Genomic DNA, 56,783 nt, shown 5'->3' on the forward strand with positions numbered 1-56,783 from the left:
GTGTGGCCGAGGCACTCGGACATGCCGAAGACGCGAAGGATCTTCGTGCCCAGGGACTGTTCGGCCCGGGCCAGGGCTCCGCGGTCCATGGGTCCGCCGCCGACGGTGATCGACCGGACACCGCGAAGGATGCCGGAGCCGGCCGCCTCGGCGCCCATCTGCAGCGCCATGGTCGGTACGCACATGGTCCAGCGGACGTCGGCCTCGGCCATCCTCCGCAGTACGACGGCCCGGTCCCACTTCCCCGTCATGACGAGTGGCCCGCGCAGCAGGAGGGAGAGGTAGACGCCGAAGCAGTACGCCGCCGTCGACGACAGCGGCACGATCGCGGCGACGGCGTCGCCGGGCGACAGGCCGTTGACGGTCATGGTGCTCGTGGCGGCATAGCGCAGGGCCTGCTCGGACTGGACGACGCCTTTGGGCCGCCCGGTCGACCCTGAGGTGAGGCCGATCAGGACACCGCCCGACCACCGCGACACCTCGCGCTCACCGGGAGCAGACAGGCACTGCCAGCCGTCGAGCACCGGCTGCGCCGGGCCCGGCAGCCGTTCGGTCACCGCCCACTCCTCCATCGCCGAGGGCTCGGCGACGACGGCGTCCGGGCGGATGTCCTCCCAGGCCGCGGTGAACTCGGCGTGTGTGGTGTGCCGATTGACCACCGCGATCACCCCGCCGCTCAGGCCCACGGCGAGGGTGGCGGCGACAGTACGCCATGAGTTGTCCGCCTGGACCAGGACCGTGCCGCCCGCTCCGCCGGCCGTGCCGGTGGACAGGGCCCCGGCCAGCCGTGTGGCCTCGTCGAGCAACTGCCGGGCCGTATGGCTGCCCGTGTCATCGATGACGGCAACGAAGTCGGCCTCGTCCGCCCTCTCTTGGAACTCCCGCACTACCTGTCGCATCTCGTCCCTCGCTGCGCTGTGCCGAACTCCGTCTACTGAACGCTGCGGTGCCTGCTGTGCCGGTGGACCGGGACCGGTCGGTCCAGGCGCCTCAGGCGGCGAACATCTCCGCCTCGTGCCCCATCACCGCGATGCGGCGGCCCTTCATGTCACCGACCTGTGCGACGGCCTCCGCCCACTCGGGGCTCGCGAGGGCCTTCTTCAGGTCCTCCGGGGAGTCGAAGCTGAGCACGGAGATCCCGTCCCAGCCTTCGGAACGCGGCTCCAGAGCGGCGTCGACTTCGGTGTGCCGCCACGCGCGCAGTCCGGGCAGGCGGTAGGTCAGCTCGGCGTGGTCTCCGCGCCACCACTCGATGAACCGCTCGTGCGTCCACTCCGGAGGCCGAGCTGCCAACAGGACGAGGTTGTACATGACGGTCCTCCGTACATGGTCAGTCGTACGTGGTCGGTCGGACGCACGCGGTCAGGTGAAGCGGATCTCGGACGAGCGTCCGATCAGCAGGCGCTGCAGCCGGCCCTCTCCGTTCACCCGCCCGGCGGCGACAAAACTCGCCTCAGGGACACCTGCGCGTCGCACCTCTCCCAGGAAGAGCTCGTCCTGGCCGAGCGTGGTCGCCGACAGCCGGTGGTGGGTGCGGGTGCCCCGCTCGCGCTGTTCGAGGTAGCCCACGAGGGCGGCGCGGTCCCCGGCGAAGTCGGTGGCGTTGCCGTCGCCGGTGGAGAAGAGGATGGACAGCGAGAAGTCGTCGCTGATCAGATCGAGGATCCGGGACGGCTCGTCCCCATCGAGGATCTCGAACCAGGCGGTGAGGAAGGGGGCCGCGGTCGAGGTGTCGGTCATGTCCGGCTCCTCTCGCTCGCGGCCTGCCCGGACCAGTCGACGAGCTCGAAGGAAGTGGTGAAGAAGGACTGGTAGCGCGCCAGGAGTCCGCCGGGCGATACGACCGCGGCTGAGAGGAAGGAGCCGCAGTACCGCCCGCCCTCCGTCACCACTCCGTAGACGGTTTCTACGTCGCCGTCCCGGCTGTAACGCAGGATCTCGTGCGCCCGGTCCACGGGATTGCGGCCCGCGATGTACGCGGCGAAGTCCTCCCTGGACTTGCCGATGACCTCCTTGCCCGGCAGGGCGATGAGGAAGCGGAAATCGGGTTCGAGCAGGTCCAGCGTCCGCTCCGGATGCCGGCTGTCCATGCTGGCCATGTAGTCACGCAACGCCATAGGAACCCTCTTCAGATCAACCTGAGCCAAGTTCAATTCAGTTTGGATGGTAATCCCGTGGAAACAGGCCTGGCAATAGTGCGTCACGAAGCTTCCGCGGCGGTAGCGCGGTGCCGGAAGCGGGCACGACAAAGCCCCCTGACGGATGTCCACCAGGGGGCAGGAAAGCCGACTGGAGAAGCCGACAGCCGCTCAGGGCATCAGGTGGCGACCATCCGCACGCAGGCGCCCTCGATGAGTTCGCTGACCTCCGACAGCGGCGTCGGCCCCGACGGCCGGTACCACCGCCAGACGCTCACGATCAGGCCGAGCACGCTCGCGCCCAGCAGTTGCGCGTCCCGCAGCGGGAACGCGCCCTGGGACATGCCCCGTACCAGCAGGTTCGTCCAGTCCCGCTCGACGAGCTGGACCAGTTGGCGGGCCGCGACGCGCTCCGCCTCCTCCCGCTTGGACTTGCGCGGGCCCGAGAGCAGGTCCATGTGGTTCTGCAGAATGCGCATCTGCAGAACCTCGTGGTCCGAGACGTCGTACGCCGCCCGTACGGCCGACCGGAGCGCCTCGACCGGATCCGCGGCGTCCGCGGTCGCCTCCGTGAACTTGTCGTGGGAACGCTGGAGTTCCAGCCGCATGATGGTGAGCAGACAGTGGGTCTTGGACTCGAAGTAGTGGTACAACGCGGTCTGCCCGATGCCGACCCGCTCCGCCACGGTGGACCACTTGGTGGCCTCGAAGCCGGTCTCGCCGAAGCAGTCGACGGCGGCCGCCAGAATGGCGGCGCGCTTGGACCTGGGTCCCGCTTCCGGTTCTACGATCTTTGTCCCCATGATCTGCCTGTCTCCTGGCTGCCGCCCACCTGGTCCGTACCCGAGAGTAGCCCCAAGCTGAACTCAGTTGCCAATCGACTTCGGTCAAAGGCGCTCGAGTACGGTGGCGTTGGCCATGCCGCCGCCCTCGCACATCGTCTGCAGACCATGGCGTCCGCCGGTCCTGCGCAGCTGGTGGACGAGCGTGGTCATGAGCCGGGCACCGGTGGCGCCGAGCGGATGCCCGAGCGCGATGGCCCCGCCGAAGGCGTTGACCCGCTCCGGGGCGGCGCCGAGCTCCTTCTGCCAGGCGAGGACGACGGAGGCGAAAGCCTCGTTGATCTCGACCAGATCGATCTCGCCGATCGACAGCCCGGCCTCGTCCAGGACCTTCTCGGTGGCGGGAATCGGACCCGTGAGCATGTGGATCGGATCGGAGCCGACCACGGCCATGGTGTGCACGCGCGCGAGCGGGGTCAGACCGTGACGGCGCACCGCCTCCTCGGAGGCGATCAGCAGGGCGGCCGCACCGTCGGAGATCTGGCTGGAGACGGCGGCGGTCAGCCGGCCGTCCTCGGTGAGGGTCTTCAGGCCGGCCATTTTCTCGAGGGTGGTGTCGGCGCGCGGGCCCTCGTCGGCGGTGAGCCCGAAGGCCGGGGTGATCTCGTCGTCGAAGGCGCCGTCGGCCTGGGCGGCGAGGGCCCGCTGGTGGCTGGTGAGCGCGAACCGCTCCATGTCCGTACGCGAGATGCCCCACTTCTCGGCGATCAGCTCGGCCCCGCGGAACTGCGAGACCTCCTGGTCCCCGAAGCGCTCGCGCCAGCCGTTCCCCGCGAACGGGCTGCCCATGCCGGCCTGTTCGCCGACGTACATCGGGCTGGCGATGGGCACCAGGCTCATCACCTCCACACCACCGGCGACCACCAGGTCGGCGGCGCCGGAGCCGACCGCCTGGGCGGCGAAGTGAACGGCCTGCTGGGAAGAACCGCACTGGCGGTCGATGGTCGTGCCGGGGACGTGCTGCGGCAGCCCCGCCGACAGCCAGGCGGTGCGTGCGATGTTCCCGGTCTGTGCGCCGAGCTGGCTGACGCACCCGAAGTACACGTCGTCGACGGCGCCCGGGTCGGCACCGGTGCGTTCCAGCAGGGCGCGCAGCACATGTGCGCCGAGGTCGGCGGGGTGCACGCCGCTGAGCGTGCCCTTGCGGCGGCCGACGGGGGTGCGGACGGCTCCGACGATGAATGCTTCCGACACGGTGGGCTCCAGGGGGTTTCGGGTACGGGTTCAGCTGCTGGGCGGGACGCGTGTGAAGTCGGGCGCCCGCTTGCCGAGGAAGGCGGCTACGCCCTCACGGCCCGCGTCGGAGGCGGCCGCGGCGGCGAGCGCACGGGCCTCGCGGTCCAGGTGGGGACCGAGGTCCGCGGTCAACCCGGCGGCGACGAGGCGACGGGTGGCCCCGAAGGCGGCGGTGGGGCCACCGCGCAGGGCCTCTGCCGTGCGCGCTGCTTCGGCGGCCAGTCGGTCGTGGGCGACGACGCGGCTCACCAGTCCCATGTCCGCGGCTTCCGCCGCAGGTATCCGACGGTTCGTCAGCAGCAGGTCCAGAGCTCGCTTGTGGCCGACGAGGCGGGGCAGGAACCAGCTGACTCCGGCGTCCGGTGAGTAACCGATACCGGTGTACGCGGCGGTGAACGAGACGTTGTCGGCGGCGAGGGTCACATCTGCGGCGGCGGCCAGGCCGATGCCCGCGCCCGCGACGGCTCCCTGCACGGCGGCCACCACGGGCGCGTCGCCCGCGGCAAACGTACGCAGGGCGTCGTGCAGCGCGTCGGTCACCGCGGTGAGGTGCTTCTCCAGCGCCTCGCCGGACAGGCGCGAGAAGTCCCTGAGGTCACCGCCGACGCAGAAGGACTTCCCCTCGCCGGTGAGCAGCACGGCCCGTACGGCCTCACGTGCGCAGGCCCGCGCCGCGTCCAGCAGTCCGCGCGCCATGTCCAGGTCGATGGCGTTGCCCGCCTCGCCCCGGCGCAGGGTGACGCGGGCAAGGCCGTCGTCGATCTCGATGCCGACCCTCGTCGTGCCGGCGCTCATCGCGCGGTCCATCCGCCGTCGACGGTCAGCACCTGTCCGGTGCAGTACGAGGAGGCGTCCGAGGCGAGGAACAGCAGCGCGCCGTCGAGTTCATGGCCGTCGCCGCCGCGCCCCAGCAGGGTGTTTCGCTCGACCCAGCGGCTGGAGCGCTCGTCGCCGAAGAGGCCTGCGGTCATCTCGGTGCGGAACCAGCCCGGGGCGAGCGCGTTGACACGTATGCCGCTGTGACCCCACTGTCCGGCCAACTCGCGGGTCAGGCCGATCAGTCCGGCCTTGGACGCCGAGTAACTCGCGCCGCCGAGCGGGGCGGCGGTCACCAGACCGAGGATGGAGGAGACGTTGATGATGCTCCTGCCGCCCGTGTCACCGGGTGCCTCGGCCGTGAGGCGGGCCAGGTGGTAGGGCGCGGTGAGGTTGACGCCGAGGACGTCGGCGAAGGCATCCGGGGATTCGTCCTCGGCGCGGGTCTCGCCGGAGGTGGCCGCGTTGTTGACCAGGATGTCCATGCGGCCGGTGGCGGCCAGCGCGGTCTCGGCCAGCCGCGTACGGTCGGCGGCGAGCGAGACGTCGCAGGCGACGGGGTGGATGCGGGCGTCGGAGTCGGCGAGTTCCTTCAGCGGGTCGATGCGGCGCGCGGCGGCGAACACGGTGGCGCCGGCCTGCGCGAGGACGGCGGCGAAGCGTGCGCCGAGCCCGGCGGAGGCGCCGGTGACGAGGGCCGTCCTGTCCTGAAGCGAGAACAGCTCGGCGGCGGCCGGCGGCGCGCTCACTCGTCCACCCCGATCGGCAGGGCGGTCGCGCCGCCGTCGAGCACCAGAGTCTGACCGGTCATCCAGGAGGAGGCGTCGGAGGCCAGGAACAGCGCCGCGTTCGCCACGTCCTTCACCGTGCCGAGGCGCCGCAGCGGCAGCTTGGCGGTGAGGATCGGCTCGCGTACCTCCCACACCGCTCGCGCCAGTTCGGTCTTGATCAGACCGGGAGCGATGGCGTTCACCCGTGCACGCGGGCCGAGTTCGTAGGCGAGCTGCCGGGTCATGTGCAGCATGGCGGCCTTGGTGGCGTTGTAGTAGCCGATGTGCGGGTCGACGATCAGCCCGCCGACGGAGGCGATGTTGACCACCGCTCCCCCGTGCTCGGCCATCCAGGCCCGCCACGCGCAGCGGGTCCAGGCGATCATGCCGTACTGGTTGACGCGTACGGTCTTCTCCGCGCGCGGCAGGTCCAGGTCGAGGAGATCGCCGTGGTACGGGTTGGTCGCAGCGTTGTTGACGAGGATGTCGACCCGGCCGAAGCGGGACATGGTCTCGTCGACGCAGGCCTGTGCTTGCTCGGGTTCGCCGGCGTTGGCCACCACGGTGTGCACGTCGCCGTCGCCCTTGACGCGGAGCAACTCCTCGCGCGCCTCGGCGAGTCCGGCCGCCTTGCGGGCCGCGATCACCACGTGCGCGCCGGCCGCCCGGTAGACGGTCGCGATGCCGAGGCCGATGCCGCGGGATCCACCGGTGATGACGGCGACCTTGCCGTCGAGGGTGCTGGCGCTCACGCTGCTCCTGCCTTCGTGTCGGTCGTCCGGTGCTCGCTCTTCGGACCGGTCTTGCGGTACTTGGCGAGTTCCTGGCGGGCCACCGTCCGCAGATGCACCTCGTCGGGGCCGTCGGCGATGCGCAGCGCCCGCGTGATGGCGTACAGCCGGGCCAGTACGGTGTCGTCGCTGACGCCTGCCGCGCCGTGGGCCTGCACCGCGCGGTCGACCACCTTGTGGGCGACCTCCAGCGCCGCGACCTTGATCGCGGCGACCTCCATGCGTGCGGCGGCATTGCCGACGGTGTCCATCAGCCAGGCGGACTTGAGGACGAGGAGGCGCAGCTGCTCGATCTCGATGCGGCTGCGGGCGATCCACTCGCGCACCACGCCCTGGTCTGCGAGCGGCCCGCCGAAGGCGGTGCGTTCGGTGGCGCGCTCGCACATCAGCTGGAGGGCGCGTTCGGCGAAGCCCACGGCGCGCATCGCGTAATGCATGCGCCCCGGGCCGAGCCGTCCCTGGGCGAGCGCGAAGCCCTCTCCTTCGCCCCTGAGGATGTTCTCCACCGGCACGGTGACGTTCTCGAAGAGCACGTCACCGTGGCCGAGCCGGTCGGTGTAGCCGAACATCGGCAGGTCGCGCAGGACCGTGACGCCCGGCGTGTCGCGCGGGATGAGCAGCATGCTCTGCTGCCGGTAGGTGGGCGCGTCCGGGTCGGTCTTGCCCATCAGGATGATCAGTTTGCAGTCGGGGTCGAGGATCCCGGAGGTGTACCACTTGCGGCCGTTGACGACGTAGCTGTCACCGTCGCGGGTGATGCGGGTGCGGATGTTGCGGGCGTCGGAGCTGGCGACCTCCGGCTCGGTCATGGCAAAGCAGGAGCGGATCTCCGCGTCCAGCAGGGGTTTCAGCCAGCGCTCCTGCTGTTCTTGAGTGCCGTACAGCGCGAGCAGTTCCATGTTGCCGGTGTCGGGCGCCGAGCAGTTGAACACCTCGGGGCCGATGATAGAGCGCCCCGCCAGCTCGGCGAGCGGCGCGTACTCGAGGTTGGTGAGCCCCGCGCCCCAGTCGCCGTGCGCCATGAAGAGGTTCCACAGACCCTCGGCGCGCGCCTTCTCCTTCAGCTCGGTCATCACGGGCGGCAGCGCGTGCGGGTTGTCCCCTTCGGCGAGCTGCCGGTCGTAGACCGCTTCCGCGGGGAAGACATGCTGCTCCATGAACGACCGCATGCGGTCCTGGAGTTCACTCGCCCGTGGCGAGAATCCGAAATCCACGATTGCTCCTGTCCGGGATTCGTCCGGGATTCGTCCGGGATTCGTGTGGTCGGGCCGGATCAGCCGAGGATGTCGCGTGCCGTGCGGATCATCGCGGCGATGGTGGGCGGCAGTCGCTCCTGGTCCGGGTCGTGGTGCTTGCCCTCGCGGTGCCGGCGCAGGTTGTGGCCCATGATCGCGGCCATCTTCATGCGGCCGAGCGCCCGGAACCAGTCCATCGCGGGCAGCGCGGGCCGGCCGCCGAGGTAGGCGTCCAGCAGTTCGGCCTCGCTGGGCAGACCGGGCACGGCGCGCCCCAGCTGGGGAAAGTTGCGGTGGTCGGCGAAGAGCAGGAACCAGCCGAGGTCGATGCGCGGGTCGCCGACGCTCCAGATCTCCCAGTCGACGACGGCCACCACGCGCTTGCCGTCACACAGCACGTTGCCGAGCCGGAAGTCCCCGTGCAGCAGAACCGGTGGCATGCCGCCGGGCACGTCGGCGGCCAGGCGAGCCAGCAACTCCTCGCCGCCGGGCCGGAGTTCCGGTGGTACGGCGTGCAGGGTACGGCTCCACCGCTCCAACTCACCGGCCACGTCGAGCGGTTCAGGCGCGTCGAGCCCAGGCGTACGGGTGTCGGTGGCGTGCAGCCGCCGCAGGACGGAGGCGATCTCCAGCATGCGGGCGCGGGCCGTGGCGGCGGGCACCTCGGGCTCGTCGAGTACGGGCTCGACGGCCTCGCCGACCGCGAAGTCCATGGCGAACCATGCCGGCTGGGTCTCGTCGACGTCCACGACCCCCGGCACCGGCACCTGCTCCACGGACCCGGCCAGCGCGCCCAGCACGCGCGCCTGGCGCAGCACGTTGTTGCGTCCGACGGGCCGCTGCCCCGGAGGCACTGCCTTGACGACGTACCTGTGAGCCCCGGCCGTGACGGAGTACGTGAGCCCCGAGTGGCCGCCCGGCAGCACCGTCAACTCGCCGATCGGGGCGCCCGGATGGCGGCGGGCGAGCCGGTCGCGGACCCGGACGGACAGCTCGGGCACCTGGGTGGCCGTGCTCATCGGACATGCTCCTTATTCATCGGGCCGGCTCCTTGGGCAGACCGAGGACGCGTTCGGCGAGGATGTTGTGCTGGATCTCGTCGGTGCCGCCCGCGATGCTGTAGCCGGGTGCGCCGAGCAGGTGCTCCGTCCAGGCGTAGGTGCCCCACTCCCCCGTGTCCGCGACGAGGCTGGGCCCCAGCAGTTCGGAGACCAGATCGCTGGTGCGCCGCATGGTCTCGGTGGCGTAGAGCTTGCCGACCGAGGCTTCCGCGCCGGGCTCGCGTCCGGCGACGAGGGCCGCGGTCACCCGCAGCCCGATGAGCCGCTGGACGAGGGTGCGGATGTGGAGGTCGGCGGCCCGCTGCTGTTCGCTGCCGGTGAGCGGACGGGGCAGGTTCCATGCCAGTTCCAGCGCCCGGTCGGCGTTGTCAAGGCCGAGGTTGCCGGAGTCGAGCCGCTCGGCGGCCAGCACACTGAGCGTGACCCGCCAGCCCTCGCCGACCGGCCCGAGCCGGTCGCTGTCGGGCACCACTACACCGTCGAGGTAGACCTCGTTGAAGCTGGTGCCGCCGGTCATCTGCTGGATGGGCCGTACGGTCACGCCCGGCGCGTCCATGCGCACCAGGAAGACGGTGATGCCGGCGTGCTTGCGTACGTCCGGATCGGTGCGGCACACCGCGACACCCCAGGTCGCGACGCGAGCTCCGGAGGTCCACACCTTGTGCCCGGTCAGCACCCACTGATCGCCGTCACGCACCGCCCTGGTCCGCACCGCGGCGAGGTCGGATCCGGCCTCGGTCTCCGAGAACAGCTGACAGGCCAGCTCGTCGGTGCGCAGCATGGGCCGCAGCCAGCGCTCCTTCTGCTCCTCGGTGCCCCAGATGCCGATCGCGGGGGCGACGAGCTGCTGCGTCACCGGGAAGACCTCGGTGCGGTGCGGTACGTCGAAGGCCGCCTCTTCGGTGCGGTAGAGCTGCTCGTAGTACGCGGGCAGTCCACGTCCCCCGTACGCCTTCGGCCAGTTGAGCGCGCCCCACCCCTGGTCGTAGCGGGTGCGTTCCCACTCCTGGATGCGGGCGGTGTGCTCGCGCTCCTGCTCCCCGGTCCAGTTCTCGAACACGGCGACGGAGTCGGAGCCGCTGCCCCATTCCTCGTCGGCGGCGCGGGGCCGGGCGACCGTGGCGAGCCACTGCCGGGCCTGGCTACGGAAGTCCTCGGGCTCCGGGACAACGCCGACGTCCGGAATACCGCTCATCTCTTCTTCCACCTCCGATCGGCGGGACGTTCAACGGTGACGTTCGTTCAGCGGGACAGCACCGTGCATGCGCTCACCCCGGGGGCGCCGTACACGTGGGTGAAGCCGACCCTGGGCTCGCCCGGGACCTGGCGTTCGCCCGCCCGTCCGCGCAGTTGCTGGACGATCTCGTAGACCTGGCGCAGCCCCGAGGCGCCGATGGGTTCGCCGTTGGCGATGCAGCCGCCGTCGGTGTTGACCGGCAGGACCCCGCCGATCTCGGTGGCACCGGAGGCGAGAAGCCGCTCCTGCTCGCCGTCCTCGCAGAACCCGCACTCGGCCATGTGCATGACCTCGGCGCCGCTCTCGGTGTCCTGCAGCTGGCAGACGTCGACGTCACCGGGGCCGATCCCGGCTTCATCGAAGGCGGCGGCCGAGGCATCACGGCTGACGCTGGTCAGCTGACCGCCGGGGATCCAGGGGCTGAAGACTTCGAACGACCCGAAACGCCGGGTGCGTACGACCGCCGAGCGCAAGGCGACCGGCGGGCCGTCCAGGGTGTCCAGGCTGCGCGCGGCCTCGGGCGAGCAGAGCACCAGCGCTGCGGCGCCGGCCCCTGGTGAGCAGAACATGTAGCGGGTCAGCGGATCGCTGACCATGCCGGAGTCGAGGATCTCCTCGGCTGACACCGGCTTGCGCCGCCATGCCTCAGGGGTCAGACCGCCGTTGCGGTACGCCTTTTCGGCGACCAGGGCGAGAGTCTGTGGCGTGATGCCATGGTCGTACATGTAGCGCTGGATCTTCATGCCGAAGAACTGGGTCGTCACCATGAGCCCGTCGCTGCCGTACTCCGCTCCCAGCCCCCAGTCCTCTGGCCGTGGGTCGAAGGCGCCGCGCGGGTGTTTGTCGAAGCCGACCGCGAGGACTACGTCAGCCATACCGGAGCGGATCGCGTTCACGGCGGAGACCAGCGCGCTGCCACCGGTGGCGCAGCCGTTCTTGACGTTGATGAACGGCACTCCGGTCAGGCCGAGTTGGGCCACCAGCGTGTCGGCGAGGCCGGCACTGTCACTGCCACCGAACCCGGCCCGCACCTGCGACCACTCGATCCCGGCGTCCGCCAGCGCGGCGTTCACCGCGGCGACGGCCAGCTCCCGACCGCTCGCCTCCGACCGGCCGAACGGGGTACGCCCGGCGCCGCAGACCAGGACGTCGGTATTCATGAGCCCTCCTCGCCGGGGGTCGTGGGCCTGGCCCGCGGCACCCCGTGGCCCGCGGTCACGGTGAGGGGCATACCGATGCGAACGTCGTCGAGGTCGTCGACCTCGAGTACGGCAGCCACCCGCACGCCTTCCACCAGATCGACGTAACCGAGCGCGAACGGCACGAAGCCGCCGGGCGGGGCCTGATAGGGCGGCGACTTGGGTGCGTACCGCTGCACCGTCCAGGTCCACAGCGTGCCCGTGCCGTGGAGGACCGCCGGATCGGCCGGTCCCCCGCAGCGGGGGCACGCGTCGTCCGCGGGGTAGACCGTCACCGCGCAGCCGTCGCCGGAGCAGCGTGAGCCCTGGAGCCCGGCGGAGTCGGTCGGGCTCCGCGGATCCGTGGCCATCCGGGTCAGCGCCCCTGCCACTTGGGTTCGCGCTTCTCCAGGAACGCCGAGACACCTTCGTTCGCGTCCTCGGAGTTGAGCGCCACGCCCACGGCGAGGTGCTCCATGACCATCAACGACTGGGTGTCGGCGTCCAGGCTGCGGTCGATCGTCATCTTCGTGAGCCACATCGTGAAGGGGCTCTTGTCGGTGAGGTCCCCGATGAAGTCCTCGACCGTCGCGTCCAGTTCGTCGGCCGGGGCGGACTTGTTGATGAGCCCGAACTCGGCGGCCTCGATGCCGGAGAGGAGCTTGCCGGTGAGCATCAGCTCCTTCGTCTTGCGGATGCCGATCATGCGCGGCACCCGGTAGATGGGGCCCGCCCCGCCGAACAGCGCACGGCGGATGTGGAAGTCGCCGATCTTGGCGTCGTCCGCGGAGATGGCGAAATCGCAGGAGATCATGATCTCGAAGCCGCCGGCGGTGACGTGGCCCTCCAGGACCGCGACCGAGGGGGTCTTCATCGAGTAGAGCCGGTCGCATATCTTCGCGGACTTCACGGCGACGTCGATCGCGTTCGACTTGCCGACGTAGTCCGCCTTCAGGCTGTCGAGGTCGAAGCCCGAGCAGAAGGTGCCGCCGCGGCCACGAACCACCAGTACCCGCAGCTCGGGGTCCTCGTCCACCTCGGTGATGATCTCGTCGAGCCGGTCGAGGATCGGCACGGTGACGCAGTTCTTCTTCCACGGGCGGTTGAGCCACACACGGGCGACGTGGCCGTCGCGCTCGAACTGGATCTCGTCTTCCACTGCCATCTCAGCCTCCCAATTGAACTGAATTCACTACGAGTCTGCGAGGATGAAGGTGCGCTGTCAACCCTTTGATCGAGCCAGGTTCCAAAGGTGAGGCCAGACTGGACACAAACCCAAAGACTTCTGCCAGTTGATCGAACCGAACCTGATTCAAACCGACGGGCGGGGCCTCCCATGCCGGTGAGTCGGCCGCCGGACATCCGGCGGTCGGCTCACTCATACGGTGCGGTCGTACGGCGTGGGCATGTCGGCGGTCAGTCGCCTCGGCGCAGTTCGTCCGCACAGCGCTCGGCCATCATCATCACGGTGGTGTTGGTCGGCACCGCCGGAATGTCCGGCATGATCGAAGCGTCGACGACGTACAACCCGTCGAGGCCGTGTACCTTGCCGCTCTCGTCGACCACCGCGGCCGGGGTTCCCGCACCGCCCATCGCACAGGTGCCCACGGCGTGGCAGTAGGTGTTCTTGCCCTGCAGAACGGCCCGGGTCAGGTCGGCGTCCGTGGTCGCCTCGGGTCCGGGCCACTGCTCCGCCCGTACGTACTTCTCCAGTGGGCCCGAGCCGATGATCTGCCGGACCTGGCGGATACCGGCCACCATGCGCCGCACGTCGTCGGGGTGGTCCAGCAGGCCCAGCCGGATCCGCGGGGCGGCCTCAGGATCGCGTGAGGAGATCTCCACCCTGCCGAGCGAGTACGGACGGACCAGGCCGAGCGGCACCAGCATCACTCCTGGTTCCATGGTGAAGGGCAGCGCGTGCAGGTCGACTTCGCCTCCACTGCCGGCACCTGCCGAGGAAAAGGCCAGCACGGTCTGCAGCGGTGGGAGGAGTTCGCCGACAGCCTCCTCGTCCACGGCATAGGTGAGGTACACCATCGGGTGGTCGCGCAGATTCCTGCCCACGCCCTCGAGGGCCTGGATCACGGGGATGGACAGCTCTTCGAGCAGCCGCCGCGGTCCGATGCCGGAACGCATCAGGACCGCCGGGCTGCCGACGGCTCCGGCGGAGAGGACGACCAGGTCGGCTTCGAGGCGGGTGCCGTCGCCGAGGACCACCGCGCGGGCCCTGCCGTCGTCGGTGAACTCCACGCGGTCGACGGTCTGTTCGCCCAGTACCGTCAGGTTGGCGCGGTCACGGGCCGGGCCGAGGTAGGCGAGGGCCGAGCTCTGGCGGATGCCGTCCTTGCGGTTGAAGGGGACCGGGCCCGCGCCACGCCGGTCGGCACCGTTCATGTCCTGCCGGACGGGGTGCCCCGCCTGCGCACAGGCCTCCAGGAACGCGGACATGACCGGGCGCAGCCCGTCCCCTTCGGTGAAGCGCTCGATGTGTACGGGGCCTCCCGTGCCGTGCAGTTCCCCGCCGACCGGATCGTCCTCCAGCTTCTTCAGATACGGCAGGACCCGGTCCCAGGACCAGCGGTCGTTGCCCAGTCCGGTCCAGCGGGCGAAGTCCTCGGGCGTGGGCCGGAGAGCGTTGGCACCGTTGACGGACGAGGAGCCTCCGATGACCTTGCCGCGGAGGACAGGCACGACGCCCTGCTCGACGATTCCGAACATCGGGATGCTGTCGGCATCGACGACTTGGTCGGCCGACTCGTAGGCCCAGTCGTGGGTGGTGAACCCGAACTGGTTGGCGTCGAGCAGCTCAGGGGCGGTCTCCTCCGGGGTGCGGTAGTCGGGGCCCGCCTCGACGAGCGTGACGGTGTTCGCGGGTTCCTCGCTCAGCCGGGCGGCGAGGACCCCGCCGGCGGAACCTCCGCCGCACACCACTATGCGACGCGCCATGGTTACCTCTTCTCTTCTTTGAGACGAAGGACTTGAGCTCACGGAAGCTCACGGAGATGAAAGAGCTGAAAGAGATCTCCAGAGATGTGGGATATGCGGGAGGTGAAGAAATCGCAGGCGGGAGGCGGGCGTTTCAGCCGCTCAGGGGCGCCCCCGACAGGGCGATCGACTTGGGCTCGAGAAAGTCGTCGAGGCCTTCGGGGCCGTTCTCGCGTCCGATGCCCGACTTCTTGCTGCCGCCGAAGGGGGCGTTGATGTCGAGGGTGTAGCTGTTGATGCTGAAGGTTCCGGTGCGCACACGGCGGGCGATCCGGAGGGCGGCTTCCTCGTCCTGGGTCCAGACGGTTCCGGAGAGCCCGTACGGGGAGTCGTTGGCGAGCTCGACCGCGTGGTCGGGGCCGTCGTGCGGGATGGCGACGACGACGGGGCCGAAGATCTCCTCCTGGGCGATCCGCATGTCGTTGGTGACGTCGGTGAAGAGAGTGGGTTCGACGTACCAGCCGGTGGTCAGGCCCGCGGGGCGGCCACCGCCGCAGGCGATGGTGGCGCCTTCCTTTCTGCCGAGGGCGATGTACTCCTCAACACGTGCCCGGTGCGCCTCGGTGATCAGCGGTCCGATCACGGTCGCGGGGTCGGCCGGGTCGCCGATGGGAAGGGCGCTCATGTAGCGGGCCAGGGCCTCGGTGAACTCGGCGTACCGGGAGCGCGGCAGCAGGATGCGGGTCTGGGCGGTGCAGATCTCGCCCTGCAGGAAGGCGGCGCCGCAGCCCACGAGGGCCGGGACGACGGCGTCGATGTCGGCGTCCTCCAGCACGATGGCCGCGGATTTCCCGCCCAGTTCCAGCGTCACACGGCGGATGTCGCGACCGCAGGCCTCGGCTATCCGGGCGCCGACGGCGGTGCTTCCCGTGAAGCTGACCTTGTCCACACCCGGGTGGGCGACCACGTATTCGCTCTCCGCGGCATCGGCGGCGAACAGGCTGATGACGCCCTCGGGAACGGCCGACTCGGCGACGACCTCGGCGAACACATGGCAGGCCAGCGGGTCCTGCACCGGCACCTTGACGATGACCGTGCAGCCGGCCATGAGAGCGGCGGCGATCTTCTGGGTGGTCAGCGGGAGCGGACCGTTCCAGGCGGGGATGGCCACGACGACGCCGACGGGTTCACGGACGACCAGGGTGCGGGTCGGTCCGTCGACCCGCTCCTCCTCGAAGGCAAATCCCTCGGCCAGGGTGGCGTAGAAACGGAAGTAGTTGGAGGGTGCGACGGCGAAGTAGCCCTCGGCGAAGCCGCGCGGGCTGCCGGTCTCGGCGATGGCCAGACCGCCCAGTTCGGCCGCGCGCGTGTCGAGGCGGTCGGCGAGGTCGCGCAGGGCCGCGGCGCGCTGGTGCACGGTCCACGTCGGCCAGGGGCCGGTGTCGAACGCCTGCCGGGCCGCGGCGACGGCGTCGTCGATGTCCGCCGTGGAGGCCAGGGGGACGTGGCCGATGACCTCCTCGGTGCTGGGCGAGACGACCTGCGCGAAGCGGTCGGTGGAGGGGGCGGTGAGCCGCCCTCCGATGAGGATGCGGTCGTAGTCGTGTGCCATGCGGTGACTGCCTCTCTGCGGAAACGTGAAACGCGGAAACACTGCGGTGGAAACGTTCTGGGGGAAGAGATGTGCTCGGCGCCGGCCGGTCGCGCAGTGGGGCACAGGGCATCGCTCCGAGCGCACGCGGTCAGAAGTGCCGGCATCGGCGCGGTACGCGGCCGTTGCCCGCGCGCGGATCGTCACAGGCCCTGCGCGGCCCGCGCGGCGACGGCCTCCGCGGCCGCGCGTCCCTCCGCGACGGCGTGCGCGATGCGGCGCGGCACGACACAGTCGCCGACCGCGCGGACGGTCTGGTGGGCGGCCGGGGTGAAGTCGGGGCGGCGCGGGCGGCGTTCACCGACGGTGACCAGGACGTCGGCGGCGAGGTGCGTCTGCTGACCGTCCAGCACATGGCGCAGGCGCACGCCGTCGGCTGTCGTCGAGGTCACTGTGCTCATCGCGAAGACGCGCAAAGGCGCACCGGTGAGCCGGTTCATCAGCTGGGTGCGGTTCTCCGGCGACAGGCCCGTCGCGAAACCGGTGCCGGGGGTGATGACGGTGACCTCCCGTGCGCCGGCCGCCAGCGCGCTCTCCACCGCGCTGATGCCCTGCCACCAGCCGAAACCGTCATCGAGGACGGCGACCCCGGGTGCTTCCGGTACGACGTCCGCGTACCGGCGCAGGAATTCCGTACTGGTGAGCGTCCGAAGCTCGCCCGGCACGAGGACGGGCACTTCCTCCGTGCCGGTGGCGAGCACGATCTGGGTGTACGCCGCCATGTCGTCCGCCCCCGGGAAGGTGCCCAGCAGCACTCGCACGCCGAGAGCGGCAAGCTGCTCGCGCTGGTAGACGACCAACTTCTGCCAGCCGGAGCGATGCGGGGCGAGGGAGGCGAGGCGCGCCTGACCGCCGGCTTCCCGGGCCGTGTCGAAGACGGTCACCTCGGCGCCGGATCGGGCGAGTGCCATCGCGCACTCCATGCCGGCGGGGCCCGCTCCCAAGACTGCGACAGGTCCGCCGCGGGAGTCCGGCAAGGTGGGCGCCAGGGTGCGCGGCAACGGTTCGGCCGGCCGGGTGAGCAGCAGCGGGGCGGCCGGGCGGCCGGCGGCTCCCGGTGGGCCGAGATCGGGGTTCACCGAGCACGACCCGGTGGGCTCGAAGGTCCGGCAGCCCTCGTTGCAACCCGTGCAGGGGCGTACGGATCGCTCGTCGCCCGCGATCACCTTGCGGGCTAAGTCGGGGTCGGCGATGAACGGCCGGGCCATGCCGACCAGATCGGCTCCCGAATCCAGCGCACGCTCAATGTCCGTGACCGACCGGAAACCCTGGCTGACCAGGAGCGGCAGTGCGACGGCCGAGCGGAGCCGGGCCACGGACTCCAGCAGCGGCGGGCGGGTGGTGGCCATGCCGGGGACGTAGGTGTTGCGGACGCCGGTGGTGATGTTGACGTACGCGAAGGGCGCGGCGGCGCACAGGCGCGGCAGCAGCTCGAGCAGGTCGTCCAGGCCGAGTCCGGAGCCCGCGCCGGGCTCCACCGACACCCGTACGCCGATGGGGAGTTCGCCGATCTCGGTGCGGATGGCGTCGATCACCTGGGCGGACAGGGCGATGCGGTCGCCGTACTCGTCGTCGCGGGTGTTGTTGGCCCGGGAGAGGAACTGGGCGAGCAGATAGCCGTGACCGGCGTGCAGTTCCACGCCGTGAAATCCGGCTTGCACACTGTTCGCCGCCGAGATCCGGAAGGCGTCGACGACGCGGCGTACTTCCTCGGTGCTCAGCGGATGCGGCGCGGTCGCCTCGCGGGGCGAGCGGACGGCCGCGGCGGAGACCGGCGCGTAATAGGTGCCGGCGCCCAGTGTCTCCCGGCCGAGGTGGACGAGCTGTGCGACGGCCACGGCACCCCCGTCGGTAATGGCCTCGGCGCGGCGGCGTACGGCGTCCTTGATCTCGGGGCGCCATGCTTCGGTCAGATAACGCTGCGGCAGCGTCGACTCGGGGGCCACAGCGGTGCCTCCGGTGATCACCATGCCGGCGCCGCCCTGGGCCAGGCGCCGCCAGTAGGCCGCATCGGTCTCGGTGGGAGCCCCGTCGGTGACGGCGGCGGTGGCGTGGGCGGTGGCGACGAGGCGGTTGCGGAGGGTGAGTCCGCCGAGTGTGAAGGGTGTGGCGAGGGCGAGTGGGGGGCGTGGGGTTGGCGTCATACGGCTCTCTTCGCTGTCCTCTTGGCCCGTTCAGGCGGCGGAGCGGGCAGCCAGACCGATGAGTTCGGCGAGTCGGACCCGGTGCCCGTCCGTCGTGCCGAACAGCACCTCGCTGCTGCGTGCGCGGCGCAGGTACAGATGGGCCGGGTGCTCCCAGGTGAAGCCGATGCCGCCGTGCAGTTGGACGTATTCGGCCGTGGCCAGGCGGAAGGCCTCGGAGCAGACCACGGCGGCGGCGCAGGCGGCCACCGGAAGCTGCGGCGAGGTGATGGCGGTACAGGCGGTCGCGTACGCGGACGCCGAGCGTGCCGCCTCCAGCGCGACGAGCACGTCGGCCAGGCGGTGCTTGACGGCCTGGAAGGAACCGATGGGGCGTCCGAACTGGTGGCGCTGTGCGACGAATTCGACCGTGGCGTCCAGCGCGTGCCCGCTGCCGCCGACCTGTTCGGCCGCCAGCGCGGCCCGCCCGGTGTCGAGGGTCGCCGAGACGGTGGCTTCGGTGCCCTCCACCGTCCCCACGGCGGTGGCCGGGGCGCCGCGGAATTCCACCAGCGCCTGGCGGCGCGTCTCGTCCAGGACGCGCCGCGGAGTCCGCCGACAGGTGTCCGGCGGGGGCTCACAGGCGAACAGCCGCTGCCCGGCGGGGGTTTGGGCTGGTACGAGGATCAGATCCGCTCCGGCTCCGTCCAGCACGAAGTCCGCTCGGCCGCGCAGCAGCCAGCCCGGGGCACCCTGCTCGGCGGTGACCCCGGGCTCGCACGCGTCGAACCCGGCCACGGTCGCCGTGAGCGTGCCGTCGGCGATCCGCGGCAGGTAGCGTTCGCATGCTTCACGGTCGCCGCTGTAGAGCAGGGCGTGGGCGGCGAGGGCCACCGTGGGGAGCAGCGGTGCGCAGTACAGGGCGCGCCCGGACTCCTCCAGGGCTACGGCCAGTTCGGCGAACGTGAAGCCCGAGCCGCCGTACTCCTCCGGAACGGCCAGCCCGTGGACCCCGATCTCGCCCGCGAGCCGCGCCCAGAGCACTTCGTCGTATCCGCGCGGGGTGGCCAGATGCTTGCGCACGTCTTCGGGACCGCTCGCCTCGGTGTGGAAGTCCCTCAGAACGATGCGCAGTTGCCGCTGTTCGTCGGTTTCGGACAGCAGTTGGGGGTCGATCTCGGGGTGGCGACGGTGCATGGGGGTCTCCATCGTGCTCGTGTGCCGGAGAGCTTTGAGCCGAGAGCCCAGAGCCCGCAACAGAGCTACAAACTGAACTCAATTCACGAACATAAACATCGACCTTCGAGGCAGGCAAGACCCGTGCACGAGTTGATTCGGGCGCCTTCGGCTCCCAACTCGCGGCTCCCGACACGGCAGATCGGACCGGAACCCGCTCAGGCGGTGAACCGGCCGCCGTTGGCGAGCAGCACCGCGCCGACCAGGTTCGCCGCGGCATCGCTCGCGAGGAAGAGGGCGATGTCAGAGATCTCCTCGGGTGTCGCGTACGGCCGTACCCGAGGGTCGGCGAATCCGGCACGCAGCGCGTCGGGCGTACGCGCCGCCATTCCCGTCTCCGTCGGCCCCGGTGCCACCACGTTCACGCGGATCCCGGACACGATGACCTCCTTGGCCACGGCCTGGCTCAGTGCGTGCACACCCGCCTTGGAGGCCGAGTAGTGGGGATAGCCGACGGGCGCGTCGAAGGCCGACGACGAGCCGATCACCACGATCGCCCCGGCCCCGAACGGTCGCATGGCCCGCACCGCGGCGCGCAGCACATGGAAGGTTCCGTCCAGGTTGACCCGCATGACGCGCCGCCAGGAGGTGTCGTCGAGGGAGTCGGTGACCTCGACCGGCCGCCCCTCGACCAGCGCGTCCGCGATGCGCTGTTTGGCCTCGGGGTCGTCGATCCCGGCCGCGTGCACCAGGACGTCGAGACGTCCGTCCCGGTGCAGTACGTCCTGGACGGCGGCGTCGACACCCGCTCCGTCCGCCACGTCTAGTGCGACCGCCCGAGCGGCGGGCAGCTCCTTGGCGACGGCCGTGGCGCCGTCGGCGTTCACGTCCGCCAGGACGACGGCTCGCGCCCCTTCCGCGGCCAGCTGCCGGGCGATCGCCGCCCCCATGCCGGAGCCGGCGCCCGTCACCATCGCGACCTTGCCGGCGAACCTGTTCGTCTGCACGTCCCTGCGCGTCAAACCGGCCTCCCTCATCCGCTCCCCGTACTGATGAACCACTGCGGTCGAATCACATCTATTGAACTGACTTCACCTCTGTTACCGTGACGCCCGCAGGGCTGACAAGACCCGGGACGGTGAAGATGAAGGCACTGCGGCTGACGGCGTGGGGCGAAGCCCCGGAGCCGACCGAGGTCGAGCAACCCGTCCCCCGCGGCGCCGAAGTGCTGGTACGGGTCGAAGCCACCGGGCTGTGCCACTCCGACCTGCACGTCATCGACGCGGCTGCGGGGGCGCTCCCCTACCGGCTGCCGTTCACGCTCGGGCACGAGGTCGCCGGCCGGGTGACGGCATGGGGACCGGACGCCGACGGAGTGGAGGCCGGCCAACGCGTGGTGCTCTACGGACCGTGGGGCTGCGATTCCTGCGACCGTTGCGCCGCGGGACGGGACAACTACTGCGACCGGCGCGACACCCTCGCCTGGCACGGGGCGGGACTCGGCCGGGACGGCGGCATGGCCGAGTACGTGCTCGTGCCGTCCGCCCGCCATCTGGTGCCGATCGGCGACCTGACGGCCGATCAGGCGGCTCCGCTCTCCGACGCGGGCCTGACGTCCTACCACGCCGTGGCCGGACTCCGGCACGCGCTCGGGGAGGGCACCACCACCGCCGTCATCGGCATCGGCGGGCTCGGCCACCTTGCGGTGCAGATCCTCCGCGCGACCACAGCGACCCGCGTACTGGCGGTCGACACCCGGGAAGACGCCCTGACTCTCGCGGACCGCTCGGGAGCGGACTTCGGGACGCTGGCGCGGGCGGACACCGCCCGTGTCCTGAGGGGGCAGACCCGTGGCGCGGGAGCGGACGCCGTGCTCGACTTCGTCGGCAACGGGCAGACGCTGGAACTCGCGACCGGCATCCTGCGCCCGGGTGGTGAACTCGCCGTCGTGGGCAGCGGAGGCGGCCGCCTCACGGTCTCCAAGCCGGGCGTTCTCCCGCCTGGCTTCAGGCTCTCCCTGCCCTTCTGGGGAACCCGACCCGAACTCACCGAGGTCGTCGCGCTGGCACGCTCGGGGGCGATCCACGTCGAGACGGAGCGGTTGCCGCTGTCCGCCGCAGCGGAGGCCATCGGCCGGCTCCGCCGAGGCCAGGTGCGGGGGCGGGCCGTGCTCGTCCCCGACTGACCAGGCGCACGGCCAGCTCGCTGCCCTCCTCTGACCACTCCTCACAGTTCTGACCACTCCCAACCGAAGGGAAGCTCGGGATGCGCTTCGACGGAAAGGTCGCGATCGTCACCGGTGGGGCCCGGGGCATGGGCGCCTCGCAGGCCCGCGGACTGGCCGCGGAGGGCGCCCGGGTCGCCGTCTGCGATCTACTGGACGACGAGGGGAAGGGCCTGGCCGAGGAACTCCCCCACGCGCACTACTGCCACCTCGACGTCACCGACGAAGGCGCGTGGCAGTCCGTCGTCCGCACGGTCGAGGACACCCTCGGCCCGGTGGATGTCCTGGTCAACAACGCGGGGATCATTCACTTCGGCGGCGTGGAAGCACAGTCGCCCGAGCACTTCCGCCGGATCCTCGACGTCAACCTGGTCGGCGCTTTCCTCGGCATGCACACCGTCCTCCCCGGCATGCGCGCCCGCGGCCACGGCGCGGTCGTCAACATCTCCTCGGCCGCCGGCCTCACGGGGTTCGCCGACGGCATCGGTTATGTGGCGAGCAAGTGGGGAGTGCGGGGGATGACCAAGGCCGCCGCGCTGGACATGGCGGGCAGCGGCGTACGCATCAACTCCGTGCATCCGGGCGTCATCCGTACGCCCATGGGTGAGAGTGCCTCGCCCGAGCTGTTCGCCCGTCAGCCGGTACCGCGCATCGGAGAGCCCGAGGAGGTCACCCGCATGGTGCTCTTCCTCGCGAGCGACGACGCCTCCTACACCACGGGCGGCGAGTTCCTCGTGGACGGCGGCCAGACCATCGGCCACGTCGGGCACGCCCATGCGTCGGAGGACAAGTAGGGCTAGGCCAGGTTGGTATCGCCGCTGGTATGTCACTGAAGGGATGAGTGCGGATGCCGGACCACCAAAGGGTCGACTACGTCGTCGAGACGGTGCCCGCCATCACCTTCCCGTTCCACGGGATCCGCATCGACGACCGGGCACGGGTTCTGGGAGCGGACGGCGAGCCCGTTGAAGGCCTCCTCGCGGCCGGTTCGGACACCGGAGGCCTGTGGCACCGGGCCTATGCCGGCGGCATCGCGTCGGCCCTCGGACTCACCGCGGCCGCCACAGCGACGCTTCGCGCCGCGTCCCATGGGCAGGAGCGCCGTGGCTGACATGGACGACCGGACGTACACCCGGGCCGGACCGGGTCACGCGCCCCGGGAAGACACGGCAGTGACCGGCCGTGAGGTCTGGCCGGTCGCGTATCCCCGCGGCGAGGTCCGGGCGTCGGATTTTCGCGTCGTCGAGGTCGGGGTACGGCGACCGCGGCCGGGCGAGGTGCTGGTCCGGAACACGTGGACATCCGTCGACGCCGCCCTCCGGCTGCGGCTCAGGGAGACGGCGCCACCGGGATACTTCCCGGCTTTCCCTCTCGAAGAGCCGATGGACGGGATCATGACCGTCGGGGAGGTCGTCGAGTCCCGCGCCGACGGGTTCGCCCCCGGTGACACGGTGTGGCACGCCTCCGGCTGGCGCGACTACTCGGTCGTGGAGGCGAAGAAGCAGGCGCTCGGCGGTGTCGGCACGCTCACGAAGCTCGACGTACACGTGGCACCTCCTCAGATCTACCTCGGTGCGCTCGGCGCCAATGGACTCACCGCCTACGCCGGTCTCTTCCAGGCCGCGGGCCTGCGCGACGGCGACGTCGTGTGGGTGTCCGCGGCGGCCGGCGCGGTCGGCAGCCTCGCCGCGCAGATGGCGAAGATCCGCGGGCATCGTGTCATCGGCAGCGCCGGTTCCGACGAGAAGGTGCGCCACCTCCTGGAGGAGCTCGGTCTGGACGCCGCGTTCAACTACAAGCGCGGCGCGCTCCCCGACCTTCTGCGCGAGGCGGCCCCGGACGGCATAGACGTGTACTTCGACAACGTCGGCGGAGACCATCTCGAGGCCGCCCTCGGCGCGCTGCGGAGGTCGGGCCGCGTCGCGATCTGCGGCATGATCTCGGAGTACGCGGCGCACGAGCCGCCGCACGGCCCCGGAAACCTCATGCTGGCGGTGACGAAGGGCCTGACGATTCGCGGCTTCCGCGCCAGCGGCCACACCCATTTACTGCCCGAGATGACACGGCAAGCAGGCGCATGGTTCCGCGATGGCCGCCTCCGCTGCCGCGAAACGATCGTCGACGGGCTGCCGCAGGCGCCGTTGGCACTGGCGGGGCTACTGCGAGGCGACAACACCGGTAAGACGCTTGTGCGGATCGATGGCGGCACGCATCGTGAGAACACCGTCGGCTGAGGCCGGCCCGCAGGGCGCCCGGGCGTACCGAGCCCAGTACCGTACTGCCCGCCGAACTGAACTGAAATAAGCCCAGCATCTGCCCCTGCGAGGTTGCCCGGCCGAGCGCCGGGCCGCCCCCGGCCCACCCCGCACAGACCAGCAATCGCCCGCTCACCACTGCGCACAACCGATGTCGCAAAGGCGCGGCGCGCGACTCCCCCGAACCTCCCGCCAACGCATTCATCACGTGGCTGCGCATTCTATTGCCTAACCGAGTTCAGTTTGGTAATTTCCACGAAATCTTGGCCACTCGGCCACCGTCCAGCGCAAAGTCCGCTCGGTTGTGCGCCGGTTCGGCCGGGGGCCGGTTCACCCAAGGGAGCCGAGAATGAGATCAGATCCGCGACGGCGCGGGGCTTTGCTCATCCTGCTGTCGATCACCACACTGCTGGTCGCCGCATGCGGCGGCGGCAACGCCAACAACGCCGAATCCGAGGTCGTGCCCGCGTCGGCGGGCATGGACGAGCTGGTCGCCGCAGCGAAGAAAGAAGGACAGCTCACCGTCTACTCGGCCCAGGATCTGACCGCCCTCAACAACCTCGCAAAAGCCTTCGAGGCCAAGTACCCCGGGATCGACGTCAAGACCGTCCGGGGTGTCGACGGTGACCTCGGGGTGAAGGTCGAGACGGAGTTCAACACCGGCAAGGGCATCGCCGACATGTACGTCAGCGCAAGCCTGTCCTGGGTGAAGCCGCAGGCCGAGGCCAAGCGGTTCCTGGCGCCGACCGGTCCTGAACTCACCGGCAAGGGCGACTACGACGCCAAGCAGTACGTCCACGACGGCAACTACTTCGAGACCAACTCCGCCGTGCTCACGTTCGGTTGGAACACCAAGCTCTACTCCCAAGGGCTGACCGACTACCCGGACCTGCTCGACCCGTCCCTCGCAGGCGGAAAGATCGGCGTCATCGAGCCGACCGCGCCCTCGATCGTCGACTTCTACCTGTGGCTGGAGGAGACGTACGGCGCCGACTTCGTGAAGAAGCTGGCCGCCCAGAAGCCCCGCATCTACCCCAGCGCCCTGCCCATGGGCGAGGCGATGCAGTCCGGCGAGATCGCCGCCGGAAGCTTCGTAGCACCTATCACGCTCGATCCCGCCAAGAAAAAGGGTGCACCGGTCGACTACCGCATGCCGCCGGACGGCGTGTGGGGCGCCCGGTACTACGGCATGGTGCTGTCGACCGCACCGCACCCCAACGCCGGCCAGCTGTTCGCCGACTTCATGGTGACCGCCGAGGGTCAGGAGCTGATCACGCCGTCCGCCGGCTCGGTGCTGCCCAAGGTTCCCGGCACAGTGATCACCAACGACAAGGTACGGGTGCAGGATCCGGCCAAGCTCACTCCGGAGGCCGTAGCCGCGTACCAGAAGAAGTGGAAGTCCCTCTTCCAGTAGGGGCGGTGGGTGCATCGGCCAGTACCGGTGCACAGCAGTGTGGGCACCCACCCCGACGGTGCCCACTCACTCGGTCTTTGGATGTGAGGAGTCCCCCGTGTCCCACGTGCGCATCGAGGGTCTGACGAAAAGGTTCGCCGGCAAGCCGCCGGCTGTCGCGGTGGACGACTTGTCGCTGGAGATCGAGCCGGGCGAGTTCATCGTTCTGCTCGGCCCGAGCGGCTGCGGGAAAACCACGACTCTGCGCTGTCTGGCCGGTCTGGAGACGCCCGACGAGGGACGCATCTCGCTGGGCGACCAGACAGTGCTGGATGTACGGGGGAAGGTCAACCTCCCTCCGAACAAACGCCGGATCGGGATGGTGTTCCAGTCGTACGCGCTGTGGCCGCACATGACAGTGCGCCGCAACATCGGTTATCCCCTGCGAACCAGACGGGTGCCCCGTGACCAGGCGCGGACTCGGATCGAGGAGGCGGCGGAGCTCGTCGACTGCGCCGCCCTGCTCGACCGCTATCCCGCGCAGCTCAGCGGCGGCCAGCAGCAGCGGGTCGCCCTGGCCCGCGGCCTGGCCGCCCAGCCCGACCTGGTGCTCTTCGACGAGCCGCTGAGCAACCTCGACGCCCGGCTGCGCGACCAGGTGCGCGCCCAACTGCACGAGTTGCACGCACGCCTGGGCTTCACCGCCGTGTTCGTCACCCACGACCAGAGCGAGGCGCTGGCGCTCGGCGACCGCCTGGCAATCATGAAGGCGGGCCGGATCGAGCAACTGGACACGCCGGAGCGGGTCTTCGAGGAACCCGCCACCGAGTACGTCGCCGGCTTCATCGGGATGTCGAACCGGCTTCCGCTCCGGCGCCAGGGCGAGGGCTGGGCCCTCGCCTCCCCCTCAGACGCCGACGGCCAGGCGGGCGCGGCAAGCCAGACGGTGGTGGACGAACTCCCGGTGCCCCGCTCGCACAGCGAGGTCGCCGCCCGGCTGCGCCCCGACGACCTTCAGCTCTGTCCCGCCGGGGAGAAACCGCCGGCCCACAGCGTCGGCCTCCCGGCGGAGGTCGTCGACGCGCAGTTCGGCGGACGTCATATGGACGTGGTCGTCACCATCGCGGGCAGCCGCCTGCACGCGCGGGCGCCGCTGACGGGCAAACCATGGGCCCGGAGTCTGTCGCGCGGCCAGCGTGTCACCGCATGGTTCGCCAATGACATGGCCATCTACTACGACGCCGACGGGGTACGGACAGCCGGGCACGCCCCCGCCGCGACAGTGGGGACGTGACGTCGTGGCCGCACCAGCCGTACCCGCCCCCTCTCCCGCTCCCTCCCCCACGACGGGATCGCCGCCCCCGGCCCCGCCTCGCCCGACAACACTGACCCGTGCGCGGCGCCATCTGCCGCGCCTCGGCGCGCTCGTCTTCCTGGCCGCCATCGGCTACCTGGTGATCGCTCCGCTGGTGGGCCTGCAACGGCTGGCCTTCGAGGACGACGCCCGTGGCTACAGCGCCGCCTTCGACAGCCCGGACATGGCCGAGACGCTGCGCACGACGGCCGGTATGGCGCTGGGTTCGCTGGGCATCGCACTCGTCCTCGGCACGTTCCTGGCCTGGGCGGCGACCCGCCTGCCACCCCGCCTGCGGCTGCTTCGCGTCCTGCCCGTCCTGCCCATCGTGGTGCCGGCCGTGGCCGCGGTGACCGGCTGGGCGTTCCTGTTCTCGCCGCGTCCCGGCTACCTCAACGCGGCGCTGCGCAACCTGCCCTGGTGGGACCATCTCGACGAAGGCCCCGTCGACATCTACACACTGCCGTGGATCGTCCTCATCACCGGCTTCGGCCTGACCGCCTTCGTCTACCTCTTCGTCAGCGCCGGCTTCGGCAACATCAACGCGGAGCTGATCGAGGCGGCACAGATGAGCGGATCGTCGCCGGCCGGTGTGTTCTTCCGGGTGACACTGCCGCTGCTGCGCCCAGTCCTGGTGTACGGGGGTTTCGTTGCCCTGCTCCTTGGACTCGGCCAGTTCACGGGACCACTGCTGCTCGGCAGGAACAACGGCGTCAACGTGCTCACCACGGACATGTACGTCGCCGTGTCGCAGAGCCCGGTCGACTACGGCAGGGCCGCCGCGATCGGCTCACCCCTGCTGCTCTTCGGCATCGCCGTCGTCCTCTTCCAGAAGGTGATCCTCGGCGACCACAGCCGCTTCGTCACACACGGCGGCAAGGCGTTCCGGTCCGGCGGACGGCCGTCGTGGGTGGCTGTCACCGGCATCCTCCTCTACGGCCTGGTGGCGCTGGCGTTGCCCCTGGGCGCGCTCATCGTCGTATCGCTCTCCGCCTTCTGGAGCGGCAGGATCGAACCGAGCGGGTTCACGCTCGACAACTTCCGGCGCGTGTTCCAGGAGTCGGGGATCACCGACGCGATCGTCAACAGCCTCACCACCTCGGTCATCTCCGTCGCCATCGCACTGCCGCTCGGCTTCATCGCCGCCTCACTGCTGCTCAAGGGGCGCCGGTTCCGCATCATCCGTGCCGCGGTCGACTTCATCGTGGCGATGCCCCTCGGAATCCCCGCAGTGGTCTTCGGCGCCGGCTTCCTGCTGACGTACAGCCGCGAGCCGTTCATCCTGTACGGCACCCGGACGGTGATCGTCCTCGTCTACGTGACCCTGATGCTGCCCTTCGCCACCCGGATGCAACTGTCCGGAATGGTGGCCCTCGGCGACACGTACCTGGAGGCCTCGCGTACCAGCGGCGCGGGCGCGCTGCGCACCAACACCGAGATCGTGCTGCCGCTGCTGCGCCCGACACTCGCGGGTGCAGGAGCGCTGATGTTCGTGCTGCTCACCCACGAGTTCACCGCGTCGCTGCTGGTACGGGCACCGACGACGCAGGTCATGGGCACCATCCTGTTCGACTACTGGGCCAACGGCTCCTACCCGCTGGTCGCGGCCATCGCGCTCGTCATGACGCTGGTGACGTCGGCGGGTGTCTTCGTGGCCATGTCGGTAGCGGGCTCCGACATCTTCGAGAAGCTGTGAGAGGGGCCGTATGGCCATCGAGTTCGATGTCGACCGGCAGGTCGACGACATCGCGCGGCGGACCGCCGATTTCGTCCGGGACACCGTTCTGCCGGCGGAGGAGGACTGCCAAGGGGACGTGCACGCGGGCCCCGAGTTGTTGCGGCGTGATCTGCAGAAAGCGGCCCGAGCGGCGGGGGTGTTCGCCCCGCATGTTCCGCAGCGATGGGGCGGGCTCGGTCTGGATCTGCGTGGTCAGGCGGTCGTCTTCGAGGCGGCGGGATACTCGCTGCTGGGCCCTCTGGCCCTCAACTGCGCGGCGCCCGACGAGGGCAACATGCATCTGCTCGAAGCGGTCGCGACCGAGGAACAGAAAGCTCGCTTTCTCGCTCCCCTGGCGGCCGGTGAGACGCGGTCGTGCTTCGCGATGACCGAGCCCTCCCCCGGCGCCGGCTCCGACCCGCGGGCGCTGGCCACACGGGCGGTCCGGGTCCCGGGCGGATGGCGGATCAACGGCCGCAAGTGGTTCATCAGCGGGGCGGACGGGGCCGCGTTCGCCATCTGTATGGCCCGCACGAGCGGTGAACCCGGTGATCCGGGCGGGGCGACCATGTTCCTGGTCGGCGCCGACAACCCGGGCATGAAAGTGGTCAGGAACATCGGCACCCTGGACCGGGGCCTGTTCGCCGGTCACAGCGAACTCGCCTTCGACGACTGCGAGGTGACCGACGACGCGGTACTCGGCGAGGCCGACAAGGGATTCGAGTACGCGCAGGTGCGTCTCGGACCGGCTCGCCTGACCCACTGCATGCGGTGGCTCGGAGTGGCCCGCCGGGCGCAGGGCATCGCCCTGGACCGGGCCGCCGCGCGTACTGCCTTCGGCGGGCCGCTGGCCGAACTCGGCATGGTGCAGCAGCAGTTGGCCGATTCGGAGATCGACATCGAGACGAGCCGGGCGGTGCTCTGGCGTGCCTGCTGGGAACTCGACCAGGGCAGGTCCGGCGCCCAGCACACCTCCATCGCGAAGACCTTCGTGTCGGAGGCCGTGGGCCGGGTCGTGGACCGCGCGGTGCAGATCTGCGGGGCGCTCGGCATCTCGGAGGACACGCCGCTGGCCGCCCTCTACCGGGAGGTGCGGCCGTTCCGCGTCTATGACGGGCCGTCGGAGACCCACCGCTGGGCCATCGCCAAGCGCGCGGTCCGGGCCGCACGGGAGCGAGGGGGTGTGCGGTGACGGCGACCGGCGACGCCACCGTGGCCGGGGTGGACCTGCCCGCGCTGCAGCGCTTCTTGGAGCGCGAGGTCCCGCAGTGCGCCGGCCCTCTGGACGTCCGCCTGCTGCTCGGTGGACGCTCCAATCTGACGTACTTCGTGACCGACGGCACACACCGCTGGGTGCTGCGCAGGCCACCGCTGGGCACGCTGACCCCGACCGCGCACGACATGGACCGCGAGTACCGCGTCATGGCCGCGCTCGCCGCCACCGATGTTCCCGTGCCGCGGACCGTGCTCTCCTGCACGGACGAGTCGGTGATCGGCGCGCCGTTCACCGTCGTCTCCTTCGTCGACGGCGAAGTGCTGCGGGACGTCGAACGGGCGGCCGGGCTTTCCGCCGACGATGCGAGACGGTGCTCCGAGGCGCTGGTCGATCAACTGGCCGCGCTGCACGCGGTCGATCCGTACGAGACCGGGCTGGGCGGATTCGGGCGCCCGGCCGGGTATGTGGAGCGGCAGGTGCGGCGATGGCGCGGCCAGTGGGACCGGGTCGCCACCCGTGAACTGCCCGAACTGGACGCGCTGCACAGGAAGCTGGAACGGGGACTGCCCGTGGTGCGGGACGACGGTGACGGCGCCGCGTCGGCGGTCCTGCACGGGGACTACCGGCTGGACAACGTCATCCTGAGCGCCGACGACCCGGGACGGATCGCCGCGATCGTCGACTGGGAGATGGCCGCACTGGGCGATCCACTCGCCGACCTCGGCCTGCTCCTCGTCTACTGGGACCCGGCGTGCGAGCCGGTGCTCGGCGGAGGGCACGTCCCGGCGGCCAACCCTGGCTTCCTCTCCGCACCCGAGCTGGCGGAACGGTACGCAGCGCGATCCGGCCGCGATGTGTCGGCGCTGCCCTTCCACCGGGCCCTCGGGTACTTCAAGCTGGCGGTCATCGCGGAGGGCATCCACGCCCGCCACCTCGCCGGGCAGACCGTCGGCCCAGGCTTCGACCGGGTCGGCTCGGCGGTGCCCGCACTGCTGCGCTCCGGTCTGTCGACCGAAGTGCCGTGCAACTGATGTGCCGCGTACCTGAGAAGGGGTGTGAGCAGTGGTGAGGGAAGACCGGCTCTCGGGAAAGGTGGCGCTGGTGACCGGTGCCACGGGAGGCATCGGCGAGGCGATCTCGCGACGGCTGGCGGCCGAGGGCGCGACCGTCGTGGTCACCGACCTCGACGCGGACCAGTGCGAGAAGCTCGCCGGGGAACTGCCGGGCGGCGCCCTGGGATTGCGCCTGGACGTCACCGACGAGACAGCCTGGGAGACGGTCGTCGCCCAGGTGACCGACCGCCTGGGAAGCCTGTCGGTGCTGGTCAACAACGCGGGGATCGCCGCGATGGGCACGGTGGAGACCGAGACCCGGGAGACCTGGGACCGGGTGATCGGGGTGACGCAGACCGGAGTGTGGCTCGGCATGAAGCACGGCGGCCCGGCCATCGAACGCTCCGGCGGCGGCTCCATCGTCAACATCGCCTCGATCTTCGGTACCGTCGGCGGCTTCGGTGCCCAGTTTTCGTACCACGCGGCCAAGGGCGCCGTACGCCTGATGACCAAGAACGCCGCACTGCACTGGGGCGGGCGCGGTGTACGGGTCAACTCGCTGCATCCCGGTTTCATCGAGACGCCCCTGTCGCGGGAACTGTGGCAGGGCACGCCACGCCTCACCGCGATGATCGAGGGCACCCCGCTCGGCCGACTCGGCACGACCGAGGAGGTGGCGGCCGCCGTGGCGTTCCTCGCCTCGGATGACGCGGGCTTCATGACCGGCTCGGAGCTCTACGTCGACGGAGGCTGGACCGCACGCTGAACCGCTGAAGCTACGCCGACTTCGGCGCCGGGACCAGATACGCGGTCGCCGGCGTCGACGTCAGCGTGGGCGTCAAGGGTGCGCGCCCAGGACGGCCGGCGTCACACATCCTTGCGGACGGTGAGCAGGGCACCGATTCCGATCAGGCAGACCAGCATGACGAAGAACGCCGGGGAGAGCAGGTTCCCGGTCCTCTGGACGAGGAAGGTCGCGATGTACGGAGCCGTACCGCCCGCGAGGACAGTGCCGATGTTGTACCCGATCGCCATCCCGGTGTAGCGGACCCGGCGTTCGAACAGATGCGGCCACAGACTGGCCGCCGGAACCTGCACGAACGCGCTGCTCAGCATGAAGAGCAGGTAGGCCAGGCCGGCGAGGGCCAGGCTGTGCCGGCCCATGAGCATCATCGCGGGGTAGGCGGTCACCAGGAATCCCAGCAACCCGAACAGCAGGATGCGACGGGAGCCGAACCGGGCGGCGAGCCAGCCGGCCGGCACCATGAGCAGCACGGTGACGAGGACGACGCCCGCACTCAGCCAGAGCACCTGCGTGGAGTCGTACCCCAGGTCGTTCGAGAGATGGATACCGATGTACGTCAGGCCGAGGAAGATGGCGCCGCCCTGCGCCATGGACAGGCCGATGGACTGCAGCAGCGCCGCACGGTGGGTGGACAGGACCTCCCTGATCGGAGCCGTGGGGATGTCGGCGCGCCGTGCGGCCTCCTCGAACTCCGGGGTGTCCTCGATCCGCAACCGTGCCCACAGGCAGAACAGCGTGAGCGGCACGGCCATCAGGAAGGGCAGCCGCCAGCCCCAGTCGGCCATCTGGTCCTTGGTGGCGAGCGCGGAGATCACACCGGCCGTGGCAGCCGCGAACATGAACCCGAGGTTGGAGCCGATGGGCGTGACGGCACCGAGGAAGGCCCTGCGCCGGGGCGGCGCCGACTCGTAGATGTAGGTGTAGGCACCGACCGACTCGCCACCCGTGGAGATGCCCTGCACCAGCCGGGTGAGGAGGAGCAGCACAGCGGCGGCCACACCGATCTGACTGTAGGTCGGCAGCAGTCCCGTGATGCTGCTGGCCACTCCCATGCACAGCACCGAGGACACCAGCGCCTTGCGACGCCCCCATCGGTCGCCCAGCCACCCGAAGAACACGCCACCGACCGGCCGCACCACAAGGCCGGTGGCGAACACCGCGAGCGCCGCCAGGAGCGAGGCGGCCGGATCGTCGCTCGGGAAGAACTGCGGAGCGATCACTACGGCGAGATAGCCATAGACACTGAAGTCGTAGTACTCGATCAGGGTGCCCAGACTCCCGGCGAGCATCGCACGGCGCACAGTGCGCGGACCGTACGCCGCTGACTCCGCCCCTGACTTGGCGGGCTGCTGAGTGGCACTCATCCTCCGACTCTCCTTCCCACGGATTCCCACGGCACGGACCCGTACCCTGCCGACGCCCGGGACGGTACAGAACTGAACTCAGTGCAGCTAGCCCTAGTGCACGGGTTTTCTTGAGAAGCGGGAACGAAAAGCCGGGGTGGAGGCTATACGCGCGGGCAGGGATTGCGAGAGGTACGGCCTGACCGGGCTATTACCTTGGGCGGCACCGAGGTGCCGGGACATGGTCAACCCATCTGCACCGCACGACCACCTGATTTGAATTGGATTCAGTTCTGTCGGCTCACTTCAGCCAGGAGTCGACCAGTGTCCTGTTCGCGTCGATCCACTCCTTGGCGGCCTCCTGCTCGTGGCCCGAGCCCTTCTTCTGAAGCAGCAGTTCCAGGCTGCCCAGCTGGGCCGAGGTCAGCTTGAAGTTCTTGAGCCAGCCGGCCAGTTCGGTGTGGTCGGCGGCGAAGCCCTTGGGGGCGATGGCCTGGACCTTGTCGGGGTCGCCGTATGCGCCCTCGGGGTCCTTGAGGACCTTCAGCGGCAGCTTGGCGTACGCCCAGTGCGGTCGCCACAGGGTGACCAGGATCGGCTTCTTCTTCGCGATGGCGTTCTGCAGCGCGGAGAGCATGGCGGAGCTGCTGCTCTCGGCCGACTGACGATCGAGACGCTCCGGCAGGTCGCGCCGGACCTCCTCGAACGGGAGGTCTTCACCTGCGGACCCGCCCCCTACATGGCCGCCGTACGACGCATGCTGTCGGACGCGGGCCTCGACATGGACCACTACCACGAAGAGAGCTTCACCTTCGAGGGGCCGACCGCGGCGGCCGGCGCCTCGCCCGCCGCCGACACGAGTGCCGGTTTCAAGGTCGAGTTCACCCGCAGCGGACGCACCATCGAGTGCGACGCCGACACCTCGCTCCTCGCCGCCGCGTCCCGAGCCGGCCTCAGCCTGCCGGCCTCGTGCGCGCAGGGCATGTGCGGCACCTGCAAGACGACCCTGCTCTCCGGCTCCGTCGACATGCAGCACAACGGGGGCATCCGGCCACGCGAGATCACCCAGAACAAGATCCTGCTCTGCTGCTCAAAACCGCTGGAAGACCTCGCGATCGACGCGTGAGGACAACACGACGCCACCCGGCGACGACAAGAGACCGCCCGAGAACCGGCCGCTGACCGGGAAGAAGTGCCGACGATCAGCCGATTCCCCACGTCGACCGTCAACGAACGGAGGGACGCCGGTCTCGGGATCGCCGTGGACGTGGAAGGCTGCACATCCGGGCGGACATCGCGCTGATCAACGCGTCCGCTCGGGCCGCGAACTGGGCTCCGCCAGTGCGTTCGCCGACGCCAAACAGACTCCGCTGTGCACACCCAGTCCAGGCAGACGGGGGTCACGCAAGGAGTCCGGCATCGCTAAAGGCGTCCGAGTCGACACGGCAAGCCACCGCCATCGACACACTCCGGCTCGGCAAAGTCGCTGCCGAAGCTCTGCCCAACTCCCCGACCTGAGCCACGACCAGGCATCGATCCATAGATGCACGCTGGGCCATGCGCTTGATCGTGCATGATCAGTGCGAGCCCCTCGACCGCCTGCCGCGCGGCGGGGAGGCGACACACTGAGCATGTAAGGAGATGGCGTTGTCCATCTGGGAAGCACTGGCCATCCTCGCAGCCGGCATCGGAGCGGGCACGATCAACACCATCGTCGGTTCCGGCACCCTGATCACCTTCCCGGTACTGCTTGCCACCGGGCTGCCGCCGATCACCGCCAACGTCTCCAACGCCCTCGGCCTCGTCCCCGGCTCCATAAGCGGAGCCATCGGTTACCGCGCTGAACTCCGCGGACAGGGCCGCCGCGCACTCGTCCTCGGCCTCACCGCCCTCATCGGCGGACTCGGCGGCGCCATCCTGCTGCTCGCCCTGCCCTCCGAGGCCTTCGACACGATCGTCCCCGTACTGATCGCCCTCGCGCTCGTCCTCGTACTGCTCCAGCCACGCCTCGCCAGAGCCGTACAACGCCGCCGCGAGAACAACGGCATCACCTCCCGCCCGCACGGCGGACCCGTCCTCCTGGTCGGACTGCTCCTCGCGAGCGGGTACGGCGGCTACTTCGGCGCCGCCCAAGGGGTCCTGTACCTCGCCCTGATGGGCCTGTTCCTCGACGAGGACCTGCAACGCGTCAACGCGGTCAAGAACATCCTCGGAGCCGTCGTCAACGGCGTCGCCGCCTGCTTCTTCCTCTTCGTCGCCGAGTTCGACTGGACGGCGGTCCTGCTGATCGCCGTCGGCTCCGCCCTCGGCGGGCAGATCGGCGCCAAGGTCGGCCGCCGCCTCCCGCCCACCGCTCTCCGCGCCGTCATCATCGCCGTCGGCGTCATCGCGATCGCGCAGCTCCTGCTGCGCTGACACACCGCGGCTGACACGCCACGGCTGGCACACGGCGAAGGCCCGCCCCAGACTGGCTTCAACACTCCCGAGTCGCCGCCTACACAGCTCACGGGCCCGCCACGCCAGCCCTTGACCGCGGGGTCGTGTCCGTCACGGGACGTATTCAGTGAGCGCGGCGGAGCTCGGCTGACTGATGCCACATCAGGCAACGTCGTCCTGACGGCCACGACGAAGCAGAGTCGGACGGCCGTCGACAACGCCGCCCTGCCCGACCTGCCCGACCTGCCCGCGAGCGTTTCTGGTGGCACCGGGAGGAACACATCCCCCGCTCCTACTGCTGATGCCGGCCTCGCCGACGAGCTCCTCAGCGGCAAGCAGGCCGCCGCGATGTCCGGGCGGTCGAGGCCTGGCCGGGCGACGCACACTTCCTCATACATCCGATCTCTCGGCGCGTACGGAGCGGAATTCATTGCGGTCATGAAAACCGTCAGCAGAGTTGCCCTTATTCATCGGATGACGTCATGTCGCGGGTATTGCCGTCCGCGAGTGACGCTTCTACCGTCCAACGGGTGCGCATGTGAACGTCGTTCATCCATGTGATGAGGAGCCGTCATGCACAAACGTACCGTTGGCCTGTTGTTCCTCTGCGCGGCCGTCTTGTCGCTGCTCGTCGCCGCGGTCCCGACCGGAGCCGCTGTCCCGGCCGGCACGGCGGTAGCCGAGCAGCGCGTCCCCCGAACCGTCGTGCTCGACGGCAAACGCCTGGTGCATGCGAAACAACGCCTCAACCAGGGCGACCCGGAGCGGCGACGCGCTCTCGCCGACCTGGTCCAGCAGGCCGACAACTGGCTCGGCCAGGGGCCCTGGAGCGTCACGGACAAGACACAAACCCCGCCCAGCGGTGACAAGCACGACTACCTGAGTCAGGCCCCGTACTGGTGGGCCAGCCAGCCGAAGACGCCGGACAACCCGTTGGGCTGCCCGTACGTGAGCAAGGACGGCCAGCGCAACCCGGACGCCGACTTGATCCCCGACCACGCCGAGCGTGCCTATGTCTTCGCATCCGCCTACACCCTCAGCCTTGCCTGGTACTACACCGGCCAGGCCGCGTACGCCCGGCACGCGGCCGACATCCTGCGCACCTGGTTCGTCACCCCGGAGACGAGGATGAACCCACGCCTGATCAACGCCCAGTTCGTGCCCTGTGGTGACGACGGCCGGGCAGCCGGCCTCATCGAATTCTCCCTGGGCTTCACGAGCCTGCTCGACGCGGCCGCGATCCTGGACACCGGCGCCCCCGGCTGGACCCTTGCCGACCATGACGGATTCCGCTCCTGGTCCGCCCAGTTTCTCGACTGGCTGACCACAAGCGACTTCGGCAAGGCGGAATCCGCGGCCGTCAACAACCACGGCACCTTCGCCGACATGCAGGTGGCCGCCATCGCGCTGGCCGTCGGGCGCCCCCAACTGGCGCGCCAGACCGTCACCCAGGCGCGGACCACCCGCATCGATCAGGGCATCTCCCCAGACGGCAGCCAGCCGCAGGAGATCCGCCGCACCCGCAGCTACCACTACTCCGCCTTCAACCTGCTCGCCCTGACCCGGCTCGCCGACGTCGGACGGCAGGTAGGCATCAACCTCTGGAAGTACCAGGGCCCCGACGGCCAGAGCGTGTTCAAGGCCGTCGACTTCCTCCTCCCGGCCGCTACGGGCACGGCACCCTGGCCCTACCCCGAGTCGAACTTCGAGATATGGAAGGCGGACGACGTCATCCACGCAGCCGCCGACGCGGGCGACCACAACGCGCGGGCGGCGCTGCCCCTGCTTACCCCGCCGCCCGGCGGCGACCTCTGGCCTCTGCGGCCCGCCGCCGAACTGCTGTCGTCGGAGTTGTTCTGACCAACCAGACGCCAGAGGGCTCTCCACCGGCAGAGCGGAACGGAAACTGCTCGCGCCCTCAGCCGAGGAACGACAAACGAACCCGCCGGTCCGAATTATCACGATTCGTATCGACCAGGCACACCGACTGCCAGGTCCCCAACTCGAGGCGGCCCCCCAGGACCGGCAGCGTGGCGTGCGGAGGCACGAACGCGGGGAGTACGTGGTCACGGCCGTGGCCGGGGCTGCCGTGACGGTGCTGCCAGCGGTCGTCGGCGGGGAGCAGGGTGTGGAGGGCGGCGAGGAGGTCGTCGTCGCTGCCGGCTCCGGTTTCGATGATCGCGACGCCGGCTGTGGCGTGGGGTACGAAGATGTTCAGCAGGCCGTCGCGGTCGCCCGCCGCCTCGCTGAGGAAGGCCTCGCATTCGTGGGTGAGGTCGACAACCGTCTCCGAGGAGCCGGTGGTGACGTTCAGTACGCGGGTGGTGAAGGCATCGGACATGAGTCAATCCTGGCGCACCGGCCGGCTTCGGTTCCCGGCCGGTCGCCCGACTCGGGAAGATCCGGACTCCCCGTCGAGTTAGTAGAAGCGTGAACGAAACCGGGGCACAAGAAGCCGCACGAGAAGTCGACGTGGTCGTCATCGGCGCCGGGCAGGCCGGACTGTCCAGCGCCTACCACCTGAGGCGCACCGGCTACAAGCCGGAGCGGGACTTCGTGGTGCTGGACCATGCGCCACAGCCGGGCGGCGCTTGGCAGTTCCGGTGGCCCTCGCTCACGTACGGCAAGGTGCACGGGATGCACTCGTTGCCCGGCATGGAACTGACGGACGCGGACCCGACGCGCCCGTCCTCCGGGGTCATCGCGGAGTACTTCGCTGCCTACGAGCGTGCCTTCGGTCTGCGGGTGCGCCGCCCCGTCGACGTGCGAGCCGTACGCGAGGGCAATGGCGGGCGCCTGCTCGTGGAGACCTCGGCGGGGACATGGTCGACGCGGGCGCTGATCAATGCGACGGGCACCTGGGACCGGCCGTTCTGGCCCCGCTACCCGGGCCAGGAGACCTTCCGGGGGCGGCAGTTGCACACGGCTCAGTACCCCGGTCCCGAGGAGTTCGCCGGGCAGCGGGTCGTCGTCGTGGGCGGCGGCACCTCCGGCACGCAGCATCTGATGGAGATCGCACTGTACGCGGCCGAGACCACGTGGGTGACACGGCGACCGCCGGTCTTCCACGAGGGGCCCTTCGACGAGGACGCGGGGCGGTCCGCGGTCGCGCTGGTGGAGGAGCGAGTCCGGCGGGGGCTTCCGCCCCAGAGCGTCGTGTCGGTCACGGGGCTGCCGCTCAACGACACGATCCGGGAGGCGATCGACGACGGTGTCCTGGACCGCCTGCCGATGTTCGACCGGATCACTCCGGACGGCGTGGAATGGGACGACGGCCGTCGCGTGGACGCCGACGTCATCCTGTGGGCGACCGGTTTCCGCGCGGCGATCGACCATCTGGCACCCCTGCGGCTGCGTGAGCCGGGCGGTGGCATCCGGGTCGAGGGGACGCGTGCGGTCGCTGATCCGCGCGTCCATCTGGTCGGGTACGGGCCGTCGGCCAGCACGATCGGCGCCAACCGTGCCGGGCGCTCAGCGGTACGGGACATTCGCCGGCTGCTGGCACAGATGCCGGTCGCCGCGTGAGGTCGGCTGCGCCGCAGCTCAGCGGAACGCGGACGCGCTCGGGCCGTTCCGGTTGAACTCCGCGACGTTCTTCTGGTGTTCCGCGTAGTCGGCCGTGAAGCGTGTGTCGCCCGGCTTGACCGTGACGAAGTACAGCCAGTCGCCCTGCGTCGGACTGATCGCGGCACGCATCGCGTCTTCGCCGGGGTTGGCGATCGGCGTGGGCGGCAGTCCCATCCGCTGGTACGTGTTGTACGGGCTGTTGAGCTTCGTGTCGCGCTCGCTGGTGCGGAGCGTGGTGCGGTTCAGTGCGTAGTTGATCGTCGAGTCCATCTGGAGCGGCATACCGCGGGCGAGGCGGTTGTAGATGACGCGCGCCACCTTGCCCATGTCCGCCTTGGTGTCCGCCTCGGCCTGGACCATGCTCGCGACGGTGACGGTCTGATAGACGTTCATCGCGTTCCGCTCGGCCCCGGCCGTGACCGTGCCGCCGCTGAACTTCTTGTTCGCCGTATTGACCATGTACGAGAGCAGGGACACCGGAGTCGACTTCTCGTCGATCGGATAGGTGGCCGGGAAGAGGTAGCCCTCGGGGTTGCCGCTCGCGTCCTCGGGGAGTTTGAGGGGGGCCTTGTCCAGGGACTTCTCGGTGGTGCCCACGGGCAGGGCGAGAGCCTCGTCGACGGCCTTGTACACCTGGCGGGCGCGCCAGCCCTCCGGGACCACCAGTCGCTCAGGCCCCTCGGCTTCGTCCGTGCTCAGCAGCGGCACCGCCACGGCGGTGGCCGCCACGACGGCTCCGGTCGCGATGAGGGCGATCCGGCCTCGGCGCGTCAGTCGAATCGTTCTCCGTGGCGGAGTGTGGGTCTGCATGCGGGCACGCTAACCCGCATAAAGGTATAAACCCGGCATATCTTCATCTTGTTGGCTCCAATTGGGCGTCCCGCCGCACCAGTGCGGCGTAACGGCCCTCGTGTTGTAGCAGCTCCTGGTGCGTGCCGCGTTCGACCGCGCGCCCGGAGTCCAGGACCACGATCTGGTCGGCGCCCCGAATGGTGGACAGCCGGTGCGCGATGGTGAGCGTTGTCCGGTTGGCCGAGAGGGCGTCGATGGCCTCCTGCACGGCACGCTCGGTGCGGGTGTCCAGCGCGCTGGTCGCCTCGTCGAGGATCAGTACGGGCGGGTCGCGCAGGATGGTGCGGGCGATGGCGAGGCGCTGCTTCTCGCCACCGGAGAAGCGGTGTCCGCGCTCGCCCACCATCGTGTCGTACCCCTCTGGCAGGGACGCGATGTGGTCGTGGATCTGGGCGGCCTTCGCGGCGGCGTGCAGTTCCTCGTCGGTGGCGTCCGGCTTGGCGAAGCGCAGGTTGTCGGCGACGGAGGCATGGAAGAGGTACGTCTCCTGGGAGACGACGCCGACCGCGCGCGCGAGGGTGTCGAAGTCCAGGTCCCGGACGTCGACCCCGTCGAGTGTGACGCGGCCGCCGGTGACGTCGTACAGCCGTGGCACGAGATAGCTGAGCGTCGACTTGCCGGCGCCGGTGGCGCCGACGACGGCGAGGCTGCCGCCCGCAGGGACGGTGATGTCGATGCCGTCGAGTATCGGACTGCTCTTGTCGTCGTAGCGGAACTCGACGTCCTCGAAGCGGACTTCGCCCTTGACCTGGTCGAGGTGGACCGGGCGCTCGGGCTCGGTGATGTCGATGGGCAGGTCGAGGTACTCGAAGATGCGCTGGAACAGGGCGAGCGAGGTCTGGATCTGCACACCGGTGGACAGCAGGCTGACGGTCGGCCGGAACAGGCCCTGCTGGAGCGAGACGAAGGCGACGAGCGTGCCGATGGAGACGGCGGGTCCGCCGAACTGGAGCGCCAGGCCCGCGGTCCAGTAGATGACGGCGGGCATGGCGGCCATGACGATCGAGATGACGGCCATGCGCCAGCGTCCCGCCATGTTCGACCGCACTTCGAGGTCGACGAGACCCTCGGACTCGTCCGCGAAGGACCGGGTGAGCGAGTCGGAGCGGCCCATGGTGCGGCCGAGCAGGATGCCGCCGACGGAGAGCGATTCGGTGACGGTGGCGGCCATCACGGCCATCTGCTTCTGCCGCTGGGTGGTGATCTTCTTGCGTTCGTTGCCGACTCTGCGGCTGATCCATACGAACAGGGGCAGCAGAAGCAGCGAGACGACGGTCAGCCGCCAGTCCAGGGCGACCATCGCGACGATCGTGGCGACGACGCTGGTGAGATTGGAGACCAGTGAGGTGGCCGTCGAGGTGACCGTGGCCTGCATGCCGCCGATGTCGTTCGCGATACGCGACTGGACTTCGCCCGTGCGCGTTCTGGTGAAGAAGGCGAGCGACATGCGCTGCAGCCGGTCATAGACGGCGGTGCGCAGGTCGTGCATGACGCGCTGCCCGACCGTCGTGGAGATGAGGGTCTGGAGCACGCCGAAGACGCTGGTGAGTACGGCGCTGAGGATCATCCCGAGCGCGAGCAGACTCAGTAGGCCGGTGCGGCCCTGCGGGATCGCGGTGTCGAGGATCTCCTTGAGCAGGAAGGGCGTGGCGACCGAGACCAGCGACGCGGCGCCGACGAGCAGGCCGACGACTGCGAGCCGGCCGCGGTAGGGACGGAAGAGCTTCAGGATGCGGCGGACCTGCCGCGGCTGTCCGGGCTCAGCGGGCGGCGGTGTCCAGGTGAGTTGATCGGGAGGCATGGGCTCCTACGGGATGTGGGACGAAGATGTCTGATGGAGCGTAGCTCATTGTTACCTACACTCACAATGCACTAGGTCCTGATATTGTTCCCGCATGAACACCCCCGACGCCGACGGCGTGCTCGCCGAGCAACTGCTGCGGTTGACCCGTCGCGTGCACCGCATCCAGAAGCGTCATCTTCAGCAGCGCGGGCTCGGTATCACTCCGGCCCAGTCACGCCTGTTGCGCACCCTCGCGCCCTACGCTTCGCCGCCTCGCATGGCTGATCTGGCCGAGCGTCTGGAGGTGGTGCCCCGGGCCGTGACGACGCTGGTCGACGGTCTGGAGGCGAGCGGCAAGGTGCGTCGCGTACCCGACCCGACCAATCGCCGGGTGATACGGATCGAGCTCACGGACGACGGGCGCCAGGCACTGCGCGAGCTGCGCGGTGCGCGCCGGGCCGCGGCGGAGGACATCCTCGCCCCGCTGACGGACGAGCAGCGCAAGGTGCTGGGCGGGTTGCTCGACACGCTGGTCGACGGGATGCCCGCGGTGGAGGACTGACAGAGCGGGGCCCGGCGTGCGGTGCACGCGGGGCCCCGTTCCTCAACTCACGCAGCCCGTAGGCTACTTGGTCGCTGTCTTGACGTCGGCGTCCTCGGGAGCGGTGCTCTCGACAGTGGCGCCCTCGGGAACCGCACCCTCAGAGGCGGGCTTCCCCGTCTGCGACGTGCCCTCGGAAGCGGGCGCCTGCGTCTTCGGCGTGTCCTCGTCGGCCTCCTCTTCCTCCACGAACGCGATCTCACCGTCGAGCATCTTCTTGGCCCGCTCCGCGTCGAGCGCCCCCTCCCACTTCGACACCGCGAACACGGCGACGCAGTTGCCGAGCAGGTTGGTGACGACGCGCATCGAGTCCATGATGCGGTCGACGCCGAGCAGCAGGGCCACGGCCCCGGCGGGGATGACACCGAGCGAGGAGGCGGTCGCCGACAGGGCGAGGAAGGCCGAACCGGGGATGCCGGCCATGCCCTTGCTGGTCAGCATCAGGACCAGGACCACGGTGATCTGCTGACTCAGGCTGAGGTCCACCCCGACGGCCTGCGCGATGAACAGCGTGCCGATGGAGAGGTAGATGGAGGCGCCGTCGAGGTTGAACGAGTAGCCGGTGGGCAGCACCAAGCCCACGGCGTCATCGCGGGCGCCCGCCTGGCGCAGCTTCTGCATCATGCGCGGCAGGACGGATTCGCTGGAGGCGGTGCCGAGCGCGAGCAGCATCTCCTCGCGCGTGTAGCGCACGAACTTCCACAGGCTGAGCCCGGTGACCAGCTTCAGCGCGACGCCGAGCAGCACGAGGAAGATCACGGCAACGGCGTAGCAGAGGATGATGAGCTTGCCGTACGTCTTCATCACCCCGAGGCCGTACTCCCCCACCAGGTGCACCATCGCGCCGAACACGGCGAGCGGTGCCAGCTTCATGACGAAGCCGACGATGGCGAAGATGACCTCTTGGGCCTGCTCGATGGCCGGCAGAACCTTGGGAACCCTGGTGTGGCCGAGGTGCAGCAGCGCCGCACCGACGAGGCAGGCCAGCACCAACACCTGGAGCAGCGAGTTCTCGGCGAACGCGCCGATCGCGCTGTGTGGCAGCGCTTCCAGGATGAACTCGGTGGTCGACGGCAGTGAACCGCCGGCGGTCTTGTCGTCGACCGCCGAGGTGTCGAGCTGCGACGGGTCGACGTTCATGCCGGAGCCGGGGCTGACCACGTTGGCGGCGACCAGGCCGATGATCAACGCGGCCGTAGAGGCGACCTCGAACCAGATCAGGGCCTTGAGCCCGATCCGCCCGAAGGCCTTGAGGTTGCCGGCTTTGGCGATGCCGACGACGACCACGCAGAACACGAGTGGCGAGATCACCGTTTTGATGAGCCGGATGAAACCGTCGCCGAGCGGCTGGAAGGTTGTGGCCGTGTCGGGCCACAACCTTCCGACGACGATTCCGAGCACAAGGGCGACTGCGACCTGCGCGAACAATGAGGTACGCAAAATGCGTGCGACGCGTCGCGTTGGGGACGGTACAGGCGGCGGCACGGGGCACTCCTCCGAACGGGACTTCTGGGATGCGGAAAAGTGCTTCCGCGCAGATCACTATCGGGGGAGTTTGCTACCGCTGACAACGCCCATGTCACGTCCATGTAAATGATGGAGCGTGTGACACGCCACACATGCCCTGGTCTCAGCAGCGGTCTCAGCAGCGCTCGCGATCCTCGGTGAGCGTCCCCTGCACGGTGATCACGCTCCGGTCGTAACATCCGCCCGATCCATACAGCCGATAGCGCTCGCTCGTCGTGCCGACCGCGTGCCGCTGGTCGCGCGGCACATTCGCCGTATACGTCGCGTCGCCCGCGTAGCTGTCGTCGAGCCGTGACCACGCGGTGCGTCGGCCGTCACGCATCTCCACGACGGCGGCCCGGTCCCCCAGCGACATGACGGTCCGCAGCCGGTCCCCGTCGCCGAGGGTCGTGGTGCCGTCCATCGCGTACGTGCGCTGCGTGTGCGTCGACTTGGCCGGTCCGCGTCCGTCGACGGTGACCGTCTCGTCATCGCCCCAGGTCGCCTTCAGGGCGTCGGTGTTCTCGCCGTCGGTCCAGCGGTGTACGGAGGCATGGTCGAGCGATCGCTTGACGGTGGTCGTCACGCGGCCGTGCGAGGTGTCGACGTACCCGGACACGGTCAGCCGGTGGCCGGCCTCGGTTTCCAGCCGGTGCTGCGAACCGGGCGTGTGAGCCGAGGAGTTGGCGAGGTCGCCTGCCTTGTGTGCGGTCAGTTTTCCCGTCACCTGCTTGCTGTGGGCATCCCGCTGGACGAGGACGTTCACCGGGGTGCTCCAGCCGGTCTGCCCCTCCGGAACGCCGACGACGGAGACCTCGATCCGGTGCGGACGGCCGTCGTTGAGCAGCCCCGCGAAGGGTGTCAGGTCGTACTCGATGGGCTTGATGTCGAAGGCGCGGGGCCCCGGAATCACGTACCAGAGGAAGGGGTTGGACCAACCGCCGGTCCACACGGTCGGGAACGGCGTGGCGATGCCCGCCAGTTGGCCGTCGACCTTGATCTGCACCTCCCTGTAGGGCCCGCCGTCCGCCTTGCAGGAGTACGGCGCGGCATCGGGCACCGTCAGATACCAGTACTCCTCGCAGCCGCCACCCGATCCCGTGGCGTACACCTCGGCGACGATGCGTTCGCTGTTGCGGGGCGTGGTGAGGGTGCCGTCCTGGAGGGTGAGGACGCGGTCGGGGGTGGTGGCCGCGGGCCTGCCCTCGTAGAAAGTCAGCGTCACCTTGACGTCGATGATGCCCGTGTACGTGTCGTCGACGACGTTCCCGATGAGCATCTCGACATCCTGGCTCTGCCGGAACGTGTCGCTGTAGCGCGTGACGTCCTTCTCCACCGACCACTCGATGCCGTCCGGCGATGGCTGCGGGGTGGACGTTCGGAAGACCTCGACTCCGCCGATGTGCAGATGGCCGAGCCGGTCGAACTGCCGTCCCTTCACCTTGCCGTCGAGTCGCAGCACGACCTTGCTCCATCGGTCGCCGCAGCCGCTCGGGGGTGCGTACGAGCCCTTGTACGGCGTGAAGTCGCGGAACTGCGCTTCGGCGACCGTCACTTCGCAGGACTCCGCGTCGGGTCTGCTGACAGGCGGGGCGGCGGTCAGGGGGTCGTGCCAGTCGGTGCCGAACTCGGCGGGCGGGGCGGCGGAATCGGCGGCGGGGGTGTGGGTTGGCGCGGCCGGGGCGGGGGTCGCGCCGAGGAGGGTGCTCGCCACGAGGGTCACTCCGGCGAGCATGGACATGATGATCCGTCTTCTCATAAGCGGGTGTTCTACGGGGAGTTGACGCTGCCCGCAATGAGCCCTCGGGCGATGACTCATCCCTCTCGACGGGTTTCTGCCATGTCAGTACGGTGGTGGGACCGGTTGGCGAGGGGGCGCTATGGATCGGGAACGGGACGATGACGCACCGCACGAGTTGCCTCGTTTCGCCACCGTCCCGGTCGCCTCTCTGGCAGTCGGTTTCGCCGCCGTACTGACCGCGCTGTCCGGCCGGTACGGCTACCACCGGGACGAGTTGTACTTCCTCGCGGCGGGCGATCACCTGGCGTGGGGGTACGTCGACCAGCCGCCGCTGACGCCGCTCATCGCGCGGGCGGCCACCGCGCTGTTCGGGGACTCGACGATCGGGCTGCGGGTCGCGGCGACGCTTGCTTTCGTCGCCGTCGTCTTCCTGGTCGCCTTCCTTGCAAGGGAGTTGGGCGCCGACCGGAGGGTGCAGGTGCTCGCCGCGGGGCTCGCGGACCTGGGCGCGCAGCCGTTGGCGGTCGGGCACATGGTGTCGGCCGCCACCTTCGATCTGCTGGTGTGGCTGGTGATCTGCTGGCTGGTGCTGCGGCTGCTGCGTACCGGGGACAGGCGGTGGTGGCTGCTGGTCGGTCTCTTCGTCGGGGTCGGTCTGCTGAACAAGTACCTCGTGGCGCTGCTGGTAGTGGCGCTGCTCGCGGCTGTGTTCGCCGTGGGGCCTCGGCGGGTGTTGCGCAGTCCGTGGCTGCTCGCCGGGGCCGCAGTCGCCCTGGCGGTGGCGGCGCCCAATCTGTGGTGGCAGGCCGGCCACGACTGGCCGCAGTGGACCGTCGCGAAGGGGATCAGCTCGGACGACGGGACCGAGAACCGGATCCTGTTCGTCCCCCAGCAACTCATCTATCTCTCACCGCTGTTCGTGCCCGTCTGGGTCGCTGGCTGGCTGCGGCTGTGGCGTGATCCGGCGCTGCGCTGGGCGCGGGCGACGGCCGTGGCGTATCCGCTGCTGTGTGTGCTTGTCCTCGGGCTGGGCGGCAAAGGGTATTACGCCGTGCCGCTGCTGCTCGTGATGCTGGTGGCGGGCTGCGAGCCGGCCCTCACCTGGACGCGTCGGTATGGCCGTACATGGCCCATGGTAGCCGTCGCGCTGAGCGCAGCGATCAACGCGACGGTGACGCTGCCCGTGCTGCCGCAGAGCGCGCTCGCCGTACCCATGGCGCTCAACAAGGAGCAGGGAGAACAGGTCGGTTGGCCCGCACTGGCCGACGCGGCGAGTGAAGGGTGGTCCGGGATACCAGCGCGTGAACAGGCGCGCGCCGTGATTTTCACCCAGAACTACGGCGAGGCGGGTGCCCTCGACCGCTACGGGCCCGCACGCGGGCTGCCCAAGCCCTATTCCGGCCACATGAGCTACGCCGACTGGGGTCCTCCGCCGAACTCGGCCGACGGACCAGTGCTCCTCGTCCGGCAGGAGGACGCGCGCGACATCGAGCGGTACTTCACCGGCTGCCGTCAGGTCGCCCAGGTCGACAACGGGCACGGCGTGGAGAACGAGGAGCAGGACGCGGCGATCGTCCTCTGCTCGGGAACGACCCAGCCGTGGTCAGGGCTGTGGCCCTCGCTCCGGCACTACTACTGAGGACTTGGACTTGTGGCTGGTGAGCTGGTCGTGCCCTGCCGACGGGGAGGTCGACGAAGGGCTTGTCAGGCCTTGAGGTTCGCCTTGTCGCCCATCACCACGACGGGGTGCTTGGCCGGGTCGATGGTGCGCAGCAGGTACTCCATGCCCGACTTGGACAGGCTCACGCAGGCCGACGTACCGCTGCCGTGGTCCATGTGCAGCCAGATGCTGCCGCCCTTGGACTGGCCCTGGGGGCGGGTCGGGTCGTTGGGCGAGGTGCCCTTGACGCGGTTGTAGTCGATGGCGATGACGTAATCGAAGTCGTGCCAGTGCGACTTGGCCCAGTAGCGCGGGGCCTGGAAGCCCACAGACCGCGTGTACGGGAGCCCCGCGCCCGGATCGGGGAGGACACCGCCCGCGTCGCTTAGGGTGAACACGCCGACGGGGCTGCGGTTGTCGCCCTCGCGATGGTCGGTGGTCCAGCCCTTCTTGCCGTTGTGCCCCTGCCAGCTGCGCGTCTGGTCCCACGTGGAACCGGACTTCGTGTAGAGGACGATCCTGGACTCCGCCGAGTCCTTGCCCTCGCCGTAAACCGCCACGACCTGACGGGAGTTGGCCGGAATCTGCTTCCGCAGCCTGTCCCCGACGTCGGGAATGCGCTTGAGGTCGACGGTGCGCGCCTGACGCGGCCGGTCGCTCGACTTCGCTCCGCTCTCGCCGTCCGAACCGCCGCAGGCCGTCAGAGACATGAGAACGGCACCACAGGCCGCGGCCGCAACTGTCGTACGCATCGCACCGCCGAATCGCATGCGATCCATCGTCGCACCCTGCTCCGGACGATTGCGCCCGCCACCGTGGTATCCCGGCCATATGCGGGCGGTCAGGGCCGAATCTTTGCCTGGCGGCGAAAAACCGTTTGCCTGCGGACACGCTGTGGCGCGAACCTTTCACAGTTTGTTGCCTCCCCCCACCCCGTTCTACGAGCCCCTGGGACGTCATGCAGATTCAAGACCTTCCGTATCCCGACCCGGGTGTGCCCGACGCCCGCTCGGGACCCCGATTCCTGGTGTGGCTCGGCCGGAATCAACTCGGCGGACAGCTGAAGTCCCTGGCCTGGGGACTGCTGCACTTCCTCTCCGTGTCCGGGCTGCCCTTCTGTGTCGGTTTCGCCATCCAGGCCGTCGTGGACCGCTCCGGCGCACGGCTGGCTCTGGCGGGTGGGCTGATCGCGCTGTGCGGGCTCGGTATCGCGGTGGGCGACACCATGCTGCACCGGAGCGCGGTCACCAACTGGATCACCGCGGCCGCCCGCGTCCAGCAGCTACTGGCCCGCAGGACCGCCCAGTTGGGCTCCGCGCTGACGCGACGCGTGGCAGCCGGTGAGGTGGTCGCCGTGTCCACCGGCGACGTGGAGAAGATCGGCTGGTTCGTGGAGGCCGTGTCGCGGTTCACCGCGGCCGCCCTGACCATCGTCCTCGTCTGCGTCACCCTGGTCGTGTACGAGCCCGCGCTCGGGATCGTCGTCGCCGTGGGCGTGCCCGTCCTGGCACTCGCGGTGCTGCCACTGCTGCCGCGCGCCACCAGACGTGCCGACTTCCAGCGCGAGAAGGCGGGCCGCGCCACCGAGCTGGCCTCGGACACGGTCGCGGGTCTGCGCGTGCTGCGCGGCATCGGTGGCGAGGAGCTGTTCCTGGACCGGTACCGCAGGGCCTCGCAGGAGGTACGCCACGCCGCCGTCCGCAGCGCCCGTATGTGGTCGCTGATCGCCGCGGTCCAGGTGCTGCTGCCCGGTCTGCTGCTGATCGCGGTCGTCTGGCACGGCGTGAACCTGACCCGCGAGGGCCGGATCACCGTCGGTGAGATGGTCACCGTGTACAGCGCCGTCATGATCATGTCGTATCCCCTGCACCACTTCGTGGAGATCGCGATGGCGTACTCCTTCTCCCGGCCGTCCGCGAAACGTGCGGCCCGGGTGCTGGCGCTGGAGCGGGCGATGGACAGCAACGGCTCGCGCGAGGCGGTCGCGCCCGCCGGGGATCTGTACGACCCGGCGACCAAGCTGCTGGCTCCCGCCGGACAGCTCACCGCCGTGGTGTGCGGCGACCCGGACGCTTCGGGTGTGCTGGCCGAGCGGCTCGGCGGGCACGCCGCGGACTCCTCGGAACTGCCGTCCGCGCTCCTCGGCGGCGTCCCGCTGGACGAGCTGCCGCTCGTCTCCGCCCGCACGGCTGTCCTCGTCCAGGACAAGGACCCGGTGCTGCTGTCCGGAAGCCTTCGCGAACTGCTCGACGTGCCCGCCTCGGGCGGCGTAAGCGCCGAGGACGCGCTGGCAGCCGCGCAGTGCGGTGACGTCCTGGACGCGCTCGCCCAGGGGTCGCTGCACGCCGAGGACCCGATGGACACCCGGATCACCGAACGCGGGCGCTCTCTGTCCGGCGGCCAGCGCCAGCGCCTCGCGCTCGCGCGGTCCCTGGTCACGGACCCGGAGGTACTCGTCCTTGACGAGCCGACGTCCGCCGTGGACTCGCACACCGAAGCGCGGATCGCCGACGGCATCCGGGCGCTGCGACAGGGGCGTACGACGGTGGTCTTCACCTCGTCCCCGCTGCTCCTGGACCACGCGGACCGGGTCGTGCTCGTCCATGAGGGCGAGGTCGCCGCGGTCGGCCTGCACCGCGAACTGGTGCACAGCGAACCCCGGTACCGCGCCGTGGTGACCCGTGAGACCGAGGACGAGGCCGCCGCAGTCGCCATGGACCACCTGGAAGCACTCGAAGAAATCGAGGAGACCGCATGATCGGCGTGGTGCCACCGGCCCACGACCCGGCGGCCCCGACGACGGCGAACACCCTGCCCGTCGGCGCCCCCGCGACCGTACGCGCCTACGTGACCGAACTGTTCCAACGGCACCGCCGGGCCTTCGTGCTGCTCATCACCGTCAACACGGTCGCCGTCGTCGCCTCGATGGTGGGCCCCTACCTGCTGGGCTCCCTCGTCGAGCGAGTCTCCGACAGCGCCGGCGCGGCGCGCGAACTGCATCTGGAACGCACCGCCGCGATCTTCGTCCTCGCGCTGGTCGTCCAGGCCGTCTTCGTACGCCAGGTGCGGCTGCGTGGCGCCATGCTCGGCGAGCGCATGCTTGCCGACCTGCGCGAGGACTTCCTCGTACGGTCGGTGGGGCTGCCGCCGGGTGTACTGGAGCGGGCCGGGACGGGCGACCTGCTGTCCCGGATCACGACGGACATCGACCGGCTCGCCAACGCCATGCGCGAGGCCGTGCCCCAACTGGCCATCGGCGTGGTGTGGGTGGCGCTGCTGCTCGGCGGGCTCGCCGTGACCGCGCCGCCGCTCGCCCCCGCCGTGCTGGTCGCCGTCCCGCTCCTTGTGGCCGGCTGCCGCTGGTACTTCAAACGCGCACCGTCGGCCTACCGCTCCGAGGCCGCCGGGTACGCCGCCGTGGCCGCCGTCCTCGCCGAGACCGTGGATGCCGGACGCACCGTCGAGGCGCACCGCCTGGGCGAGCGCCGCATCGACCTGTCGGACCGGCGGGTCAAGGAGTGGACCGCCTGGGAGCGGTACACCCTGTGGCTGCGCTCGGTGCTCTTCCCGGTCATCAACATCACGCATGTCACGGTCCTCGGTTCGGTCCTGATGATCGGCGGGTTCTTCGTCCTCCAGGGCTGGATCGGCGTCGGCCAGCTGACGACGGGCGCGCTCATCGCGCAGATGCTCGTCGACCCGGTCGGCCTGATCCTTCGCTGGTACGACGAGCTGCAGGTGGCCCATGTCTCGCTGGCCCGGCTGGTCGGCGTCCGCGACATCGAGCCGGACGCCGGTGACGGGTCGCTGGATCCGGACGGGCGCGAGGTACGCGCCGACCGCGTGCACTTCGGCTACCGGGAAGGAGTCGACGTCCTGCGCCAGGTCTCGCTGGAGGTCGCGCCGGGCACCCGACTGGCCCTGGTCGGCCCGTCCGGCGCGGGCAAGTCCACGCTGGGCAGGCTGCTCGCCGGCATCTACGCGCCCCGCATCGGCCACATCACCCTGGGCGGCGCCGAACTGTCCGGGATGTCCGCCGAACGCGTCCGCTCCCATGTGGCGCTGGTCAACCAGGAACACCACGTTTTCGTGGGGTCCCTGCGCGACAACCTGCTGCTCGCCCGTACGGATGCCGATAACGCCGAGCTGTGGGCGGCCCTCGGCGCGGTCGACGCCGATGACTGGGCGCGGGCGCTGGACGACGGCCTGGACACCGAGGTCGGCTCGGGCGGGCTTGGCCTCACCCCGGCCCAGGCCCAGCAGATCGCGCTGGCCCGGCTGGTGCTCGCCGATCCGCACACGCTGGTCCTGGACGAGGCCACCTCGCTCCTCGACCCGCGCGCCGCCCGCCACCTGGAACGCTCCTTGGCCCGCGTCCTGGACGGCCGCACCGTGGTCGCCATCGCCCACCGGCTGCACACCGCGCATGACGCCGACGTCATCGCCGTCGTCGAGAACGGCCGCATCAGCGAACTCGGCAGCCACGACCAGTTGGTCACCGCCGACGGTGCGTACGCCGCGCTGTGGCGGTCCTGGCACGGGTGAGTCGATGCTGCTCCGGTGCCCGGTCCGCCTGTCTTCGGGCGGACCGGGCACCGGCCGTTCCGGTGGCCGGGCAAGGGCTCGTGCGCTCGTGTGCGGGCGGGCCCGGCCGGTGGTCGGCTCCGTGGCGTTGCGGTGTGTCGACAAGGGGTGGAAGTCTGGATATCGGCACGGGCTCGGGAAGCGCACAGGCACCACCCGGTTCCGTATGAGCGAGGCGCCTGAGCCCAGCGGCCACGCTGCCGTCGCCGAACGCGGTGGCAGCGGGTCGGCCCGCATCACCTGGAGGTACCCGTGGACAGCGCCGACGGATGGGGAGACGACGTCTACCAGCCCGACGAATCCGAGGTGCAGGACGACGCGGGGCTCCTCGACGCCGAGGACACCCTGGAATCCGACGGGGTGAGCGACCCCCTGGACCGGGGCTGGTCGCCGCCGGAGCGGCCGTGGGCCGTGGAGCGCAGGGACGTGACCGCGGCCGAACGGCTTCGCGGAGAAACGCTGGACGAACGCCTCGCGGAGGAGCTGCCGGAGGTGGCGCCGTCCGACGGGGACGGCATCGGCGACAGCCTCGATTCCGACGGCGAGCCCCTGGACAATGAGGTGGGCACTGTCCGCTCCGGACGTCTCGTGGCTCCGGACGAAGGTGCGCACGGGGACGAGGAGAGCAGGCTGATCGCCACGGATGTGGGCATCGACGGCGCCGCCGCCTCGGCGGAGGAGGCCGCCATGCACACCGTGGACGAGGACGCCCAGTACGGCTGATCCATAAGCACCGGGCCTCTGCCCGCGCACCGACTCCCCATGCGAGGAGCACATATGCAGCAGGACAAGCAGCCCGACCACCCGGTCGTCTTCCGTGACCGTGCCGTCGGCTACGCCTTCCTCACCCGGTCCACCGCTACCAGCGACCAGACGATCGAATGGGACGACGGCGGGACGTACCCCGTCGTCGATGTGGAGATCTCCTCGGAGAGCCACCCCTTTTACACCGGCAAGGCACGCACCGTGGACACGGAGGGACGGATCTCCCGCTTCGAGAAGCGGTACGGCGGCGGGGGCCCGGCCCCGGGCGGGGACGACGCGGCGTAGATCGCTCAGATGACGTTGAGCGCTGCCGCGCAGCCGACTCCGCCGAGCAGCATGAACGCCGGCATCAGCACCTTCAGCTCGACCCAGCTGCCCGCCCGGAACCGCATCGGCTTGGGCGGCCCCACCGGGTACCACCGCTTGCGGCCTATGGGTATCGGCCACAGGATCGGGCAGCCTGACACCGTCAGCGCGTCCCCGATGTCGTGCACCAGCGCGCCGAGGACGACCGGCAGCCCCAGCCACAGGTACTCCTGGCCCGGCGCCGTGAACAGCCAGTCGGAGCCGTTGCCCGGCTTGTCCAGGACACCGGCGAGGATCCAGGCGCTGGTCGCGGCCAGCAGCCAGACCAGGACGTCGGCGCTCTGGCCACGCGTCGCCCGCCACAGCAGACCCTCGATGGCGAGCACTATGTGCACGAAGAGGATCGCCAGGACCGCCCAGCGCTCCCCTGTGATCGCGATGACGGAGGTGCCCGCACCGATCAACGCCGCCCACAGCCAGGTGTGCGTCAGGGTGCGGTGCCCGCCCGAGCGACGTGGATCGCCCTGCTTCTTCGTCCCCTTGTAGACGGCGTACGAGAGTTTGTCGACGATCTCGCACAGGCCCCGTGAGAGGGGCCCGAAGGCCCGCGAGATGGTGGCCGCCTTGTGGTCGAGGTCCGGGGCGAGCGCGGCGCCGGCGCAGATCAGCGCGCCGACCAGGAGGACCGGCCAGGGCATCGTGTGTCCGGCCGCCGCCGCCGCGGCTCCGACGCCCAGCCAGGCCGCGGCTCCCGACAGTGAGTGTGCTGGTCCCATCATGGCCGCGCCCCGCCCCATTCCTCGTGTACTTGGTGTACTCGCGCCCAGTTGTCCCTGTGCGCTGATGCCTCGTCGGCGCCACAGCGTAGCGTTCGTGATCTTCCCGTCGGTAACCGATTCCCTCATTGCCGGGGATCACAGGCAAGATGGGGACGTGACCCTTATCGATCAGCTGCCGCAGACCGCAGATCCCGACGCCCTCTACGAAGCCTTCGAGTCGTGGACCGGGGAACGCGGTATCGCGCTCTACCCGCACCAGGAGGAGGCGCTGATCGAGGTGGTGTCGGGTGCGAACGTGATCGTGTCGACACCCACCGGATCGGGCAAGAGCCTGATCGCCGCCGGTGCGCACTTCGCGGCGCTCGCCCGTGACGAGGTCACCTTCTACACAGCACCGATCAAGGCGCTCGTCTCGGAGAAGTTCTTCGAGCTGTGCAAGCTGTTCGGCACCGAGAACGTCGGCATGCTGACCGGTGACGCCTCCGTCAACGCCGACGCCCCCGTCATCTGCTGCACAGCCGAGGTCCTGGCGTCCATCGCGCTGCGCGACGGCAAGCGGGCCGATGTCGGCCAGGTCGTCATGGACGAGTTCCACTTCTACGCCGAGGGTGACCGCGGCTGGGCCTGGCAGATCCCGATCCTCGAACTGCCGCAGGCCCAGTTCATCCTGATGTCGGCCACGCTCGGCGACGTCTCGATGTTCGAGAAGGACCTCACCCGTCGGACCGGCCGCCCCACCGCGGTCGTCCGCTCGGCGACCCGGCCGGTGCCCCTCTCCTACGAGTACCGGCTGACGCCGCTCACGGAGACGCTCACCGAGCTCCTCGAGACCAAGCAGGCTCCCGTCTACATCGTGCACTTCACGCAGGCCCAGGCAGTGGAGCGGGCCCAGGCCCTGATGAGCATCAACATGTGCACGCGTACCGAGAAGGACCAGATCGCCGAGCTGATCGGCAACTTCCGCTTCACCACCAAGTTCGGCCGCAATCTCTCCCGTTACGTGCGGCACGGCATCGGTGTGCATCACGCCGGCATGCTGCCCAAGTACCGGCGACTGGTGGAGAAGCTGGCGCAGGCCGGTCTCCTGAAGGTCATCTGCGGCACCGACACCCTCGGTGTCGGCGTCAACGTCCCCATCCGCACGGTGCTGTTCACCGCTCTGGCGAAGTACGACGGCAACCGTGTGCGGACGCTTCGTGCGCGTGAGTTCCACCAGATCGCGGGCCGTGCCGGACGAGCGGGCTTCGACACGGCGGGATTCGTCGTCGCCCAGGCTCCCGAGCACGTCGTCGAGAACGAGAAGGCCCTCGCCAAGGCGGGCGACGACCCGAAGAAGCGTCGCAAGGTGGTCCGCAAGAAGGCTCCCGAGGGGTTCGTCGGCTGGACGGAGAACACCTTCGAGAAGCTCATCTCCTCCGATCCGGAGCCGCTCACCTCCCGCTTCCGGGTCACGCACACGATGCTGCTGTCGGTGATCGCCCGGCCAGGCAACGCCTTCGACGCGATGCGCAATCTGCTGGAGGACAACCACGAGCCGCGCAAGCAGCAGTTGCGGCACATCCGGCGCGCGATCGCCATCTACCGTTCGCTCCTGGACGGCGGCATCGTCGAGAAGCTCGACGAGCCGGACGCCCAGGGCCGCATCGTGCGCCTGACGGTCGACCTGCAGCAGGACTTCGCGCTCAACCAGCCGCTTTCCACCTTCGCCCTCGCCGCGTTCGAGCTCCTGGAACCCGAGTCCCCTTCCTACGCGCTGGACATGGTCTCCGTCGTCGAATCGACCCTGGACGACCCCCGGCAGATCCTCGCCGCCCAGCAGAACAAGGCCCGTGGCGAGGCCGTGGCGGCGATGAAGTCGGACGGCGTCGAGTACGAGGAGCGGATGGAGCGGCTCCAGGACGTGACATACCCGAAGCCGCTGGAGGAGCTCCTCTTCCACGCGTACAACACTTACCGCAAGAGCCATCCGTGGGTCGGCGACCATCCGCTGTCGCCGAAGTCCGTCATCCGGGACATGTACGAACGAGCCCTGTCCTTCACGGAGTTCGTCTCCTTCTACGAACTCGCCCGCACTGAGGGCATCGTGCTGCGCTACCTCGCCAGTGCCTACAAGGCGCTTGATCACACCGTCCCGGACGACCTCAAGTCCGAGGATCTTCAGGACCTGATCGCCTGGCTCGGCGAGATGGTGCGGCAGGTCGACTCCAGCCTCCTCGACGAGTGGGAGCAGCTCGCCAACCCGGAGGAGATGACGGCCGAGGAAGCCCAGGAGAAGGCCGACCAGGTCAGGCCGGTCACCGCGAACGCACGCGCCTTCCGCGTCCTCGTCCGTAACGCCATGTTCCGCCGTGTCGAGCTCGCCGCCCTCGACCAGGTCGAGGAACTCGGCGAGATGGACGCCGAGTCGGGCTGGGACGCCGATGCCTGGGGCGAGGCCATGGACAAGTACTGGGACGAGTACGACGACCTCGGCACCGGCCCCGACGCACGCGGCCCCAAGCTGCTGCTCATCGAGGAGGAGCCGCAGAACGGTCTGTGGCGCGTCCGCCAGACCTTCGCCGATCCGAACGGCGATCACGACTGGGGCATCAGCGCGGAGATCGACCTCACTGCCTCCGACGCCGAGGGACGTGCCGTCGTCAAGGTCACCGACGTCGGCCAGCTGTGAGCTCAGGAGAATCTGACACATGACGAACCCAGCGGAACGACTCGTCGACCTGCTCGACCTGGAGCAGATCGAGGTCAACATCTTCCGTGGACGCAGCCCGCAGGAGTCCTTGCAGCGGGTCTTCGGCGGGCAGGTCGCGGGCCAGGCCCTCGTCGCCGCAGGCCGCACCACGGACGGGGAGCGGCCTGTGCACTCGCTGCACGCGTACTTCCTGCGCCCGGGCCGCCCGGGTGTGCCCATCGTGTACCAGGTTGAACGGGTCCGCGACGGGCGGTCGTTCACCACGCGCCGCGTCACCGCCGTGCAGCAGGGCCGCACGATCTTCAATCTGACCGCCTCCTTTCACAAGCCTGAAGAAGGGAGCTTCGAGCACCAGTTGCCGCCGGCCCGCGAGGTCCCGGATCCTGAGTCGCTCCCGACCGTCACTCAGGAGATCAAGGAGCATCTGGGCGAGCTCCCCGAGACGTTGGAGCGCATGGCCCGGCGCCAGCCCTTCGACATCCGCTACGTGGACCGGATGCGCTGGACCCCCGAGGAGGTCGAACACGCCGAGCCGCGCAGCGCCGTGTGGATGCGCGCCGTCGGCCCCCTGGGCGACGACCCGCTGGTCCACACCTGCGCGCTCACGTACGCGAGCGACATGACCCTCCTGGACGCCGTCCGCATTCCGGTGGAACCACTCTGGGGCCCCCGCGGCTTCGACATGGCCTCTCTGGACCACGCCATGTGGTTCCACCGGCCGTTCCGCGCCGACGAATGGTTCCTGTACGACCAGGAGTCGCCGATCGCCACGGGTGGCCGAGGTCTGGCACGTGGGCGCATCTACGACCGGGACGGACGGATGCTCGTCTCGGTCGTCCAGGAAGGGCTGTTCCGCAAGCTCGAGGCCTGACGGGTCAGGGGCTTCTGCGGCGCAGCCATCCGAAGAGGCCGCGGGAGCGTTCCGGTTCCCCGACGCTCTGCCGCTCCTCGATCAGCCCTGGTTCCTGACTAGCAC

Annotated in this window: 52 protein-coding genes (2 of these 52 only partly in view); 22 read left to right on the forward strand and 30 right to left on the reverse strand. The window is 69.8% G+C overall.

All coding sequences use genetic code 11. The features are described 5' to 3' along the window. From ABD357_RS07910 to ABD357_RS08005, 20 genes are all read right to left on the reverse strand, one after another. Positions 1 to 899 carry the 5' portion of a class I adenylate-forming enzyme family protein gene (locus ABD357_RS07910; RefSeq protein ID WP_344388530.1) on the reverse strand. Its footprint begins 628 nt before the window's first position, so the window shows 899 of its 1,527 coding nt (coding positions 1–899); the start codon lies at positions 897 to 899; the stop codon falls past the left edge of the window. A 91-nt stretch (positions 900 to 990) separates the two neighbouring features. Continuing rightward, a complete protein-coding gene (locus tag ABD357_RS07915; protein ID WP_344388531.1) occupies positions 991 to 1,311 on the reverse strand; it encodes an EthD family reductase in 321 nt (106 codons plus the stop codon). Positions 1,312 to 1,362: 51 nt separating this feature from the next. Continuing rightward, on the reverse strand, positions 1,363 to 1,740 hold the full coding sequence (locus ABD357_RS07920) for a hypothetical protein (protein ID WP_344388532.1): 378 nt from the start codon (positions 1,738 to 1,740) through the stop codon (positions 1,363 to 1,365). Beyond that, positions 1,737 to 2,117 carry a nuclear transport factor 2 family protein gene (locus ABD357_RS07925; RefSeq protein WP_344388533.1) on the reverse strand — a complete coding sequence of 127 codons (381 nt, stop codon included), beginning with the start codon at positions 2,115 to 2,117 and terminating at the stop codon, positions 1,737 to 1,739. The genes ABD357_RS07920 and ABD357_RS07925 overlap by 4 nt, the downstream gene beginning before the upstream one ends. 200 nt (positions 2,118 to 2,317) lie before the next feature. Further along, positions 2,318 to 2,941, reverse strand: coding sequence for a TetR/AcrR family transcriptional regulator (locus ABD357_RS07930; RefSeq protein ID WP_344388535.1), 624 nt, complete (start codon positions 2,939 to 2,941; stop codon positions 2,318 to 2,320). An 84-nt stretch (positions 2,942 to 3,025) separates the two neighbouring features. Further along, positions 3,026 to 4,174, reverse strand: coding sequence for an acetyl-CoA C-acetyltransferase (locus ABD357_RS07935; protein WP_344388537.1), 1,149 nt, complete (start codon positions 4,172 to 4,174; stop codon positions 3,026 to 3,028). 30 nt (positions 4,175 to 4,204) lie between these two features. After that, positions 4,205 to 5,011, reverse strand: a complete 807-nt coding sequence (locus tag ABD357_RS07940; RefSeq protein WP_344388539.1) for an enoyl-CoA hydratase/isomerase family protein — start codon at positions 5,009 to 5,011, stop codon at positions 4,205 to 4,207. After that, the gene (locus ABD357_RS07945; protein WP_344388541.1) at positions 5,008 to 5,781 is read right to left on the reverse strand and encodes an SDR family NAD(P)-dependent oxidoreductase; all 774 of its coding nucleotides are present in this window, start codon (positions 5,779 to 5,781) and stop codon (positions 5,008 to 5,010) included. The genes ABD357_RS07940 and ABD357_RS07945 overlap by 4 nt, the downstream gene beginning before the upstream one ends. Further along, entirely contained in the window at positions 5,778 to 6,554 is a 777-nt protein-coding gene (locus ABD357_RS07950; protein ID WP_344388543.1) for an SDR family oxidoreductase, read from the reverse strand. The genes ABD357_RS07945 and ABD357_RS07950 overlap by 4 nt, the downstream gene beginning before the upstream one ends. Beyond that, a complete protein-coding gene (locus ABD357_RS07955; protein WP_344388545.1) occupies positions 6,551 to 7,807 on the reverse strand; it encodes an acyl-CoA dehydrogenase family protein in 1,257 nt (418 codons plus the stop codon). The genes ABD357_RS07950 and ABD357_RS07955 overlap by 4 nt, the downstream gene beginning before the upstream one ends. A 59-nt stretch (positions 7,808 to 7,866) precedes the next feature. Continuing rightward, complete coding sequence (locus ABD357_RS07960; RefSeq protein WP_344388547.1) at positions 7,867 to 8,847, reverse strand: phosphotransferase family protein; 981 nt, start codon at positions 8,845 to 8,847, stop codon at positions 7,867 to 7,869. A 16-nt stretch (positions 8,848 to 8,863) separates the two neighbouring features. After that, positions 8,864 to 10,084 (reverse strand): acyl-CoA dehydrogenase family protein, encoded by a 1,221-nt coding sequence (locus ABD357_RS07965; protein WP_344388549.1) that lies wholly within the window; start codon positions 10,082 to 10,084, stop codon positions 8,864 to 8,866. Between the two features lie 47 nt (positions 10,085 to 10,131). Then, positions 10,132 to 11,286: a thiolase family protein gene (locus ABD357_RS07970; RefSeq protein WP_344388551.1), complete on the reverse strand. Its 1,155-nt coding sequence runs from the start codon at positions 11,284 to 11,286 to the stop codon at positions 10,132 to 10,134. Continuing rightward, positions 11,283 to 11,696: a Zn-ribbon domain-containing OB-fold protein gene (locus tag ABD357_RS07975; protein ID WP_425584768.1), complete on the reverse strand. Its 414-nt coding sequence runs from the start codon at positions 11,694 to 11,696 to the stop codon at positions 11,283 to 11,285. The genes ABD357_RS07970 and ABD357_RS07975 overlap by 4 nt, the downstream gene beginning before the upstream one ends. After that, the gene (locus ABD357_RS07980; protein WP_344388553.1) at positions 11,681 to 12,469 is read right to left on the reverse strand and encodes an enoyl-CoA hydratase/isomerase family protein; all 789 of its coding nucleotides are present in this window, start codon (positions 12,467 to 12,469) and stop codon (positions 11,681 to 11,683) included. Before ABD357_RS07980 ends, ABD357_RS07975 begins: the two co-directional genes overlap by 16 nt. 251 nt (positions 12,470 to 12,720) lie before the next feature. Beyond that, complete coding sequence (locus tag ABD357_RS07985; RefSeq protein ID WP_344388555.1) at positions 12,721 to 14,250, reverse strand: GMC family oxidoreductase; 1,530 nt, start codon at positions 14,248 to 14,250, stop codon at positions 12,721 to 12,723. Between the two features lie 133 nt (positions 14,251 to 14,383). Further along, positions 14,384 to 15,841 (reverse strand): aldehyde dehydrogenase, encoded by a 1,458-nt coding sequence (locus ABD357_RS07990; protein WP_344388557.1) that lies wholly within the window; start codon positions 15,839 to 15,841, stop codon positions 14,384 to 14,386. Positions 15,842 to 16,023: 182 nt separating this feature from the next. Beyond that, the gene (locus tag ABD357_RS07995; RefSeq protein ID WP_344388559.1) at positions 16,024 to 18,024 is read right to left on the reverse strand and encodes an oxidoreductase; all 2,001 of its coding nucleotides are present in this window, start codon (positions 18,022 to 18,024) and stop codon (positions 16,024 to 16,026) included. Positions 18,025 to 18,054: 30 nt separating this feature from the next. Beyond that, positions 18,055 to 19,200: an acyl-CoA dehydrogenase family protein gene (locus ABD357_RS08000; RefSeq protein WP_344388561.1), complete on the reverse strand. Its 1,146-nt coding sequence runs from the start codon at positions 19,198 to 19,200 to the stop codon at positions 18,055 to 18,057. 197 nt (positions 19,201 to 19,397) lie between these two features. Beyond that, positions 19,398 to 20,201: an SDR family NAD(P)-dependent oxidoreductase gene (locus ABD357_RS08005; RefSeq protein WP_344388563.1), complete on the reverse strand. Its 804-nt coding sequence runs from the start codon at positions 20,199 to 20,201 to the stop codon at positions 19,398 to 19,400. A 122-nt stretch (positions 20,202 to 20,323) separates the two neighbouring features. Between ABD357_RS08005 and ABD357_RS08010 the strand changes: the two genes are divergently transcribed. The 10 genes from ABD357_RS08010 to ABD357_RS08055 all read left to right on the forward strand — a co-directional run bounded on the left by ABD357_RS08010 (position 20,324) and on the right by ABD357_RS08055 (position 31,156). Next, the gene (locus tag ABD357_RS08010) at positions 20,324 to 21,364 is read left to right on the forward strand and encodes an NAD(P)-dependent alcohol dehydrogenase (RefSeq protein WP_344388624.1); all 1,041 of its coding nucleotides are present in this window, start codon (positions 20,324 to 20,326) and stop codon (positions 21,362 to 21,364) included. 80 nt (positions 21,365 to 21,444) lie between these two features. Then, entirely contained in the window at positions 21,445 to 22,197 is a 753-nt protein-coding gene (locus ABD357_RS08015; RefSeq protein WP_344388565.1) for an SDR family oxidoreductase, read from the forward strand. 53 nt (positions 22,198 to 22,250) lie between these two features. Next, positions 22,251 to 22,514, forward strand: coding sequence for an FAD-binding protein (locus ABD357_RS08020; protein WP_344388567.1), 264 nt, complete (start codon positions 22,251 to 22,253; stop codon positions 22,512 to 22,514). 1 nt (position 22,515) lies between these two features. Beyond that, positions 22,516 to 23,637: an NADP-dependent oxidoreductase gene (locus tag ABD357_RS08025; protein ID WP_344388625.1), complete on the forward strand. Its 1,122-nt coding sequence runs from the start codon at positions 22,516 to 22,518 to the stop codon at positions 23,635 to 23,637. Positions 23,638 to 24,007: 370 nt separating this feature from the next. After that, positions 24,008 to 25,072: an ABC transporter substrate-binding protein gene (locus tag ABD357_RS08030; protein WP_344388569.1), complete on the forward strand. Its 1,065-nt coding sequence runs from the start codon at positions 24,008 to 24,010 to the stop codon at positions 25,070 to 25,072. Between the two features lie 97 nt (positions 25,073 to 25,169). After that, positions 25,170 to 26,345 carry an ABC transporter ATP-binding protein gene (locus tag ABD357_RS08035; RefSeq protein WP_344388572.1) on the forward strand — a complete coding sequence of 392 codons (1,176 nt, stop codon included), beginning with the start codon at positions 25,170 to 25,172 and terminating at the stop codon, positions 26,343 to 26,345. 4 nt (positions 26,346 to 26,349) lie between these two features. Next, a complete protein-coding gene (locus tag ABD357_RS08040) occupies positions 26,350 to 28,101 on the forward strand; it encodes an ABC transporter permease (RefSeq protein ID WP_344388574.1) in 1,752 nt (583 codons plus the stop codon). 10 nt (positions 28,102 to 28,111) lie between these two features. Further along, positions 28,112 to 29,314, forward strand: a complete 1,203-nt coding sequence (locus ABD357_RS08045; protein ID WP_344388576.1) for an acyl-CoA dehydrogenase family protein — start codon at positions 28,112 to 28,114, stop codon at positions 29,312 to 29,314. Beyond that, entirely contained in the window at positions 29,311 to 30,369 is a 1,059-nt protein-coding gene (locus ABD357_RS08050) for a phosphotransferase family protein (RefSeq protein ID WP_344388578.1), read from the forward strand. Before ABD357_RS08045 ends, ABD357_RS08050 begins: the two co-directional genes overlap by 4 nt. 34 nt (positions 30,370 to 30,403) lie before the next feature. Then, positions 30,404 to 31,156: an SDR family NAD(P)-dependent oxidoreductase gene (locus ABD357_RS08055; protein WP_344388626.1), complete on the forward strand. Its 753-nt coding sequence runs from the start codon at positions 30,404 to 30,406 to the stop codon at positions 31,154 to 31,156. 101 nt (positions 31,157 to 31,257) lie between these two features. On the opposite strand, the gene ABD357_RS08060 is transcribed toward ABD357_RS08055, so the two are convergent. Both ABD357_RS08060 and ABD357_RS08065 read right to left on the reverse strand, forming a co-directional pair. Continuing rightward, on the reverse strand, positions 31,258 to 32,559 hold the full coding sequence (locus ABD357_RS08060) for an MFS transporter (RefSeq protein ID WP_344388580.1): 1,302 nt from the start codon (positions 32,557 to 32,559) through the stop codon (positions 31,258 to 31,260). A gap of 280 nt (positions 32,560 to 32,839) precedes the next feature. Next, complete coding sequence (locus ABD357_RS08065) at positions 32,840 to 33,175, reverse strand: glycine betaine ABC transporter substrate-binding protein (RefSeq protein ID WP_344388582.1); 336 nt, start codon at positions 33,173 to 33,175, stop codon at positions 32,840 to 32,842. 102 nt (positions 33,176 to 33,277) lie between these two features. Here ABD357_RS08065 and ABD357_RS08070 point away from each other — a divergent pair, with 102 nt between their 5' ends. The 3 genes from ABD357_RS08070 to ABD357_RS08080 all read left to right on the forward strand — a co-directional run bounded on the left by ABD357_RS08070 (position 33,278) and on the right by ABD357_RS08080 (position 36,834). Next, entirely contained in the window at positions 33,278 to 33,664 is a 387-nt protein-coding gene (locus tag ABD357_RS08070; RefSeq protein WP_344388584.1) for a 2Fe-2S iron-sulfur cluster-binding protein, read from the forward strand. Positions 33,665 to 34,179: 515 nt separating this feature from the next. Next, positions 34,180 to 34,953, forward strand: coding sequence for a sulfite exporter TauE/SafE family protein (locus ABD357_RS08075; RefSeq protein WP_344388586.1), 774 nt, complete (start codon positions 34,180 to 34,182; stop codon positions 34,951 to 34,953). 594 nt (positions 34,954 to 35,547) lie between these two features. Next, positions 35,548 to 36,834, forward strand: coding sequence for an alginate lyase family protein (locus ABD357_RS08080; protein WP_344388588.1), 1,287 nt, complete (start codon positions 35,548 to 35,550; stop codon positions 36,832 to 36,834). Between the two features lie 58 nt (positions 36,835 to 36,892). On the opposite strand, the gene ABD357_RS08085 is transcribed toward ABD357_RS08080, so the two are convergent. Further along, positions 36,893 to 37,315: a secondary thiamine-phosphate synthase enzyme YjbQ gene (locus ABD357_RS08085; RefSeq protein ID WP_344388590.1), complete on the reverse strand. Its 423-nt coding sequence runs from the start codon at positions 37,313 to 37,315 to the stop codon at positions 36,893 to 36,895. Between the two features lie 89 nt (positions 37,316 to 37,404). Between ABD357_RS08085 and ABD357_RS08090 the strand changes: the two genes are divergently transcribed. After that, the gene (locus tag ABD357_RS08090; protein WP_344388592.1) at positions 37,405 to 38,499 is read left to right on the forward strand and encodes an NAD(P)-binding domain-containing protein; all 1,095 of its coding nucleotides are present in this window, start codon (positions 37,405 to 37,407) and stop codon (positions 38,497 to 38,499) included. Positions 38,500 to 38,517: 18 nt separating this feature from the next. Here ABD357_RS08090 and mltG read toward each other — a convergent pair whose 3' ends face one another. Both mltG and ABD357_RS08100 read right to left on the reverse strand, forming a co-directional pair. After that, positions 38,518 to 39,351, reverse strand: a complete 834-nt coding sequence (gene mltG / locus ABD357_RS08095) for an endolytic transglycosylase MltG (protein ID WP_344388594.1) — start codon at positions 39,349 to 39,351, stop codon at positions 38,518 to 38,520. Between the two features lie 43 nt (positions 39,352 to 39,394). Further along, a complete protein-coding gene (locus ABD357_RS08100; RefSeq protein ID WP_344388596.1) occupies positions 39,395 to 41,194 on the reverse strand; it encodes an ABC transporter ATP-binding protein in 1,800 nt (599 codons plus the stop codon). A 94-nt stretch (positions 41,195 to 41,288) separates the two neighbouring features. On the opposite strand from ABD357_RS08100, the gene ABD357_RS08105 reads away from it, so the two are divergent. After that, entirely contained in the window at positions 41,289 to 41,738 is a 450-nt protein-coding gene (locus ABD357_RS08105; RefSeq protein ID WP_344388598.1) for a MarR family winged helix-turn-helix transcriptional regulator, read from the forward strand. A gap of 63 nt (positions 41,739 to 41,801) precedes the next feature. Here the strand turns inward: ABD357_RS08105 and ABD357_RS08110 are convergent, their stop codons facing one another. Then, entirely contained in the window at positions 41,802 to 43,262 is a 1,461-nt protein-coding gene (locus ABD357_RS08110) for a cation:dicarboxylate symporter family transporter (RefSeq protein ID WP_344388600.1), read from the reverse strand. Between the two features lie 157 nt (positions 43,263 to 43,419). Then, positions 43,420 to 45,042, reverse strand: a complete 1,623-nt coding sequence (locus ABD357_RS08115; RefSeq protein WP_344388602.1) for a peptide-N4-asparagine amidase — start codon at positions 45,040 to 45,042, stop codon at positions 43,420 to 43,422. Between the two features lie 121 nt (positions 45,043 to 45,163). Here ABD357_RS08115 and ABD357_RS08120 point away from each other — a divergent pair, with 121 nt between their 5' ends. Further along, a complete protein-coding gene (locus ABD357_RS08120) occupies positions 45,164 to 46,663 on the forward strand; it encodes a glycosyltransferase family 39 protein (RefSeq protein ID WP_344388603.1) in 1,500 nt (499 codons plus the stop codon). 65 nt (positions 46,664 to 46,728) lie between these two features. On the opposite strand, the gene ABD357_RS08125 is transcribed toward ABD357_RS08120, so the two are convergent. Beyond that, positions 46,729 to 47,454, reverse strand: a complete 726-nt coding sequence (locus ABD357_RS08125) for a hypothetical protein (protein ID WP_344388628.1) — start codon at positions 47,452 to 47,454, stop codon at positions 46,729 to 46,731. Between the two features lie 188 nt (positions 47,455 to 47,642). Here ABD357_RS08125 and ABD357_RS08130 point away from each other — a divergent pair, with 188 nt between their 5' ends. From ABD357_RS08130 to ABD357_RS08145, 4 genes are all read left to right on the forward strand, one after another. Continuing rightward, a complete protein-coding gene (locus ABD357_RS08130) occupies positions 47,643 to 49,442 on the forward strand; it encodes an ABC transporter transmembrane domain-containing protein (protein WP_344388605.1) in 1,800 nt (599 codons plus the stop codon). Continuing rightward, a complete protein-coding gene (locus ABD357_RS08135; protein ID WP_344388607.1) occupies positions 49,439 to 51,229 on the forward strand; it encodes an ABC transporter ATP-binding protein in 1,791 nt (596 codons plus the stop codon). Before ABD357_RS08130 ends, ABD357_RS08135 begins: the two co-directional genes overlap by 4 nt. Positions 51,230 to 51,520: 291 nt before the next feature. Continuing rightward, the gene (locus tag ABD357_RS08140) at positions 51,521 to 51,991 is read left to right on the forward strand and encodes a DUF5709 domain-containing protein (protein WP_344388609.1); all 471 of its coding nucleotides are present in this window, start codon (positions 51,521 to 51,523) and stop codon (positions 51,989 to 51,991) included. A gap of 54 nt (positions 51,992 to 52,045) precedes the next feature. After that, a complete protein-coding gene (locus tag ABD357_RS08145) occupies positions 52,046 to 52,318 on the forward strand; it encodes a type B 50S ribosomal protein L31 (RefSeq protein ID WP_344388610.1) in 273 nt (90 codons plus the stop codon). Between the two features lie 5 nt (positions 52,319 to 52,323). On the opposite strand, the gene ABD357_RS08150 is transcribed toward ABD357_RS08145, so the two are convergent. Then, on the reverse strand, positions 52,324 to 53,118 hold the full coding sequence (locus ABD357_RS08150) for a metal-dependent hydrolase (protein WP_344388611.1): 795 nt from the start codon (positions 53,116 to 53,118) through the stop codon (positions 52,324 to 52,326). Positions 53,119 to 53,272: 154 nt separating this feature from the next. On the opposite strand from ABD357_RS08150, the gene ABD357_RS08155 reads away from it, so the two are divergent. Both ABD357_RS08155 and ABD357_RS08160 read left to right on the forward strand, forming a co-directional pair. Beyond that, positions 53,273 to 55,786 (forward strand): DEAD/DEAH box helicase, encoded by a 2,514-nt coding sequence (locus ABD357_RS08155; RefSeq protein WP_344388613.1) that lies wholly within the window; start codon positions 53,273 to 53,275, stop codon positions 55,784 to 55,786. Positions 55,787 to 55,805: 19 nt separating this feature from the next. Beyond that, complete coding sequence (locus ABD357_RS08160; protein WP_033322922.1) at positions 55,806 to 56,678, forward strand: acyl-CoA thioesterase; 873 nt, start codon at positions 55,806 to 55,808, stop codon at positions 56,676 to 56,678. Between the two features lie 4 nt (positions 56,679 to 56,682). Here ABD357_RS08160 and ABD357_RS08165 read toward each other — a convergent pair whose 3' ends face one another. After that, positions 56,683 to 56,783: the 3' portion of a DUF6397 family protein gene (locus ABD357_RS08165; RefSeq protein ID WP_344388615.1), read on the reverse strand. The gene runs 841 nt beyond the window's last position; the window shows 101 of its 942 coding nt (coding positions 842–942); its start codon lies beyond the right edge, outside the window — the gene reads right to left on this strand; its stop codon occupies positions 56,683 to 56,685.

Origin of the sequence: Streptomyces vastus, assembly GCF_039532825.1 — a bacterium.
Taxonomy (GTDB): Bacteria; Actinomycetota; Actinomycetes; order Streptomycetales; family Streptomycetaceae; genus Streptomyces; species Streptomyces vastus.

Coding starts and splice junctions, on each gene's coding strand:
- ABD357_RS07940 (WP_344388539.1), bottom strand. CDS start 5,011: ATGAGCGCCGGCACGACGAGGGTCGGCATCGAGATCGACGACGGCCTT.
- ABD357_RS08020 (WP_344388567.1), top strand. CDS start 22,251: ATGCCGGACCACCAAAGGGTCGACTACGTCGTCGAGACGGTGCCCGCC.
- ABD357_RS08125 (WP_344388628.1), bottom strand. CDS start 47,454: ATGCGATTCGGCGGTGCGATGCGTACGACAGTTGCGGCCGCGGCCTGT.
- ABD357_RS07990 (WP_344388557.1), bottom strand. CDS start 15,841: ATGGCACACGACTACGACCGCATCCTCATCGGAGGGCGGCTCACCGCC.
- ABD357_RS08015 (WP_344388565.1), top strand. CDS start 21,445: ATGCGCTTCGACGGAAAGGTCGCGATCGTCACCGGTGGGGCCCGGGGC.
- ABD357_RS08025 (WP_344388625.1), top strand. CDS start 22,516: ATGGACGACCGGACGTACACCCGGGCCGGACCGGGTCACGCGCCCCGG.
- ABD357_RS08060 (WP_344388580.1), bottom strand. CDS start 32,559: ATGAGTGCCACTCAGCAGCCCGCCAAGTCAGGGGCGGAGTCAGCGGCG.
- ABD357_RS07930 (WP_344388535.1), bottom strand. CDS start 2,941: ATGGGGACAAAGATCGTAGAACCGGAAGCGGGACCCAGGTCCAAGCGC.
- ABD357_RS08160 (WP_033322922.1), top strand. CDS start 55,806: ATGACGAACCCAGCGGAACGACTCGTCGACCTGCTCGACCTGGAGCAG.
- ABD357_RS08100 (WP_344388596.1), bottom strand. CDS start 41,194: ATGCCTCCCGATCAACTCACCTGGACACCGCCGCCCGCTGAGCCCGGA.
- ABD357_RS07970 (WP_344388551.1), bottom strand. CDS start 11,286: ATGAATACCGACGTCCTGGTCTGCGGCGCCGGGCGTACCCCGTTCGGC.
- ABD357_RS07960 (WP_344388547.1), bottom strand. CDS start 8,847: ATGAGCACGGCCACCCAGGTGCCCGAGCTGTCCGTCCGGGTCCGCGAC.
- ABD357_RS08145 (WP_344388610.1), top strand. CDS start 52,046: ATGCAGCAGGACAAGCAGCCCGACCACCCGGTCGTCTTCCGTGACCGT.
- ABD357_RS08105 (WP_344388598.1), top strand. CDS start 41,289: ATGAACACCCCCGACGCCGACGGCGTGCTCGCCGAGCAACTGCTGCGG.
- ABD357_RS07985 (WP_344388555.1), bottom strand. CDS start 14,250: ATGGCGCGTCGCATAGTGGTGTGCGGCGGAGGTTCCGCCGGCGGGGTC.
- ABD357_RS07915 (WP_344388531.1), bottom strand. CDS start 1,311: ATGTACAACCTCGTCCTGTTGGCAGCTCGGCCTCCGGAGTGGACGCAC.
- ABD357_RS08080 (WP_344388588.1), top strand. CDS start 35,548: ATGCACAAACGTACCGTTGGCCTGTTGTTCCTCTGCGCGGCCGTCTTG.
- ABD357_RS08065 (WP_344388582.1), bottom strand. CDS start 33,175: ATGCTCTCCGCGCTGCAGAACGCCATCGCGAAGAAGAAGCCGATCCTG.
- ABD357_RS08085 (WP_344388590.1), bottom strand. CDS start 37,315: ATGTCCGATGCCTTCACCACCCGCGTACTGAACGTCACCACCGGCTCC.
- ABD357_RS08150 (WP_344388611.1), bottom strand. CDS start 53,118: ATGATGGGACCAGCACACTCACTGTCGGGAGCCGCGGCCTGGCTGGGC.
- ABD357_RS08000 (WP_344388561.1), bottom strand. CDS start 19,200: ATGCACCGTCGCCACCCCGAGATCGACCCCCAACTGCTGTCCGAAACC.
- ABD357_RS08010 (WP_344388624.1), top strand. CDS start 20,324: ATGAAGGCACTGCGGCTGACGGCGTGGGGCGAAGCCCCGGAGCCGACC.
- ABD357_RS07920 (WP_344388532.1), bottom strand. CDS start 1,740: ATGACCGACACCTCGACCGCGGCCCCCTTCCTCACCGCCTGGTTCGAG.
- ABD357_RS07995 (WP_344388559.1), bottom strand. CDS start 18,024: ATGACGCCAACCCCACGCCCCCCACTCGCCCTCGCCACACCCTTCACA.
- ABD357_RS08135 (WP_344388607.1), top strand. CDS start 49,439: ATGATCGGCGTGGTGCCACCGGCCCACGACCCGGCGGCCCCGACGACG.
- ABD357_RS07925 (WP_344388533.1), bottom strand. CDS start 2,117: ATGGCGTTGCGTGACTACATGGCCAGCATGGACAGCCGGCATCCGGAG.
- ABD357_RS08045 (WP_344388576.1), top strand. CDS start 28,112: ATGGCCATCGAGTTCGATGTCGACCGGCAGGTCGACGACATCGCGCGG.
- ABD357_RS08030 (WP_344388569.1), top strand. CDS start 24,008: ATGAGATCAGATCCGCGACGGCGCGGGGCTTTGCTCATCCTGCTGTCG.
- ABD357_RS07980 (WP_344388553.1), bottom strand. CDS start 12,469: ATGGCAGTGGAAGACGAGATCCAGTTCGAGCGCGACGGCCACGTCGCC.
- ABD357_RS08115 (WP_344388602.1), bottom strand. CDS start 45,042: ATGAGAAGACGGATCATCATGTCCATGCTCGCCGGAGTGACCCTCGTG.
- ABD357_RS08070 (WP_344388584.1), top strand. CDS start 33,278: ATGGCCGCCGTACGACGCATGCTGTCGGACGCGGGCCTCGACATGGAC.
- ABD357_RS08075 (WP_344388586.1), top strand. CDS start 34,180: ATGGCGTTGTCCATCTGGGAAGCACTGGCCATCCTCGCAGCCGGCATC.
- mltG (WP_344388594.1), bottom strand. CDS start 39,351: ATGCAGACCCACACTCCGCCACGGAGAACGATTCGACTGACGCGCCGA.
- ABD357_RS07965 (WP_344388549.1), bottom strand. CDS start 10,084: ATGAGCGGTATTCCGGACGTCGGCGTTGTCCCGGAGCCCGAGGACTTC.
- ABD357_RS08130 (WP_344388605.1), top strand. CDS start 47,643: ATGCAGATTCAAGACCTTCCGTATCCCGACCCGGGTGTGCCCGACGCC.
- ABD357_RS08120 (WP_344388603.1), top strand. CDS start 45,164: ATGGATCGGGAACGGGACGATGACGCACCGCACGAGTTGCCTCGTTTC.